Genomic DNA, 42,163 nt, shown 5'->3' with positions numbered 1-42,163 from the left:
CTCGTTTGCTCCGACCAAAGTTCCAGGAAATGGGAGGTCGCCCGTAAGCTCCCTTTCGATGCCGCTCTGCATGATCGAGTTCCTTGCCTTTCTGTACCTGTTTTTCGCCGGCGATGCGCCTCCTGCATCTTCTTCCAGCGACCGTGTCTTCGCTACGATGCCCGTTGCCGCCGCCGGCAATGAACGTCGCCCACCATCCAAGGGAACCGGTGCCGGCCCATGGAAGCCAGTCCGCGTCGGGTATGTCAGGGCAATACGACACCGTCCGGCGAAAGAGCGCCGGCGCGCCGTCTACCTGCCATGTCTAGTTACGCCAGTCCCCTACCGTATCGAAAAAGAGCAAACCATACCCGTCCGCGGACTTGATCCGCGTCGCAAATCCCGCCAATTTAAGCTTGCCGCGTCAGGCTGGGTTAGGGCCAGAGGCCCGTCCCTTTCGATAGATCGACATTACCGAAATCGCTGTGGATAGGGCAAGGCCACGTCTAACGGATTTTTAAGGAATCTGGTTACCTCGGGCGCGTCGGAGCGCCATGCCGCAGTGGCGTATTTTGACAAAGCCATTGTGATTCAAACCCTTTTCCGACGAATATGAAAAAGCCGGGCCGGCGTGAAATTTTCTGAAATAATTCTCTTGACAGCCGGTTGTCCTCCCGTCCCTTCGGCGCGTTGTGGACAAGTTGTGGATGACTGTCGCTAACCATTTGAAAAGCTGCAGCTATTTCTGCAGGGCATGGTTTTTTAAGTCGACGCTTTTCATGCGTATCGATCATCAGTGGGCATGAATGTGCCGGCAAACCATTTCAAACTGTTGAATCTGCATTTGCAGCTGTTTTCGGCTATTCTTTTTAAGTACTTGCCGGCAAACGAAAAAACCCGGCACGATCGGCCGGGTTCGAAGAAGATCGTCCTGAGAAGGCGATGTCAGGCCGACAGCACCTTGAGGCGCTGGGCGAGACGCGACACCTTGCGTGAGGCCGTGTTCTTGTGGATCACGCCCTTGGTCGCGGCGCGCATCAATTCCGGCTCGGCTGCCTTGAAGGCGGCCTGTGCGGCAGCCTTGTCGCCCGAGGCGAGTGCCTCCTCGACCTGGCGGACGTAGGTGCGGACGCGCGAGCGGCGGTTCTTGTTGATCGCTGCGCGGCGAGCGATCTTGCGCGTTGCCTTTTTGGCCGAGGATGTGTTGGCCATGATGCCTCTCTTCTGATCTGGTCGGCGCACGCGGCGTGCCGCAGGGCGCAAAAAACAAACGGGCAGCCACGGGGCCGCCTCGGTTGGTGCGGCTTATAGTTCAGCTTTTCCGGCGCGTCAACGCCGCCTGGCGTTCTTTTTGGTCGATGCAACGGGTTTCGGTCGCTGGACCGCAATGCCCTACCGGTTGGTGAAATTCGGCTTCCGTTTTTCGGCGAACGCCGCCATGCCTTCCTTCTGGTCTTCGAGCGCGAAAAGCGAATGGAAAAGGCGGCGTTCGAAGCGCAATCCCTCGGCAAGCGTCGTCTCATAGGCCCGGTTGACGGCTTCCTTGGCCATCATCACCGACGGCAGGGAGAAATCGGCGATTTTGGCCGCCGCCTTGACCGCCTCCTGGACCAGCTCGCCGGCCGGGACGACCCGCGACACGAGGCCCGAACGTTCGGCCTCGGCGGCATCCATCATGCGTCCGGTCAGGCACATGTCCATCGCCTTCGATTTGCCGACGAACCGGGTCAGGCGTTGCGACCCACCCATGCCGGGAATGACACCGAGCGTGATCTCGGGCTGGCCGAATTTCGCGGTGTCGGCGGCAATGATGAAATCGCACATCATGGCAAGTTCGCAGCCGCCACCGAGCGCATAACCGGCCACCGCCGCGATGATCGGCTTTCGCGCCCGCGTGAACTCTTCCCAGCCGACGAAGAAGTCCTGGCTGTAGGCATCCGCATAGGAGATTGCCTGCATTTCCTTGATGTCGGCACCTGCGGCAAAGGCCTTGTCGGAACCGGTAACGACCATGGCGCCGATGCCAGTATCGGCGCAGAAAACGTTCACGGCTGCGACGAGTTCGGCAAGAATCTGGGAATTCAACGCGTTGAGCGCCTTTGGCCGGTTCAGCGTGATCAACCCGACCTTGCCGCGCCTCTCGATGATGATCGTCTCATAGGCCATTGGCTGTTCCTCCTTGCTCGACATCGGTCTAGCTCACGTCTGACACGTCCGGCAATAGAAGGTCGAGCGCCCGCTCTGCACGATCCGTTCGACATGGCCGCCGCAGCCGGGCTTCGGGCAAGGCTCGCCTTCGCGGTCGTAGACGGCGAAGGAATGCTGGAAATAACCCAGCGATCCATCGGTGTGCACGTAGTCGCGCAGCGAAGACCCGCCTGCCGCGATGGCATCTGATATGACCGAGCGGATCGCCGCGGCGAGGCGTTCGCTTTGTTCCCTGGCCTTCTTGCCCGTCCTGGCGATGGTGCCCGCCTCGCGCAGCGGTGACAGGCCGGCGCGCCAGAGTGCCTCCGAGACATATATATTGCCTAGACCGGCGATCAGCCTCTGGTCGAGAAGCGCTGCCTTGAGCGGCGACCTGCGGCCTTTCAGCAACGAGGCAAGCAGAACGCCGTCCAGCGCATTGCCGGTGGGTTCGACGCCCAGTCCGGCGAGCATCGGATGCGTCTCCGGCGGCTCTTCACCAAACAGCATGAAACCGAAGCGGCGCGGGTCGTTGAAGATCACAAGTGACCGCCCGCCGGACGCGGAAACGACATGGAACACGACATGATCGTGCGCCGCGCTCTTCGAGCGTTCATGGTGGAACACGCCCGGTGTCTCGCCGTCGTCGCCGGTCTCGATGCGAAAGGAGCCGGACATGCCGAGATGGCAGATCAGCACCGGACCGCCCTGAATATGCATGGTCAGGTATTTGGCCCGCCGTCCAAGCGCCGTGATCGTCCTGCCGGTCAGCCGCTCCGAAAACCGATCGGGGAAGGGGAAGCGCAGATCGGGCCGTCTCATCTCGACCTTGGCCAGATGGGCACCTTCCAGGACCGGCTGCAGACCGCGCCGGACCGTTTCGACTTCGGGTAGCTCAGGCATGGCCGCCAATCGAGGCATGGAAGGATATGCCGTTGCGGCCGCGCCTCAGCGCGAGATGTTCGGCAACCGTCTCGCCGATATCGGCGAATGTCGCCCTAAGCCCTATGTCGCCGCCTTTGAGGCCAGGTCCAGTGCCGATGACCGGAATGCGTTCGCGGGTATGATCGGTGCCGCGCCAGGTCGGATCGTTGCCATGATCGGCGGTCAGGATGAGAAGGTCGCCCTGCTTCAGCTTCGCAAATGCCTCCGGAAGCCTCCGGTCGAAGGCCTCGAGCGCGGCGGCATAACCGGCGACGTCGCGGCGATGGCCGAATTCGGTATCGAAATCGACGAAATTGGCGAAGACGAGGTCGCCGTCGCCGGCCTCGTCCATGGCGAGCAGCGCCTGATCGAACATGGCCATGTTGCCCGCAGCCTTGCGGACTTGCGAGATCCCGCGATGAGCGAAGATGTCGCCGATCTTGCCGACGGCGATGACGCGGCTGCCGCGCGCCGTCACCCGGTCGAGCAATGTCGGCTCGGGTGGCGGCACGGCGTAGTCGCGGCGGTTGTACGTCCGCTCGAAGGTGGCTGATGTCTCGCCGACGAACGGACGTGCGATCACCCGTCCGATCCTCAGCGGGTCGACCAGCCGGCGCACCACCTGGCAGAATTCATAGAGCCGCTGCAGACCGAAATGGGTCTCATGTGCGGCGATCTGCAGGACGGAATCGACCGACGTGTAGCAAATCGGCTTGCCGGTGCGGATGTGTTCCTCGCCGAAGCGCTCGATGATCTCGGTCCCTGGAGCATGGCAATTGCCGAGGATGCCGGGCACCTTGCCCTCGCGGATGATCGCCTCGGTCAGGTCGGCCGGAAAGGCGGGAACCGTGTCGGGGAAATAGCCCCAGTCGAAGCGCACCGGCAGGCCTGCGATCTCCCAGTGGCCGGAGGGCGTGTCCTTGCCGGTCGAAATCTCTTGCGCCGCGCCATGGAAGGCATTGGCGAGCAGGTCCGTCCCGAAATGCGTAAAACCCAGTGCTGTCGCCGTCTCGGCTGCCTTGCCAAGTCCCAGCGATGCCATATGGGGGACGAACAGTGGTCCCTGACGGAGCCCTTCGCGATCCGCGCGCCCTTCCGCGCAAGCTTCGGCGATGTGCGCCAGCGTATTGGCGCCGGCGTCGCCATAGCTTTCGGCGTCGGCCGCGCCGCCGATGCCGAAGGAATCCAGGACGAAGAGAAAAGCACGCGCCATCGGGTCGTTTGTTGCCAGTGTGGACGCCCAGACATAGGGTTCCACGGCGGCCTTGGCAATTCGGAAACCAAACGGCAACGGCTTGGCGCGATAGTCAAGTCCATGTCGCCCAAAAGTGCGCAGCGGTTTTGGGACAACGAGATACAAGCACGAAAGATCAGGTGTCGAGACGAGTTGGGCATGTCCATGGACGAACAAAGGGCAAAGGCGGTTTTGTCATGAAGGTTGCGCTCAAGGCATGGATTGCCCTCATGGCTGTGAACGGCGCGTTCTGGTGTGGACCGGCATGGGCGGACTGGCGCGACGATATCGGCACATTTCGCATCGGCATCGTCGCCGAGCCTGGCGCTGGCAACACCGTTCCGGGGCTGGCGGTGTTGACGCAAGCCTTTACCAATGCACTCGGCATGAAGGTCGAATTCGTCGTTGCCCGCGATTATGCGGCACTGATCGAGGGACAGGCCAATGCGCGGATCGAATACGCCATCTATTCGGCGACCGCCTACGCCACGGCGCTGCAACGCTGCGGATGCATCGAGCCGCTCGTGGCTCCGGTCGACTCCGACGGTGCGGCCGGCATCCGCTCGGTGCTGCTGACCAGGAATGGCAAACTGCCCGGGCTGGCTGACTTGGAGACCCATCGGATCGCCATGCCGCCGCCGGACAGCGTCGGCGGTTCGCTTCTGCCCTTGGCCGGGTTGGCCGCCGAACACGTCGAGATCGCCGAAGATGCACCGTTCCTTGTCCATGCCCCCTCGGCGTCGGCGGCCGAAACCATGCTCGTCGACGGTCAAGCCGACGCCATGTTCGGCTGGGTGAAGGCAGCGGCCGACGGACAGCCGCGAGTGGCCGGGGGCACGCAGGCAAGGCTCGAGGCATCAGGCCTTTCGGCCCTTCAGGTGGTGTGGATATCGGGTCTGCTGAGATACGGTCCCCATGCAGTGCGCAGCGATCTCGATCCGGAAGCCAAGCGTCGGCTGACCGTGTTTCTCACCAACCTCAAATCGACGACGCCGGATGTCTACGATCTTCTGGAATCGAAGCATACCGGCGGCTTTATGCCTGTGGCTTCAAAGGATTATGCGACGGCGGAAGCCATCGTGCGCCTGGTGTCGGCCGATGGCGGTCGGCGATAAGGTTTTCAGCAGTCGCTGCAAGGAATCGTGGCGCTCCTGCGGGGGCGCAGATAATAGGTTTCGCCCATCGGGATCGTCGTTGTGAGAGATGGAGTCATTCCAAGCTTCTGCGGGCTGTCCGTCGTCCAGCCGATGATCGGCGTATAGTTCAGATTGCTTTCCACGCGGATCAGGAAGGTCCCGGCTACCGTGAGGGTTGCCGGAACCGTGGTAGCGGTGCCGGCGGTGGCTCCGACGCCGTTCACACCGTTGACCACCTTGCGCGACCACACCACCAGCACCCTCGGCGTGGCATCGGTGGTGACCTGTATGGCCGTGATGGTGATGTTCGGCGTCGAGCGGTTGTAGGGTTGAAGGGTTACGCTGCCGATCTTCATGATGGCATCGAGGTCCGCCTTGACGATCGTCGGCTGTTGCGTCACGAGATCGGCGACCATGCTGCCGACGCGGCTTACCTTCTTGCTCGTCTCTATGGCCTGCGAAGCCTCCATGGTCATGAAATACATGACCAGCAGGATAGGCGCGATAAGCGCGAACTCGACCGCCGCGACGCCGCGGCGATTGGACCAGAACCGGACCGATTTGCCCCAGAGCCCTGCAATTCCCAGATGTGCCCCCGCACGCATCATACTCATTGCCTTTTTTCTTGTTGTTGCTTCCGTGGTGGTCTCAATTGTCGAACGGCTCGTTCTGCCAGGTCACCGACGCGAAATGCAGGGTCTTGTTGCCTCCCATCGACTGCGCCATCAAATCGGTCATGATGGGCCATTTGTAAAAGACCCGCAGCATGTTCCTTGATTCCGCCGCACCCCGCGTGACGGTAAAGGGCACATCGGCACCGTTCTTCGTCAGCTTGATGTCACCGGCCTGAATCCTGAAGCCGGCCAGGGCCGCGTCGGCGAATGTCGTGTATTGGCGAAGATCGACGCTCAACTGATTGGGACAATCCTGGGAAACGATGATTTCCAGCTTGTCGCAGATCATGTTCTTCAAATTGTCTCCGGCGACGTCGGCGGCCGTCAACTGACCGGTGCGCAGCCGGCGCGCGACATCGTCGGTGATGTTGGCCATCACCTCCTGGCTGGCAAACGAGATGCAGCTTTCGAGGATGGCGAAAACGAGGAGCGCAAATGGCATGGCAAGCAGCGCGAACTCCAGCGCCGTACTGCCGCGCCGGTCGCGCACAAAGCGTTGAAAAGACCTGGCGCGCTCCACCTTGTGCTGACCTGTAGAGCTGAACTGCTTGCTCATGCGATGTTCCTGCCATCCCTGGACGGTGCTGACAGGTCTGTTAGCGCAAACCAATTGAGGTCCGGTTTGAATGATCGTTAAAGTCGGCGCGGGCGTTTTAACCAGGCGGTAACCTGGGCCATGGGCGCGCTCCGTGCAGCCTATTTGCTGGCGCTCATCTCGGCTTCGGACGATTTCTCCGCCTCGCTCTTGTAGGAGCTTTCGCAATAGGGCGTGCACGACATGGTCTGGACTTCCGCGCGCCGGTAAATGCGAACCGACGAGGCTGCCTGGCGGACCACGGTTACCTGTGCGTCGACGATCGGGCTGCCGTCCTGGTCGAGAACCACGAGATTGGTGACACCGAAACCCTTGCCGGTGAGCACGACCGTCGAGGCATCCTGGACGGAAGCGTCGGCGATTGCCGGGTTGCCCACGACGATCGTGTCGGCGGGGCGTGACAGTTTCACGATCTTGGCCTGATTCATGGTGACCTCGATGTCGGCGCCAGCCCTGGCGGGTGTGATCGAGCTGGCGGCGGCAAGAAGCGCGGCAATCAGGATTGAGGATCTCGGCACGGCCATCAAGGCGCTCCACGCAAGCGGACTGTTCAACGGAACATGAACGAGATTGGTGAACCAACGGTTAAGTCGGCTCGCCGCCGCCGTATATAGTGGTCGGCATGGCTGCCCCCATGGCCGGATCCGCGCAGGGGCCGCAAGCTTCCCCAAGCCCTTGCCTTTTGCGGCGTTGACCCGCGAAGCGGGATATTAGCCAGCGCTTAGTATGGAGTTAACCACGCACTTGGTTCGGGGCGGGAAAGGAATCGGTAAGGCTGTTTATTAAGCCGATCGAAAGAGCTTCTCCCTAGATTGGCAGCATCCGATCAACCATCACAGAAGTTGACGGAAGTGCTGTAACACGTGGAGTAGGAGCTCTCGAATGTCTAACCTTTTTGCACGTTTCGTGAAGGACGAATCCGGCGCGACCGCTATCGAATATGGTCTGATCGCCGCTCTCATCGCGCTCGCCATCATCACCGGCGCCGGCGCACTCGGCAATGCCATCAACGCCAAGTTCACCTCGATCGGAAGCACGCTGAACAGCAGCGGCAGCTAATCTGCTTATTGCTGATCGCTCGGATTGCATTCTGGACAGGGGCCGCCCCATGGCGGCCCCTGTCTTGTTTTACCTGTCTCGGGGGCGCAGCGGAAACGGTCGTCTTTTCACTACGGACCTCATCAATCGTTAATCGAACCAGCCTAGATTGAGTTTCTGTGGAATCCGCACAATAGGCACAATCGCCGATGCTTGAAGCCCTGATCTTCGTCGTCTTTCCGTTCTGCATGCTGTTTGCCGCGATTTCCGACATGCTGTCGATGACGATCGCCAATCGCGTGCCGGTGCTGCTTGTCGTCGTCTTCGCGCTGGTGGCGCCGCTGACGGGCATGGAATGGGCGGCCTACGGCTGGCATTTCGCCGCCGGCGCAATCGTCCTGGCCGTCACGTTCGGTCTGTTCGCCTTGGGTGGCATGGGCGGTGGCGATGCCAAGCTGCTGGCAGCCACGGCCGTTTGGATGGGGTTCAACGTAAATCTCGTCGAATATCTTGTCGCCTCGACAATCATCGGCGGCCTTCTGACAATCGCGATCCTGCTTTACCGGAAATCGCCGCTGGCGGTTTTCACCGGACGCAATCCATTCCTGCGTCATTTCGCGGAAGAGTCAGCCGGTGTTCCCTACGGGATCGCGCTGGGCCTGGGTGGCCTGCTGACCTACCCGGATTCGCCTTTGATGGTGTGGGCGCTGGCAAGGCTGGCGAGCTGAATTCATTAAATTTCTTCGGCTGACATGCCTTGCACGCCGGCTTTGCGGAGCGGCAGCCCAGCTTTTCCGCGCCTCGCGGCGCGATCCATTCTAATTTATATAAACCTTAAATTAATCACGATCGTAAGCATTGCATTAACCTTGTTTTGACGATTGCCGCTGCAAAGTCCGGCTTGGCTAGGTGGTTTGCCAAGGGCGAGGGTTCGGACAGATGCCAGCATCCCGATTGATTATTCTGAGCGTGGCGGTGGCCGCGGCGGGCGGTGCCGGCTATGTCGCGAAAAACATGGTCGCTCCGCCGCCCCAGGTCGTCGTCGATGCTGGCCCACAGGCGCCCGCGGTGTCCCTGCAGGACGTGCTTGTGCTCTCGGGCGATGTCGCAATGGGCAACGCGCTCGAGAACAACATAACCTGGCAATCCTGGCCCGCTGACGGCATCAACGCGAATTTCATCACCAAGGCCACCGCTCCCGACGCTTTGGAGAAATTGAAGGGGTCGATTGCCCGCGTGGCGATGTATGCGGGCGAGCCCGTGCGGCGCTCCAAGCTGATCGGCGAGGGACAAAGCTTCATGTCGTCCATCCTGCCTTCCGGCATGCGGGCGGTCGCAACGACGATATCGGCGGACACTTCGGCCGGCGGCTTCATTCTTCCAAACGATTTCGTCGACGTCATCATGACCCGCAGGGCCGATGCCAACAGCGGCGGCGCCGGCTTCAACACCGAGACCATCCTCAAGAATATCCGCGTCCTGGCAATCGACCAGACCATCCAGGAGGACGAGGAGGGCAAGAAGACCAAGGTGGGCCAGACAGCCACGCTGGAGCTGACGCCCAAACAGGCGGAGATCATCACCGTCGCCCAGCAGATGGCGGATCGCCTGACACTGGCGCTGCGGGCGATTACGGACACCCAGGAAAAGAATGTGGGCGAGGCCGACTATCTCGTTTCCGGCAATGGCCGCAAGGGGACAGTGAGATTGATCAAGTCGGGCGAAGTCTCCGAAGTAGGGGCAAGGAAATGAGGCTAATCGCTAAACTGCCGGCAATCGTCGCCACGGCATTCGGCCTGCTGCTCGTTGGAGCGAATGTGCAGGGCGTCGAGGCGAAGAGCACGCAGGTATCGGCTACGACAGCCACCCAGCGCGTCAAGCTCGGCCTCAACAAGTCGGTGGTCATAGACCTGCCGAGCGATGCCTATGACATTCTTGTCGCCAACCCCTCCGTTGCCGACGCGGTGACCCGCACCGCAAGGCGTATCTACCTCTTCGGCAAGGCCGTCGGCGAAACCAACATCTTCGTCTTTGGGCCGAACGGCGAACAGATCGCCAGCCTGGACCTGGCCATCGAGCGCGACGTCGCCGGCCTGGAGGATTATATCAAGCGCTTCCTTCCGACCTCGGCCGTCAAGGTGGAACTGCTGAATGACAACGTTATCCTGACCGGCACCGTCGACACGCCGCTTGACGCGAAACGCGCCGTCGACCTGGCGACGATCTTCGTCTCCGGCGGTGAAGCGACGACAGGACAATATTCGCAGACCGCTGCCGGCGGCTCGGCCCAGAGCGGCGTCGACATCAACAACCCGGACCAGCAGCGCCGTACCTCGAAAATTGTCAATCTCTTGCAGATCATCGGCGACGATCAGGTAACGCTCAAGGTGACAGTGGCCGAAGTCAGCCGTTCCGTGATGAAGCAGCTCGGCGTCAACTTGATCGGCAACGGCGGCAGCAATGGCATCAGCTATGGTGCGATCAGCGACAATTTCTCGGGATTGGGTAAGCAGCTGTCGCATTCAGGTCTCAGCATCGGCAACTCGGCACTGATGGCCTATATCAACGCCATGGAGGAGTCCGGGGTCATGAAGACGCTGGCAGAGCCGACCTTGACCGCCGTATCCGGCGAGAAGGCGACCTTCAAGGTCGGTGGCGAATACAACATGGTGACCGGGGTCTCCCAGAACGTATCCACCGACAACCAGACTGGCCTGACAACCTATTCCATCGACAAGATCGAGTATGGCATCGGCCTGGAATTCCAGCCGGTCGTGCTGTCTCCCGGCCGCATCAGCCTGAAGGTCAGAACCTCGGTTTCGGAGCCAACGACTGAAGGATCCGTGCCGCTTTCCAATGGTGTGACGAGCCCAGGTACGAATCTCCTATCGCTGCGCAAGCGCCTTGCCGATACGACGGTCGAACTGCCCTCAGGCGGTTCCATGATGATCGCCGGCTTGGTTCGCGACGATGTCAGGCAGGCCGTCAACGGCTTGCCCGGGTTGACAAAGATTCCCGTCCTTGGTGCGCTCTTCCGCAGCAGGGACTTCGTCCGCAACGAAAGCGAGCTCGTCATCATCATCACGCCCTATCTGGCTCGGCCGGTAGCACGCAATGATCTCGCCAAGCCGGACGACAATTTCAACCCGCCGAGCGACGGCGCCGGCATGTTCTTGGGCAAGGTCAATCGCGTCTACGGCACCATGCAGACCGACAGGCCCAACGGCCGCTATCACGGCGTTGTCGGCTTCATCTACAAGTGAACGGGAAAGCACACATGTCTCAGTCAGCATTGAAGGCAAGGACCATGGCGATGTGCTCCGGCCGTTCTCGGAGCCTGCGGGCGCTTCCGATCATGGCGGTGGCGCTGTCGGCTCTGCTGGCCGGTTGTGCCCAGCGCGACAGCGTTACCGTCGGCGCCATCCCCGATGACTATCGCACCAATCATCCGATCGTCATCGCGGAGAAGAACCAGAAGATCGATCTTCCTGTCGGCGCCGGCGACCGTGGCATGACCGGCTCGCAGCGCGACACGCTTCTTGGCTTCCTCGATGGCTACGACAAGAGCGCGGCTCCGGCATTGACGATCCAGGTTCCAAGCGGGTCGGCCAATGAGGTCGCCGCGACAGCGGCCGGCCGTGATTTCGCCCGGCTCGCGGTCGCCGCCGGCGTCAAGCGCAACCGGATCGTCGTGGTCCCCTATCAGGCTGGATCGAGCGAGGCATCGGCCCCCGTTCGCGTCTCTTATATCGCGGTGAGGGCACAGACCGACAAATGCGGACGCTGGCCCGCTGACCTGGTGGAAACGTCTGAGAACAAGCACTACGCCGACTTCGGCTGCTCCTACCAGAACAATCTTGCCGCCCAGATGGCCAATCCAAATGATCTTCTCGGGCCCCGCAAGCAGACCACCATCGACGCGGAAAATCGTGGTGCGGTTATAGACGTGTACCGAAGCAGGGGCATTTCGACTGAATTCCTCGGCAACTCGGAAGTGACTTACTAAGCCGCCCTCGGAAAGAAGCGACGCCACGAACAGGCCACGGAAAGAGCATGACCATGAGCAACCTTGCCTATGACGCCACCGTGGAGGGCGGTGATACCTCGCTGCAGGACGTCGCCGCGATGCAGGCATTGCGGCCGGTTCCACGTATTTCGATCCAGGCATTCTGCGAAACGGAGGGCGTTGCCAATCCGGTCCAGCGCGCCGGCGAGGACCGCCGCATGACCAAGGCGCATCTCAAGGTTCATATGGGCGGTGTTCCCACCGCCATCGAGTTCTACCAGTCGGCGCCGACACCGAACCTGATTCTGCTGGAATCACGCAGCGAACCCAAGCAACTGCTGGAGCAACTCGCCCAGCTCTCGGAATATTGCGATCCATCCTCGAAAGTGGTGGTGATCGGCCACTACAACGACGTTGGTCTCTATCGCGAACTCATCCGCTCCGGCATCTCGGAATATGTCATCGCGCCGGTGTCGATGGCCGACGTCGTCAGTGTCGTGTCGTCGATCTTCGTCGATCCGGAAGCTGAACCGCTCGGCCGCTCGGTCGCCTTCGTCGGCGCCAAGGGCGGCGTCGGTTCTTCCACGATCGCCCACAATGTCGCCTGGGCAATGTCCTCCCTGTTCAAATCCGAGGTCGTTGTGGCCGACCTCGATCTCGCCTTCGGCACCGCCAACATCAATTTCGATCAGGATCCGGCGCAGGGCATCGCCGAGGCTGTGTTCTCGCCCGAGCGCATCGACGAAGTCTATCTCGACCGGCTGCTGACCCAATGCGCCGAGCATCTGTCGCTGCTCGCGGCGCCCTCGACGCTGGATCGCGTCTACGATTTCGATCCCGATGCCTTCGTGCAACTTGTCGATACCGCGCAGCGCAGCGTGCCGCTCCTTGTGCTCGACGTGCCCCATATCTGGACCGGGTGGGCCAAGAACACGCTGGTCAAGGCCGACGAGATCGTCATCACGGCAACGCCGGAACTGGCCAATCTGCGCAACACCAAGAACCTGGTCGACATGTTGAAGCGGCTTCGCCCGAACGACCCGCCGCCGAAATTGATCATCAACCAGGCCGGCGTGCCCAAGCGGCCGGAGATATCGCCATCCGATTTCGCCGAGCCGCTCGGCCTGACACCGATGTCGGTCATCGGCTTTGATCCCGTGCTGTTCGGCAATGCCGCGAACAACGGACGCATGCTGGGCGAGATGGATGCCAAGAACCCGGTTGTGGCCACCATCAACGAAATTGCTCATGTGCTGACCGGCCGCAGCGAAATCCGGGCGAAAAAGAAGGCTGGCCTGGGCAGTCTGCTCGGCAAGCTCTCGCGCAACAAGAAGTGACGCAATGGGGTCGGTAGTCGGTCATGTTCGGTAAAAGAGGCAACGACGACGGCAACCGGTTCACGCCGGAATTTCGCCAGCCGGCACCGGTCGCGCCGGCCGCCGCGGTTTCGGCGGACACCGCGATTCTTGCCCGGCCCGCGCCCACGCCTCAGCCGAGCGCGCCTGTCGCGCCATCGGCCAGGCGCGCGGTCGAGGCGCCACCGATGGCGCCGGAACCGAGGAAAGGCCGCGAAAAGAGCGAAACCTACTACGATACCAAGAGCCAGGTTTTCTCGGCCCTCATCGATACGATCGACCTGTCGCAACTCGCCAAGCTCGATCCCGAAACCGCCCGCGAGGAAATCCGCGACATCGTCAACGACATCATCGCGATCAAGAACTTCGCGATGTCGATCGCCGAGCAGGAAGAACTGCTCGAGGACATCTGCAATGACGTGCTTGGCTATGGGCCGCTCGAGCCGTTGCTCGCGCGCGACGACATCGCCGACATCATGGTCAACGGGTCCAAGAACGTCTACATCGAAGTCAACGGCAAGGTCGAACAGACCAGCATCCGCTTCCGCGACAACCAGCAGCTGCTCAACATCTGCCAGCGCATCGTCAGCCAGGTCGGCCGCCGCGTCGACGAATCCAGCCCGATCTGCGACGCCCGTCTTCCCGACGGGTCGCGCGTCAACGTCATTGCGCCGCCGCTGGCCATCGACGGCACCGCGCTCACCATCCGCAAATTCAAGAAGGACAAGCTGACGCTCGATCAGCTGGTCAAGTTCGGCGCCATCTCTCCGCAAGGGGCCGAAGTTCTCAAGATCATCGGCCGTGTTCGCTGCAACATCGTCATCTCGGGCGGCACCGGCTCCGGCAAGACGACGTTGCTCAACTGCCTGACCAACTACATCGACCGTGACGAGCGCGTCATCACCTGCGAGGATTCGGCCGAACTGCAGCTGCAGCAGCCGCATGTCGTGCGCCTGGAAACGCGTCCGCCCAACCTCGAGGGCGAGGGCGAGGTGACGATGCGCGACCTGGTCAAGAACTGCCTGCGCATGCGGCCCGAACGCATCATCGTCGGCGAAGTGCGCGGACCCGAGGTCTTCGACCTTCTGCAGGCGATGAATACCGGCCATGACGGCTCGATGGGGACGATCCACTCCAACAGCCCGCGCGAATGCCTGAACCGTATCGAATCCATGATCGCCATGGGCGGCTATTCGCTGCCGCAGAAAACGGTGCGCGAAATCGTCGTCGGCTCCATCGACGTGATCATCCAGGCGGCGCGCCTGCGCGATGGATCGCGCCGCATCACCCATATCACCGAAGTGATCGGGATGGAGGGCGACGTCATCATCACGCAGGATATCGTCCTCTACAATATCAAGGGCGAAGACGCCAACGGCAGGCTGCTGGGTGAGCACGTCTCGACCGGCATCGGCCGCCCCCACTTCTGGGAGCGGGCTCGATACTATGGCGAGGAGCAGCGTCTCGCCACAGCGCTCGAGGCTATGGAGAAACGTGCTGACTGACGCATCCGCAGGCGTGAAGGTTCTGGTCGATGTTTGGAATTGACGGCACCGTATTGGCGTTTGTCGTGCTCGCCGGCTTCAGCGCCGGCGCGGTCGCCTATGCATTCCTGTTCACCCAGATCAGCAATGAGAAACAGGCCGGAAAGCGGCTTGAAACGATCAAGGCCGCCGAGACGGACCGTTCTGTCGTCAAGGCGACGCGCGACCGCGCGGCGGACGCGGCCAAGCGCCGTAAATCGGTGCAGGATTCGCTGAAGGAACTCGACGAGAAGCAGAAGACCAAGGACAACGCCGTCAAGAAGCCGCCGCTGAAAGCCCAGCTTCGCCAGGCTGGGATGAAGGTGCCGATCGAGCGGTTCTATATCTATTCGGCCATATGCGGCCTCGCGCTGGCAATCGTCGCGTTCGTGGCTGGTGCGCCGATGATTGTCTTGCCCGGAGTGCTGCTCGCCGGAGCGCTCGGCCTGCCGCGTTGGTTCGTTTCTTTTCGTCGCATTCGCCGCGTCAAGGCATTCCTCAACGAATTTCCAAATGCGCTCGACATCATCGTGCGGGCGGTCAAGTCCGGCCTGCCGCTGAACGACGCCATACGCCTGATCGCCAATGAATCGCCTGAGCCCGTGAAGACCGAGTTTCGCCGGATAGTCGATTCGCAGCAGATGGGAATGTCGATCCCCGACGCGACCTTGCGCATGCCCGAAACCATGCCATGCACAGAGGCGAGTTTCTTCGGCATCGTCATCCAGATCCAGTCGCAGGCCGGCGGCAATCTCTCCGAGGCGCTGGGCAACCTTTCGCGCGTGTTGCGCGACCGCAAGAAGATGAAGGCCAAGGTCGCGGCACTGTCGATGGAAGCGAAAGCATCCGCCGCCATCATCGGCGCCTTGCCTTTCATCGTCGCCTTTCTCGTCTATCTCTCCAGTCCCAACTATCTGATGCCGCTGTTCACGACCAGCGTCGGCCATTTGATACTCGGTTTCGCCGCCGTCTGGATGTCGATCGGCATCTTCGTGATGCGCAAGATGATGAACTTTGAAGTCTAGGGCCGTGGCATGACCGAACAAGCCATCAAATCACTGACGGATCCCAGCTTCCTGATTGCGCTGCTGGTTGCCATCGCCGTATTCGCAACCGTCTTTACGTTGCTGCCGGCGTTTGGCGGAAACCCGCTCAAGGCGCGCATGAAGTCGGTCGCGCTGGAGCGTGATGAGCTTCGCGCCAAGCAGCGCGCGCGGCTAGCGACCGAGGCCGATCGCCGCCGCAAGGGTCTGCGCGAGCAACAGTCGGTCGGCATGCGCAACATTGTCGACCGGCTCGATCTACGGCGTGCGTTGGCCGACGAGGCCACCTTGCAGAAGCTCAAGGTTGCCGGCTTTCGCGGACAGAACCCGCTGACGCGTTTTCTGTTCTTCCGGCTGGTGCTTCCTTTTGTCGGCTTCGCGCTCGGTCTGATCTATATTTTCGTGCTCGGAGGATTGCCCGACAAGCCGTTGGTGGTCCGGCTGTTCGTATGCATCCTGGTTGCCTATGGCGGCTTCTACACGCCGGTCCTCTACGTCAACAACCGTGCGACCAAGCGCAAGCAGTCGATCCAGATGGCGTGGCCGGATGCGCTCGACCTGATGCTGATCTGCGTGGAATCCGGTATGTCGGTGGAAGCCGCACTGCGCAAGGTCGCCGACGAGATCGGCGCGCAGTCGGTGGCCCTGGCGGAAGAATTCATCCTGACCAATGCCGAGCTCTCCTATCTGCAGGAGCGCAAGCAGGCTTATGAAAACCTGGCCAGTCGCACGGGGCTGGAATCGGTCAAGTCGGTATCGCAGGCGCTTGTCCAGGCCGAGCGCTACGGCACGCCGGTGGCGCACGCGCTGCGCGTGCTTGCCGCGGAAAGCCGCGACATGCGCATGAACGCCGCCGAGAAAAAGGCGGCCGCCCTGCCGCCCAAACTCACCGTGCCGATGATCTTGTTCTTCCTGCCGGTGCTGTTCGCCATCATCCTGGGGCCGGCGGGCATCCAGGTCAGCCAGCGCGGCATCTTCGGCGATCATTCCGGGGCGGCCGCGTCGACCAGCCAGTAAACCAACGCAGAATCCGTCCGCGGAAACAAAAGCCGCGCTGCAATCGAGCGCGGCTTTTTACGATTTACGGCAAGCGCGGCGATCAGTTGGTGGCGGTTTTCGCCGGTTTCGCCTTGTCCTGATCCTTCAGCTGGCTCCAGGCGTTCTGCTGGGCCAGCATCTGCCTGAGATAGGCGACGTTGGCCTGTGCCTGATCGGGCGAAAGTTCCTGCGAGGCGATCTTTTCGGCTTCGTCGAAACGGCCCTGCAGGCCGACGACGAGCGCCAGGTTCTGGCGCACCCGGCTATCGGCGTTCGGCTGCTGGGCCGCCGACCGCATATAGGTTTCGGCGGTGCGCAGATCCCCTTCCAGCACATAGGACATGCCGAGATTGGAAAGGATCGAAGGCTCGTTGGGCTTGAGTTCGAGGGCCTTGCGGTAAAGCTGGCGCGCTTCATCCTTCTGGTTGAGCTGATCAAGTATGGCTCCTTCGGCGGAGACCAGCCTCCAGTCGGGATATTCCGGCGTCTGTGCGCGGCGCACCGCATCGAGCGCCGCCTCGAACTGGCCGTTGGCGGCCAGTGCCTTGCCGTAGGCGGCGAGTACGTCGCGGTCCTTGGGATAGGCGATCGCCAGCTTGCGCATCACGGCGAGTGACTGGTCGGCATCGCCATCCATCTGCAGCGCGGCCGCGAAGTTGGTCGCGATACGCTTGTCGTTGGGACTCCTGGCGTAGGATTGGCCGAGTGCTGCCGTGGCATTGTGTAGTTCTCCCGCCGACATCGTCTCCAGCGGCTTGCCGCTGGTGCGTCCGATCGAGCCGGTGGTGAGCTTGTCGGTTGCGCATCCCGCGACACCTGCCGCGAGCGCCAGCATGAACGCCGTGGTGATGAGCCGCTTTCCCCGGATGTTTATCGTGCGGTTGGTCGGCATCGGCACCCTGGGCCTCCATTCATACGTGTGGCCATTGCGTGGCCATCTTCCCTCCAGCAGAAATATTCTGTTAACCCTAACGGAGGGTTAAGAAGCGCCGACTCGGGCGAGCTCGGCAGGAGAAACATCTGATGTCCGTAGAACTGGTCGAGAACAAGCTGAAGAACCCGCTGCCGATCCATCTGGTCGCCAGGGACGGCCTGGAGGTGGCCGGTCTGTCGCCGTCCATTGTCGCCTGGGCCAAGGCAAACGGCTTTTCCGGCGAGGCCGGCAGGACGCTGGTCGTGCCCGGTGAGAACGGAGTGCTCGCGGGCGCCCTGTTCGGTCTTGGTGACGGCGAGGGCGCGCTTGCCATCGGCGCCCTGGCGAAAACCTTGCCGGAGGGCGACTGGCATTTCGCGTCCAAGCCGGCCCAGCCGGAATTGGCGGCTCTTGCAATCGTGCTCGGCGGTTATGTCTTTACCCGCTACGGCAAGAAGCCGGGCAAGGCGCTGCGCTTCGACCTGCCTGCCGGCGCCGACGCAAAACGTGTTCGTAGTATAGCCGACGGCGTCTTCCTGGCTCGCGACCTTGTCAACACGCCGACCAGCGACATGGGGCCGGACGATCTGGAGAGGGCGGTGCGGACCCTGGCTGGGACCCACAAGGCCGAAGTCTCCGTCATCAAGGGCGACGACCTGCTCACACAGAATTTCCCGATGATTCACGCCGTCGGTCGCGCCTCGTCCGATGCGCCGCGCCTGATCGACATGACATGGGGGCAGCAAGGCGCGCCGAAGGTGACGCTGGTCGGCAAGGGTGTCTGCTTCGACACGGGCGGCCTCGACATCAAGCCTTCTTCGGGCATGCTGCTGATGAAGAAGGACATGGGCGGCGCGGCCAATGTGCTTGGCCTGGCCTCGATGATCATGGCGGCTGGGCTCAAGGTGCGGCTGCGGGTGCTGATCCCCGCGGTCGAGAATTCGATTGCCGGCAACGCCTTTCGCCCGGGCGACGTGCTGGCGAGCCGAAAGGGCATCTCGGTCGAGATCGGCAATACGGACGCGGAAGGGAGGCTGGTGCTGGGCGATGCGCTGGCGCTGGCCGACGAGGAGGAACCGCGGCTTCTGATCGACATGGCGACCCTGACCGGAGCAGCCCGCGTCGCGCTTGGCCCCGACCTGCCGCCCTTCTACACCGATGACGAGGCGCTTGCCTCGGAGCTGGCAGCGGCATCGCTGGCAGTCGAGGATCCGCTGTGGCGCATGCCGCTATGGCGGCCCTACGATGCGAAATTGTCGTCGAAGATCGCCGACATCAACAACGTTACCACGGATGGTTTCGCCGGCTCGATCACCGCAGCGCTGTTCCTCAAGCGCTTCGTCGAAAAGTCGGCAAGCTGGGCGCATTTCGACATCTTCGCCTGGAACCCCGCCGATCGCCCCTACGGCCCCGCCGGTGGCGAGGCGCAAGGGATCCGGGCGCTGGAGCGGATCATCTCGACGCGCCATGGCTGATGCGCAAGCAGAGCCGGCAAATTGCAGAAACTGAAACGGAACCGAAACAATTTGCCGTCATCATGGCGCGATGTCGATTGCGATGCGCCCGAGCCAAGCCTTGCGACTGTGGCAGCAGGTGATGCTGTCGCAGGTTCGCGAGGACGCGCCTGATCTCACCATGCGCCAGACGGCGATCCTGTTCACCATCTATCTCGATCCGCCGCCGCACACCGTACGCGGGCTTGCCGCCCGCCTCAACGTCACCAAGCCGGTCATCACGCGCGCGCTCGACACGATGGGCGCGCTGAAACTGGTGTCGCGCCATCGCGACGAGCTCGACAAGCGCAATGTCCTGATCAAGCGCACCGTCGAAGGCGCGCTATTTGTCGAGCGCTTCGGCGATGGTATCATTGCCAAGGCCCACGACCTGCCGATCTGACTGTAGTGCCCATTCAACAAGGTTGCCGATTTGACCGCCCACGACGCACGCCTTCATGCCTTCCGCTCCGATCTGGCCGATGCCAGGTTGAAAGGAGAGGTCGTTGCCGACCGTTTCGTAGCGGGTCGGCCAGCGCGGATTTCGGTCCCGGTGGCCGATATCCGCAAGGCGCCGACGCTGGATTCGGGCATCAACACGCAAGCTCTGTTCGGCGACGATGTCCTGGTTTTCGAGGATAGAGAAGGCTGGGCCTGGATCCAGACCGAGCGAGACGGCTATGTCGGCTATGTCGCCGACGTTATGCTGGGCAGGCGGGACCGTGCGCCCACCCATATCGTCTCGGTGCCGCGTACGTTCCTTTATCCCGGCCCGGATCTGCGCTTTCCGATCGCCGGGCAACTGTCGATGGGATCGACGACAACCGTGACGGGTGCCGCCGAAACACGCGGTACGCACTATGCGCTGCTGCCCTCCGGTGAAGCCATGATCGCTGGCCATCTGCGGCCGATCGGCGAAGTGGCTGGCGACTATGTGTCCGTGGCCGAGACGTTTCTCGGCACGCCCTATCTGTGGGGCGGTGTTTCCGGCTTCGGCATCGATTGCTCCGGCCTGGTGCAACTGGCCATGCGCATGGCCGGCAGGGAGGTGTTGCGCGATACCGACATGCAGGCCGCTTCGATCGGCGAGCCGCTTCAGCCGGGTCCTGATTTTTCGGGGCTGCGACGCGGTGACCTGGTGTTCTGGAAAGGTCACGTCGCCATCATGACCGACGCCGAAACCATGATCCACGCCAACGGCCACACCATGCTTGTGTCGCGCGAAGGGCTGAAGGAAGCCATCGCCCGCATCGGCTATCTCTATGGCGCGCCGACGGGGTTCCGGCGCCCGTAAGGCTTTTCGGTCCCCTTTTGTTCCGATTCCGCTTGGCGATTGCCTGCCGCCGCGCTACCTCTGACGCGTGACCGAGCTGCCTCGCCTCGCCGACCAGAATGCCGCCGTCGTCCTGCCCGAGCCATTCGTAAAATGGTTCGGCGAGAAAGGCTGGTCGCCGCGCGCCCATCAGATCGAACTCCTGGCGAAGGCCCAAGCCGGGCAATCGGTGCTGTTGATCGCGCCGACCGGCGCCGGCAAGACGCTGGCCGGCTTCCTGCCGTCGCTGACCGAACTGGCCGTCAGGCCAAGGCGAAAACCAGGCCAGGCGCGGCGCGGCATCCACACGCTGTACATTTCGCCGTTGAAGGCACTGGCCGTCGACATCGAGCGCAATCTCGGCAAGCCAGTCGAGGAGATCGGCCTGCCCGTGTCCATCGAAACACGCACCGGCGACACCCCCGCCCACAAGCGCCAGCGCCAGAAACTTGCGCCGCCCGATATCCTGCTCACCACGCCCGAGCAACTGGCGCTGCTGATCGCGGCAGGCGATGCCAGACGCTTCTTCGAGGATCTGCGCTATGTCGTGCTCGACGAATTGCATTCGCTGGTGACATCGAAGCGCGGCCATCTGCTGGCGCTTGGGCTGGCGCGACTGCGCAGCTTTGTCCCTGGCCTTCAGACGATCGGGCTGTCGGCGACTGTGGCCGAGCCGGACGAATTGCGGCGCTGGCTGGTCAGCCAGAACCCGCCGGGTGGCATGGCGGAATTGATCATTGTGACGGGCGGCGCGAAGCCCGAAATCTCGATCCTCGATTCCGAGGAGCGGGTACCTTGGGCGGGGCACTCGGCGCGCTACGCCACGCCGGAAATCTACCGCGAGATCAAGCGCCACAAGACGACCTTGCTGTTCGTCAACACACGCAGCCAGGCGGAGCTGCTGTTCCAGGAGTTGTGGCGGGTCAACGAGGACACCTTGCCGATCGCCCTGCATCACGGCTCGCTCGATGTCGCCCAGCGCCGGCGCGTCGAGAAGGCGATGGGCGAGAACGCGCTGCGCGCCATCGTCGCCACCTCGACGCTCGATCTCGGCATCGACTGGGGCGATGTCGATCTGGTCGTGCATGTCGGTGCGCCGAAGGGCGCCAGCCGGCTGGCGCAGCGCATCGGCCGTGCCAACCACCGCATGGATGAGCCGTCGAAGGCGATCCTGATCCCCGCCAACCGTTTCGAGGTGCTGGAATGCCGGGCCGCGCTCGACGCCAATTATCTCGGCGCGCAGGATACGCCGCCGCTGGTCGATGGCGGGCTCGACGTGCTGGCCCAGCATGTCCTGGGTTGTGCCTGCGGGGCGCCATTCCGCGCCGATGGCCTGTATGAAGAGGTGCGAACGGCGGCACCCTATGCCGGCCTCGATCGTCCGACATTCGACCGCGTGGTCGATTTCGTCGCCACCGGCGGTTACGCGCTGAAGAATTACGAGCGCTATGCACGCATCCGCCTGAACAAGGATGGACTGTGGCGCGTATCCAATCCGCGTGTCGCCCAGCAATACAGGCTGAATGTCGGCACCATCATCGAGGTGCCGGCGCTCAACGTCCGTTACGTCAAGGCCGGCAGCAAAGGCTCGGCGTCGCACGGCGGCCGCGTGCTCGGCAAGATCGAGGAGGCGTTCCTCGAAACCTTGACACATGGCGATACCTTCATGTTCGCCGGCAAGGTGCTGCGCTTCGAAGGCATCCGCGAAAATGAATGCTTCGTCTCGAACGCGCCGGGCAGTGACGCCAAGGTGCCCTATTATGGCGGCGGCAAGTTTCCGCTCTCGACCTACCTGGCCGAGCAGGTCCGCATCATGCTGGACGATCCGCAGCGCTGGAAGAAGCTGCCGGAGCAGGTGGCCGACTGGCTGCGGTTCCAGTCGGACAAATCGATGCTGCCCAAGCGCGACGATTTGCTGATCGAGACCTTTCCGCGGGGCAACCGCCACTATCTGGTCGCCTATCCCTTCGAGGGCAGGCTCGCGCACCAGACGCTTGGCATGCTGCTCACCCGTCGCCTCGACAGGGCCGGCGCCAGGCCGCTCGGCTTCGTCGCCACCGACTATGCGCTCGCCATATGGTCACTGGGCGACATGGGCGCGATGTTCAAAGCGAGGAAACCGTCGCTCGGCGCGCTGTTCGACCAGGATATGCTGGGCGACGATCTCGAAGCCTGGCTGGCCGACAGCTGGCTTCTCAAGCGCACTTTCCGCAATTGCGCGCTGATCTCCGGCCTGATCGAAAAACGCCACCCCGGCCAGGAGAAGAGCGGCCGGCAGGTCACTGTGTCGACCGACCTGATCTACGATGTGCTGCGCAGCCATGAGCCGGACCACATCCTGCTTCAGGCGACGCGTGCCGACGCGGCGACCGGCCTGCTCGATGTCAGCAGACTTGCCGACATGCTCTCGCGCATCCAGGGTCGAATCATGCATAAGGCGCTCGAACAGATTTCGCCGCTTGCCGTGCCGATCATGCTCGAGATCGGCAAGATGCCGGTCAATGGCGAGGCCGATGAAACGCTGCTGATGGACGCGGCGACGCTGGTCGAAGAGGCCATGGGCCCGGGGATGGTTGACGAATGAACTTTTCGCTGGCGCGCGCATCGCTGATCGGCGAGGCCGACCTTGTCGGCATCGCGGGCGAGCGCGCAGTCTGCGATCCGCGCGGCGTGCTCTATTTTCCCGGTCTCAGGCTGCTGACGGTATCGGACCTGCATCTGGAGAAGGGGTCGTCGCTGGCAAGGCGCGGCACGCTGATCCCGCCCTACGATACCGGCACGACCCTGCTGCGGCTGCAGGCGGTGATATCAGACTACCAGCCCTCGATCGTCATCAGCCTGGGCGACTCCTTTCACGACGGCGGCGGCGCCAAACGCATGCATCAAAGTTTTCGCGAACGGCTGGAAGCGCTGATGGCAGGCCGTGACTGGTTCTGGGTCGCCGGCAATCATGACCCCGAAGCGCCCGCGGACCTGCCCGGCGACACCGTGCGGGAACTGGCCATAGGTTCGCTGCTGTTCCGGCACGAGCCATCGAAGGTGCGGGTAGAAGGCGAAATATCGGGCCATCTGCATCCCTGCGCCCGCATCGTGCAGCAAGGCCGTTCGGTGCGGCGGCGCTGCTTTGCCAGCGACGGCGGCCGCATGATCATGCCGGCCTTCGGCGCCTATACCGGTTCGCTCAACGTCCTCGACCAAGCCTATGCCGGCCTGTTCCGGCTGGAATCGTTGATGGCCTACATGCTGGGCACCGACCGCATCTTCGCCATCTCCCGCTCGATGCTGCGGCCAGGCTGAGATCTATCGTCCATAATAGAGCATGACCGTGTGCTTCGCTTCGGCGAAGAACAGCCAGCGCTCGACCAGCATGCCGGCGAACTGGACGATCGCGGCGAGCGCCGACAACAACGCCGCAAACGGCCACGGCAAGGCGAAGGCGGCGATCAGCAACAGGATCGGCAAACCGAAGGCCAGTGCCTGCGCGATCCGGCGCAGCTTCGCGCTATGCTTGCGCGCGATGCGGAAGCCCATTTCCTTGAGCAGGTAGTTCTCCTCGGTATGCGGCCATTCCAGGGATTGCACCATCCCGCCGGCGAGCCCGGTCGCGGTGTTGGCGTTGGTTTGGATTTCAAGCAGGTCATTGTGGCGCCAGGTCGCCAGCTTCCAGCCCAAGCCAAGCAAGGTGAGCAGTACGGAAGCGGCGAGGAGAATAGTCGAGCCGAGCGCAAAGCCTTGCAGCAGGGCATTCACTAGCACGCAGCCGCTCATCGCCGAGAAGATAAGATAGCCGGGCAAGGTATAGGGACTGTGCCACTGCGCAATCGGCTTCAGCGAGGCATAGATCATGCCGGTCATGCAGACCGTAGCGATGGCGCCGAAGGTGGACAGAAGCCCCGCGGCCGCCACCCAGCCGTCGAGCCGGCCAAGGAAGATCCAGCCCACACCGAAAAGGCCTGCGGGAATGAAGGTAGCGACCGAGGCGATACCTTCGCGCGCCAGCCACGAACTGCGCCATTGCGAGAACGCCCGCCAGGCACGTTCGGGTCGGCCGAGATGGCCGGTCGACGACAACAGGCCGGCCGCGATCATGCCGAGCGCCAGTCCCATTCCGACGAAGCCCAACCAGAAATCAGGGGCGATGAAGCCGAGCGGGCCGAGCACGCCGAGCAGTGCGAGCAGCCCATAGCCGGCACCCGTGGCGGTGGTGAAGAAGACGACCGAAAAAGCTGGATGCATGGATGGTCAGCTCGAAAGCATGCGGTCGACCCAGCCCAGGAGACCGCCTTCGGCCCGCACCGGCTCCAATGCCTTCGCGGGCACCGATGCGGCGCGTTGCGTGTGAGCGCGCGGTGGCAGGTATTTGTTGGTCGGGTGATAGCCGAGTTCGGGCATCAGGTCGACACCGCCCCGCTCCGCCACCAGTTGCGAAACGGGGGATTGGGGATCGCCGAGGTCGCCGAAATGCCGGGCGCTGGTCGGGCAGGCGGCGACGCAGGCCGGCACGCGGTCCTCTTCGGCCAGATTGTCGTTGTAGATGCGGTCGACGCAGAGCGTGCATTTCTTCATCACGCCGACATCCGTATCGAACTCGCGCGCGCCGTAAGGGCAGGCCCAGCTGCACAGTTTGCAACCGATGCACTTGTCCTCGTCGATCAGCACGATGCCGTCGGAGGCGCGTTTGTAGGAGGCGCCCGTCGGGCAGACGGTGACGCAGGCCGGCGTCTCGCAATGCAGGCAGGAGCGCGGGAAGTTCACCGTGCGCCCTCCCATCTCGGTGATGTGCTCGTAGCTGTGCACGCGGTTGAACCAGACCCCGTCGACATGGCTGCCATAAGGGTGGATGTCGGTCAGCGGCGCCATGTGGCCGCCGGTGTTCCACTCCTTGCAGGCGGTGACGCAGGCCTGGCAGCCGACACAGGTGTCGAGGTCGATGACGAGGCCAAGCTTCTTGCCGCCTGGACTGGGAAGACAGGTCATTCGGCCGCCTCTCTTGCCTGCCGGAACCCGGCGCCGAAAGTGAGCTTGTCGGGCGAGGGTTCGAAATGCGGCGGCTGGTGAAAACGCTCGAATTGCGGTTCGGTGAAGCCGGCCTCTTCAGCCGCGCATTTGACGATGCGGACGCGCAGATCGAACCACGCGGCTTGTCCCGTGACCGGATCGGAATTCGAATAGCGTTTGCCGCTGGCGTCAGCAGAAGTCTGGTCACCGATGATGTGGTTGAGCAGGAAGCCGCGATTGCTCTCGGCGGCATCGTCCTTCAGCCCCCAGCTGCCGCGCCTTTTGCCGATCGCGTTCCAGGTCCAGACCGTGCTCTCGTTCACCCCGTCGACCAGCTTGATCTGCCCCTTCACCTTGCCGTTGACGCTCTCGATCCACACCCAGTCGTCGTCGGCTAGGCCGAGGCCGGCCGCCGTCCGGTGATGTACGAACAGGCGGTTCTGGCTGGTGATCTGCCGCAACCACGCGTTCTGCGAACCCCAGGCATGGTACATGTGCATCGGCCGCTGCGTCAGCGCATGCAGCGGATATTTCTGCAGATCGACGGCCGCTTCCTCGAAGGGCACGTACCAGAACGGCAGCGGGTCCATGTAGGTCTCGATGCGGTTGCGCTCTGTCTCGGGTGGTTGCACCGGACCATGGCCGCGCGCGGCGAGGCGGAAGCGTTGCAATGGTTCGCAATAGAGCTGGAAGACGATCGGCTCGGCCTGGGGGATGAAGCCCAGTTGCACCGCGAAATCGAGATAGGAGCGGTTGGCCATCTTGTAGTAGCGCTGGTCGTCGGCGAAGTCGTGGTGCCAGAAACCGCCATTGTCGATGTAGCGTTGCAACTGGTTGGGGTTGACGTCGCCCTTGCCGATCGAGGTTTCGTCCTTGCCGCGCCAGCCGGCGAGCGGGCCGATGCCGGGCGTGCGTTCATGATTGACGATGTAGTCGGCATAGTCGCGGTACTTCGCCGAGCCGTCGTCATCGACGAAGCCGGGCAAGGCGAGCCGCGCGCCGAGTTCGATCAGCACCGACTGGAACGGCCTCACGTCGCGGTCGGGCTCGACGACAGGATGGCGAATGGCGTCGCCCGGCCCGTCGGCATGGCTGATCGGCCGGTCGAGCAGGCTGATGCAGTCGTGACGCTCGAGATACGTGGTGTCGGGCAGGACGAGGTCCGCGAACGGCACGGTCTCGGAATAATAGGCGTCGGAATAGATGATGAAGGGGATCCTGTAGTTGCCCGCTTCGTCATGGTCCGTGAGCATGGCCATGGTCTCGACGGTGTTCATCGAGGAATTCCAGGCCATGTTCGACATGTACATCATCAGCGTGTCGATTGGGTATGGGTCGCCGGCCCAGGCATTGCGGATGACCGTGTGCATCAAACCGTGCGCCGCAAGCGGCGAATCCCAGGAATAGGCCTTGTCGATGCGCAGCGGCGTGCCGGCTTCGTCGACCAGCAGATCGTCGGGTCCACAAACGAAACCGAGCGGCATGCCGTCGAGCGGCGTCATCGGCCTTACGTCCTTGCCGCAGGGCTTCGGGCCCGGCGGCGCCGACCTGGGGTACGGCGGCTTGAAGCGGAAGCCGCCGGGAACATCCACCGTGCCCAGAAGAACCTGCAGCAGATGGATGGCACGGCAGGTGTGAAAGCCGTTGGAATGGGCCGAGATGCCGCGCATCGCGTGCATCGAAACGGGCCGTCCCTTGATCGTCTCATGCCGGCGCCCGGCCCAGTCGGTCCACGCGATCGGCAGTTCGATCGCCTGTTCGAGGGCGACATGGGCAAGTTCGGCGGCGATCCGGCGGATCGTTCCGGCGGAGATGCCGCAACGCTCCGCGACCGCATCTGGTGCGTACCTCTCCTCGAGATAGCGGTCCGCAATGAGCTGGAACACCGGCACGCAGCGGCGGCCATCGACATCGTAGCTGCCGGTCAGTGCCGGTTTGGCGTCGGCATCGGCGGCGCTCACCGGACGCTTCGCCACTCTGTCCCATGCCAGCGGATTGCCGTCGCTGTCGCGCGCGAACAGCCCGTCATCGGCCGCGCCCGGTTCCTGAATGACCAGGACATGCGCGTTGGTGTAGCGGAGCAGATAATCGAGGTCGACGCGACCCGCCTTCAAGAGTTCGTGGATAAGCGCGAACACGAACAGGCCGTCCGTGCCGGGCCGGATGCCGATCCAGTCGTCAGCGATCGCATTGTAGCCCGTCCGGCACGGATTGATCGACACCACCTTGGCGCCGCGTGCCTTGAGCTTGCCCAGCCCGATCTTGATCGGATTGGAATCATGGTCCTCGGCGACGCCGAACAGCATGAAGTATTTCGTGTTGTCCCAATCGGGCTCGCCGAACTCCCAGAACGAGCCGCCGATCGTGTAAAGGCCCCCGGCCGCCATATTCACCGAACAAAAGCCGCCATGGGCGGCAAAGTTCGACGTGCCGAACTGGCTCGCCCACCAGCCCGTCAAGGATTGCGACTGGTCACGACCGGTGAAGAAGGCAAGTTTTTTAGGATCGGTCCGGCGGATCTTCGACAGCCGCTCGGTGGCGATCGAGAAGGCTTCCTCCCACTCGATCTCGCGGAAATCGCCCGAGCCGCGCGGGCCGGTGCGTAGCAATGGTTTCTTCAGCCTGGCCGGGCTGTAGTGCTGCATGATACCGGAACTGCCCTTGCCGCAGATCACGCCGCGATTGACCGGATGATCCTTGTTGCCGTTGATGTAGCGGATCTTGCCGTCCTTGATATGCACGTCGATGCCGCAGCGACAGGCGCACATGTAGCAGGTGGTCTTGGCGATGCTGTCGGAAACGTCAGGCGAGGTGTCGACACCATCGCCTTCATCGGGCGCGCGTGTGTCGGCAAGCTGGCGTTGCGAGGGGGCTGAATTGGCGCCGCGCGGCGGTCCTTGCATCATCATCCCGTGCTGCTCGCGCGGCCGGCGGATTTGGCTCGCGTCTTCGGCCCGGGGCCGCGCATGTAATGCTCTTCCGGGTGATATCGATCACCGGCCAACCGGCGCCGGATGCCGCGGGTCCAATGCGCAAGCAGGGATCTGAACCGCCCGATCATTTTGTTCTCTGCGACCTGCAGGCTAATTTTTTCTAACTTCGCCTGAAAAAGTAGAATAAAGCTATCGACCCGTCTAATCAGTTGTTCTTGTAAATTCGATCGATATTGCTTCTTAATGCACGCATGACCCTGGATCAGTTGCGCATTTTCGTCGCCGTCGCCGAGCGCGGCCACATGACCAAGGCAGCCGAGCTCCTGGGCATTTCCCAGTCGGCCGCGTCGGCGGCCATTCGCGCGCTGGAAGAGCAGCACGGTGTCCATCTGTTCAACCGCGTCGGCCGCAATATTGAGCTGGCCCAGACCGGCCACCGGTTCCTGCCCGAGGCCAAGGCCGTTCTGGAGCGTGCCGCCGCCGCCCGCAACGTGCTGGAACATGTTTCGCAGACGGTCGCCGGCAGCCTCTCCATCGCCGCCAGCCTGACCATTGCCAGCTATTGGCTGCCGCGCCGGCTGGCCTCCTTCCACGAGGCCTATCCCGCCGTCAGGCTGAGCGTCACCATCGGCAACACAAGGCAGGTCGAGGCCAGCGTGCTCGATGGAACCGCCGATCTCGGCCTGGTCGAAGGGCGCACCGAGTCCGACTTGTTGCGCCGCGCCAAGGTCGACACCGACCGGCTGATGCTGGTCGTTGCCAGTTCCCATCCCAAGATCGCCGAAACCGCACCGGGCCGCCCAGACATCACCGGTCTGCGCTGGATTATCCGCGAAGGCGGCTCCGGCACGCGCGAAGTGCTGGAGGACTTGGCGCGCCGCGAGGGGATTTCACTTGCCGACTTGCAGATATTTCTGGTGCTGCCCAGCAACGAGGCGGTTCGCCAGGCGGTCGAGGCGGGTGCTGGCGCGACCATTATTTCGGAGCTCGTCGTCGGGCGGGCCGTCGCCGAGGGGAGCCTGAGAGCCGTGCCGATCGAATTGCCGAAGCGCGACTTCGCCATGATCACCCATCGGGACCGTCAGGCAAGCCTGGCCCAGATGGCGCTGAGGGCGCATCTGGCTGCGGAGATGAACGGGTCAGGGTAGGATCAGCCGAACTTCCGCTGCGCATCGAGCGCCAGGCCAAGCCCGACCGATCCAAACATATCGCCTTCTATGACGGAAGCCTGCGGCACCAGCGACAGGATTTCCCGCCTTGCCAGCGGGATCGCCGTCGATCCGCCGGTCAGGAACACCGCGGTGATGTCGGATGGCTTGACTCCGGCGTCGCGGATGGTCTGCGCCACCGTCTCGGTGACCCGCTCGATTTCCCGGGCGATCGTTGCCTCCAGCCCGTCGCGTGTGATCCCGGCGGCGAACGCCGCGTCGGGCAGCGTCACCGCCACGTCCGCGGATGACCTGTCGGTCAGCTCTATCTTGGCTTTCTCGACCAACGCTGCCAGAGCGTGCCCGTAGCGGTGCTCGACGATATGGATGAAGCGGTCGACCAGGTCGGCGCGCGCGGCCTCGTAGCGGATTTGGCGCAGATGCGTCATCGCCTTGGCGGTGTAGACCAGATTGATGCGCTGCCATGTGGCGAGATCGATGAAGTAGCTGGCCGGCAGATTGCGCTTGCCGTCCTTGGTCGCGGAGAGATAGCCGAGCTGCGGCATGACATGGGCGATGCTCAGCAGCCGGTCGAAATCGGTGCCGCCGATATGGATGCCGCGGCTGGCCAGGATGTCGTCCTTGCGGTCGGTCGATCGCGACCGCTCCGGCGAGACCCGCACGATCGAGAAGTCGGACGTGCCGCCGCCCATGTCGATGATCAGCGCCAGTTCTTCGCGCGTCACCTTCTGCTCGTAGTCGAGCGCCGCTGCGATCGGCTCAAACTGGAAAGCGATGTGCTTGAAGCCCTGGGCACGGGCAGCCTTCTCGAGCTCGCCTTGCGCCTCCGCGTCGGCTTGCGCGTCATCATCGACGAACTGCACCGGGCGGCCGAGCACCACGCTCTCCACCACGCCGCCGGCGTCCTCCTCCAGCCGCGTCCTCAGATGACCGATGAACAGGCCGATAATGTCGATGAAGCCGATCTGGCGCGCCTTGATACGCGTCTTCTCGTGGGCGAGCGAACTGCCGAGCACGCTCTTCAACGAGCGCATCAGGCGGCCTTCGATGCTGTCGGTATAATCGCCGATCGCGCGACGGCCGAAATAGGTGTGGCCGTCCTCGAAGTTGAAGAACACGGCACTGGGCAGAGTGGGCTGTTCGCCCTCCAGTGGGACCAGCCGCGCCTTGCCGTTCCGGATCACGCCCACCGTGGAATTGGACGTGCCGAAGTCGATGCCGCCGAATGCCTGATGCATTGCAGCCTCCTGTCATTGTTTCGTGGCGGCAAAACAGCGGCGACGCATCGCGCTGTCATCCGGATGGCCGGACCGCTTCGGCGAATTGTATGTGCGTGTTTGCCCCTGGGCTGGGAGGCGGCGGTTTATCGCATGGCCGGGAAAAGGGGAACCCCTCTTTTCCCGGAGCATCAATCTTTGCGGAACACCAGCCGGCCGAGCCAGCCCGTCACCATGGCCAGCGATATGGCGAACACGCCGTAGAGGAACGAATAGTCGTGGGCAACGCGGAAGATCGATTGTTCGAAGCCCGATTTGCGGATTTCGAGCTGCGCCGAACTCTCCTTGACGAACAGGCCGCTCTTGAACAGGAACGCGCGCGCCTTGTGCGTGCCGACCGGCACATTCGGCGCCAGCCTGACCGTGGCGCGAAACAGGTTCTGCGACAGGAATTGCACGCCGCCGACATTCTCGCTGTAGAGGCCGGTCGCCGTCTTGCGCTCGCGCAACGCCGCGGTGAATTCCTCGATCGTCGCGGGGCTGTCGCCGGCATCGGCGGGCTGCATGTAGAGGTTGGAGGCGCCGAGCGATAATTGCCTGTAGCTGTTGGGTTCGGTGATGTCCTGCAGAGGCCGCGTCGTCGCCACCGAGTAGGATACCGGCACGTTCTCGAAGGTCTCGGAGTCCAGATTGACCCAGACGCCGAGCACCCGGTCCTTGCGGCGCACCACCACCGGCTTGGGGGGCCCTTCGAGCACGACGATGACGTCGTAACGGCCCTGTCGTGCCACCAGGGGGTCGGGATTTTCCAGCGAACCGAAAATGGTCAGGTCGGCGCCGGAAAAGCCGGCGGTGATCGACACGGCGTCGGTGGAGAGACCGATCTGGATGCTTTCCGTCAGCGGCGTCTGCGCCTTCGCCGGCGCGGCGGCGGTCAGTGACAGGAGAGCGACGGCTGCGAACGCTTTCAGGCCTTTCATCAGTTGAGGCCCACGCCGGACAGCGAATAAAGGTTGGGCGGAGTGACGAACAGATCGGTGGCGAGCCGGATCGCCACCGCCAGCACCAGCAGCGCCAGCAGGGCTCTCAATTGCTCGCCGCGCAGCCGCTGCCCGGCCTTGGCGCCATATTGCGCCCCGGCTACGCCGCCTGCCATCAGAAGGAAGGCCAACATCACATCGACCGTCTGGTTGGTGGTGGCATGGACGAGCGTGGTAAAGGCCGAGGTGAAGATGATCTGGAACAGCGAGGTGCCGATGACGACATTTGTCGGCACCTTCAGCAGATAGATCAGTGCAGGGACCATGATGAAGCCGCCACCGACACCGGTGACTGACGACAAAAAGCCGATGCTCGCGCCAAGGCCAAGCACTGGAATGACACTGACGAACAGCTTCGAGGCCCTGAACCGCATCTTCAGCGGCAGGCGATGGATCCAATTGTGCTGGCCAGACTTCTTCAGCACCGGTGCGGCGCCGCTTCGCGTGGCGCGCAGCACGCTGACGCTCTCGATCAGCATGATCGTTCCAACGGTGCCGAGCAGGGCGACGTATGAGAGCGAGATGAACAGGTCGAGTTGGCCTAGCTTGCGCAGGAAGCCGAACACGAAGATGCCGGCAGTCGAGCCGACGATGCCGCCGGCCAGGAGTACGCCGCCGAGCTTGAAGTCGAGCGTGCCTCGCTTCATGTGCGAAAGGACGCCGGAGACGGAAGAAGCGATGACCTGGTTGGCGCCGGTGGCGACCGCGATCGCCGGGGGGATGTTGTAGAAGATCAGCAACGGCGTGATCAGGAAGCCGCCGCCCACCCCGAACATGCCCGACAGGAAACCCACCGCGGCGCCCATGGCCAGCAGCACGAAGACGTTTACGGAAATTTCCGCGATCGGGAGATAGATGCCCACCCGTCAGTCTCGATCAGTTTGCCTGTCGGCGAATAAAGCCGTTGCGGACAGTATCGCATCGAAAAGCCAATTTTCTCTTGCGCCGACGCGGCGGCGTGGTCAAACCCCGCCGCCGCGCCGAAACAAAAAGACAACTCAAGCAGTTAACAGGCAAATATATGGCAAGGGCGTCGTGGAAACGACGCTTCTGCCGTTATTTGCGCGCCAGCAATGCCTTGACCAGTTGCTCGTCGACCGCGCCGGTCGCCGGCAGCTTGTTGGCGGTCTGGAAAGCGATGATCGCGTTCTTGGTCTTGTCGCCCATCACGCCGTCGGCGCCGCCGGCGTCATAGCCGTTCTTGTTGAGGATGAGCTGGATGTTCTTGACCGCCTTCTTCATGTCGATGCCGGCGGTCGTCTGCGGCGTGCCTTCCTGCCAGGATTCGGGAATGTCCACCGAGTTGGCCGCCGCGTTGAGCGGCTTGGCCTTCCACAATTCAGTCGCGGCGCGCGCCCGCTCGAGCTGCTCGGGCCGCAGCGCATTGGCGATCTCGTCGCGCTTGGCCGCGGCGTCCTTGTCGCCGGTCTTGGCGACGAGTGCGAACCATTTGTAGGATTCTTCCAGGTTCTGCTTCATGCCGACGCCCTTGGCGGCGAGGATGCCGAGATTGAACTGGCTGTCCTTGACGCCGAGGTCGGCGGCCTCCTGGAACCAGTGCGCGGCCGATTCATTGTCGGTCACGCCGTCAGCGGCCATCGCGAACAGCACCGCCAGATTGTGCATGGCGCTGGCGTTGCCCTGCGCGGCGGCGAGTTGGTACCAGGTCTTCGACTTCTTGATGTCACGCGCGACGCCGATGCCCTTCTCGTAGAAATTGCCGATGCGGTATTCCGCCGGCGCGAAGCCGAGTTCCGCCGATTTCTCGTACCATTTGGCGGCCGCCGGCATGTCTTCCTTGACGCCGCGCGACTCGGCGTAGCGCGAGCCGACCTCGAACAATGCCTTGGCGTCGCCACCGGCGGCGGCGTCACGCAAGGCGGCAGGGCCGGCATCGGCCGGGATGTCGAACTTGGTCGCGGCTGTCGCCGCCGCCTTGTTCATGGGCGCAACGGCGCCAGTCGTGTCGTTGGCCGTTGCCGCCATTGGCGCGGCAGGGGCCGGATCCGTCACGGTGGGAGCAGCGGTCATCGTAGCAACAGGCTTGGCCGACGCCATGGTGTCGGGAGCGGCTGTGCTCGGGCCGGAAGCCAAGGCCGACGCGACCGGCGCCGGTGCGGGCCTGGCCGTGGACGCCGTATCCGGCATCGCATCCGTATCAGACGGCATGGCCATGACGGTCTGCGCCGCCATGTCGTCCTTGCTTGCCGGCGCGGATTGTTCGGCCTGCCTGACGGCACGGGCCGGCGCGCTGTCCGTCGCCGCCGGCTGGATTTCGGTTTTCGGCTGGCTTGCGGTATCGACAGAGGCCGTCTTTACCGGCTGCGAGGCGACGATCGGCGTCGCGTCGTTATTTGCCACCTGGGCGGGATCCGAAAGAAACGCCTTGCCGAGTTGCAGGCCGGCAAGCGCCAGCATGATCGCTGCCGCCGCCATCAGGATCGGCTTGCGCCGCGCCTTGAGGAGGTCGCCTATCCTGAGGGCCTTGACCGGGCCTTTCATGGTCGACTGGCGCTTCAGGGCGTCGGCCTCGGCCGCGGCCGCCTGCGCCGCGCGCCGGGCAGCGGCGATGAAATCCGATTTCGCCGCGTCGCTGTCGCCGGGCTTTGCCGGTTGTCCCCGCTCGTCGCGCACGCGCTTCATGATGGCGTTGAGGTCGGGCGCGCCGGAGCCGGGCTCCAGCGGTCGGTTGGCGACTTTCGGGTCGAGCGGCTCATCGAGATCGACACTCGGGGAATCGACGCTCGGTGCCGAGCCGGCCAGCGGCGGAACATCCGCCGCCTTCTTGCCCTTGAAGGCCCGCGCCAGCCCGCCGAACATCGACTTGCGGCCTGCCGGCTGGTCCTCTCCGGCGACGATGTCGGAACCGAGTGCGGCCATCGCGGCGGCGGCGGCGGCTTCCGCGGGCGAGCGCGCGCCCGGCCGGGCAGACAACCCCGTGTCAACGTGCAGCGCCGGCTCGCCTGATGAAACCGGCTCGGCGCGCAATATGGCCGTGGCACGCGCGTCGAGATCGGCCATGCCGGTCAGCGGCTGCGGCTCGTCCATGGTCATCGACGGTGCGTTCACGGCCATCTTGGGTCGCCGCGCGCCACGCCAGCCGCTCGGTTCGGTCGGAGCCACGTCGAGGAGTTCGCTCACCGCTTCGGACGGGTCGCTGGTTTCCAGCGAACCCAGCCTGTCGACGATCTTGAGCAGTGTATCGTGAATGGCTTCGAAGGTGCGCGAATTGCGCTCGTCGGAACGCCGCGTCAATGTCTCCAGCGTCTTCAGGTCCTGGGCGAGGCCAGATACCGCGGCCGTATTGGTGCTCGTTCCGGCCAGCGAGCGCACCGCGTTCTCAGCCGCTTCGCGTGCGGCGCCGAGGATGGAATCGCGGGTCCCGGCCAGTGCTTTCTCGATTTCGTCGAGGCGCGGGCTGATGTCCTCGAAGTCCGGCAATGGCGTGCTGGGCTTGGAAAGATGCGCCGACAGGCCGGCGACCTGCGCCTCCAGGCTGCGGATCAGCGCCGGATCGATGCCGGCGACTTGGGCCGCCGAAGCGTCCAGCCGGCTTGAAATATCCTCGAGCCGGCTTTCCAGCCCGCGGATCGCCGCCTCGCCGGCGGGATCGGGAGCGCGCGTTTCCATGCGCTTGGCCAGTGCGGTGAAGCGGGCATCGATGGCGTCCATGATGCCGGCGCTGTCGACCTGCGCCATGCTGCGCTGGTCCAGCCGGTCGGCAACCTCGTCCAGCCGGCGCTCGAGATCGCGAAACAGCATGTTGCCCTGTTCGATGGCGTCGCCCTGCCGACGCTCCATCATGCCCGACAGCACGTCGAAGCGCTGTTCAAGCCCGTGGAAGATGTAGTCGGCGTCAGGCATGGCCGGCGCCTGGTCGATCTTGTCGGCGATCAGCGCGATCTGTTTGGCGAGCCGTTCCATTGCCTGCTCGGGCAGGTTGGCGCGGCCGGCGAGGTCATCGACCCGGCTCGACAGCGTGTTCAGCCGGTCGATCACGACATTGCCGGGACGGTCCTGCGCCACTTCCTCGATCTGCTGGGCAAGCGAGTCGATCCGCTTCTCGATGCGCTCGAAGGCTTCATGGTCGATTGAATTCGCCTGTGCGGCGACTGTCGAGGCTACGATGGCGCGGGAAATCTCGTCCAGCCGCTCGTCGATCATGGCCAGCGTGGCGCCGCCGCGATTGTCCTGCTGGCTGGCGAAATGGTCGACCGCCCCGGCCAGTGTGCGGACCTTTTCCTCCAGCGAACGCAGCGACAGCGATTCCGGCAGGTTGTTGACGGCGTTGCTGATCTGCTCCAGCCGGTCGGTCAGGGCCGCAAGGGCTGGATCGTCGGAGCGCTTGCGCTGGTCGGCGTCGACGCGGTCTTCGAAAGCCGTCCAGCGGCGGTCGAAATCGTCCCAGCGGCGGTCGACCTTCTGCACGCTCTCCTCACGCGCCAGCGTGTCGAGCGCGGCCTTGACCTGCTCGAGTTCCAGTCGCAGCAGATTGACGCTCCTGTCGTCACTCTTCTCCGAGAGCGATTTGATGGCGCCGGAAAGCCGCTCGAATTCCAAGCCGAGTTCGGCGCTGCCCTTGCCTGTCGCGCCGGGCTTGGCATTCGCCTGGAAGGCGCGATCGATGTCCTTGCGCAGCGCGTCGAATTCGCGCTGCAGGCCCGAGGTCACCTGGTGGCGCAGTTCCTCGCGCATGCCGCGCAGCTCGCCCGCGATCTTGCCGACCATGGCGACGCTGTCTTCCTGGCCGCGCACACGGTCGATGTCGCGCGCGATCGCCTGATAATTCTGGTCGAAAGCAGGGGAGGGCGCCGGGTTGTGCGCACGCGGTGCCGGCTGCGGATCCTCATACCAGTGCTGCTGGGGCGTCGGCTGCGCGGCGGGATAACGCGGTTCGGCGGCGGGGTAACGCGGGTCGGCGCCATATTGGCGAGGAGCGGGGCGTGCCGTCGCGTCCTCGCGCGTCTGCCCCAGGCGCTGTTCCAGGGTCTCCAGCGAGCGGTTCAACTGCTCGAGCGTGGTCTGCGGCTTGCGCTGCCTGCCGGCATTGAGTGTATCGAGGTAGGACCGCTTGCTGTTCATCGGTGCGTCCGTCTTTCAGATTGGCCGGCTTGCGACCAGCTCCCCAAGTCCCTGCCGGAACGAGGCGACCGCGCTTCCATGCCACGGTGGAAGACTAGCTTCCCGGGTTTCACCCGCGCTCCGAAAAACCGTGAAAAATTCGATACAGGATAACCACGGGTAGCCGACATGCGCACATTTCGCCCAACGTGGTAAACAACGCGTTAACCAAGCTTAAGAAATTGCGAGGAAGTTGGCTGTCGCGACGTCCGGTGCGGCATAAAGCACCGTTTTCAGAACGCCCTTGCGTCATGAGGCGGCTATCGGTATAGAATTGACGTAAACGTAAATGGCGCGTCAACCGTGCTGTTTTGCGATTTGTTTGTCGAAACCACGGCCGGAAGCACGCCCCCGCTTCCAGTCAGGCGACGCCTGGTCCAGGACCGCGACGCCACCAAACGGGGAAGCCAGTGACCATGAAACTTATCTCGGCCGGCGAGACCGCGGCCAATACCAATAATGCATCTGTCGAAGCCGGCGAGGATCTCTCGCGAATCGGCGAAATGGCCAAAAAGTACGGCGTGACGCTGCGCACGCTGCGCTTCTATGAAGACAAGGGCCTGCTCAACCCGCAGCGCGACGGTTCGACCCGTCTCTATACGCGCCGCGACAAGGCTAGGCTGAAGCTGATCCTGCTCGGCCGCAAGGTTGGGTTCTCGCTGCGCGACGTCAAGCAGATGATGGACCTCTACGATCCGACCGGTTCCAACACCAAGCAGTTGCGGCTGGCGCTGGACAAGTCGGAGAAGCAGCTCGCTCGCCTGCAGAAGCAGCGGACACTGATCGACGACGCCATCAATGAGCTCAGCGGCTCGATGTCGGCGGTGCGCAAGATGTTGGCCGAGCGTACGGCGCCGCAGGCTAGCGTCGCGAGCTAAGCCACTCTCCGACACTGTCGGACCCTTCACTATCAAAGCCGCGTGGCCATGCCGCGCGGCTTTTTGCTATCTTTGGCCTGCTGTTTCCAGCTGCCTCGCGCAATGCCGCAACGCCAGGCGCCGCGCGCGTGGCGGCGGAAATCTTGTCGCATCAAAAATATTGACGTTTACGCAAACGTCAATATTTGCTATTGCCACTTCGACATTGGCCCGCCTGCCGCGCACGGCTTGATTTCGGGGCTAATCCGCATGGTGGAGGAAAAGCATGCCGATCTACAGGGCCCCGGTCCAGGACACGCTGTTCGTGCTCAACGAAGTTCTGGGCTATCAGCGCTATTCGAACCTTCCTGGATTCGCCGACGCGACGCCCGACGTGCTGGAGGCAATTCTCGCCGAAGGGGCCAAGCTCGCCGAGAACATCATGCATCCGCTCAACCGTGTCGGCGACATGGAAGGCTGCGTGCGCCACGACGACGGCTCGGTGACCACGCCCAAGGGCTTCAAGGAAGCGTTCGATCAGTATCGCGAAGGCGGCTGGATGGGCCTTGCGGCTCCCGTCGAGTTCGGCGGCCAAGGCCTGCCTTACACCGTCCACCAGGCAGTGTCGGAATACATGGTGTCGGCCAACATGGCGCTGATGATGTATCCGGGCCTGACGCAAGGGGCGATTGCCGCCATCATCACCCACGGCACCGACGAGCAGAAGGTGACCTGGCTGCCCAGGATGGTCGAGGGCACTTGGACCGGCACCATGAACCTGACCGAGCCGCATTGCGGCACCGATCTCGGCCTGCTGCGCACCAAGGCGGTGCCGAACGGCGATGGCACCTACAAGATTTCAGGCCAGAAGATTTTCATCTCGGCCGGTGAGCATGACATGTCGGACAACATCGTCCATCTGGTGCTGGCCCGTATCGAAGGCGCACCGGAAGGCGTCAAGGGCATCTCGCTGTTCATCGTGCCGAAGCTCAAGCTCGACGCGTCGGGCAATCCAGAGACGAGCAACACCGTTTCCTGCGGTTCCATCGAGGAGAAGATGGGCATCCACGGCAACTCGACCTGCGTCATGAATTATGACGAGGCCGAAGGCACGCTGCTGGGTGAGGCCAATGGCGGCCTGAAGGCCATGTTCACGATGATGAACGAGGCGCGGCTTGGCGTCGGCCTGCAGGGCCTGTCGCTGTCGGAGATCGCCTACCAGAACGCCGTCGCCTACGCCAAGGACCGCTTGCAGGGCCGTTCGCTGTCGGGTCCGAAGGCACCGGATAAGAAGGCCGATCCGATCATCGTCCATCCCGACATCCGCCGCTCGCTGATGACCATGAAGGCTTTCAACGAGGCCGGCCGCGCGCTGGCGCTGTGGACGGCGATCAAGTCCGACATCGCGCACCGCTCCGCCGACGATAAGGACCGCCAGGCGGCCGACGATTACACCGGCCTGATGACGCCGGTGGTCAAGGGTGTGCTCACCGACAAGGGCTTCGACCACGCCGTGATGGCGCAGCAGGTCTTCGGCGGCCACGGCTACATCGAAGAGCACGGCATGAGCCAGTTCGTGCGCGATGCCCGCATCGCCATGATCTATGAAGGCGCCAACGGCATCCAGGCGCTCGACCTCGTCGGCCGCAAGCTCGGCTTGAACGGCGGCCGCGCCATACAGGCCTTCTTCAAGGAGGTCGGCGAATTCTGCGAGGAGAACCGGGCCGACGAGAAGATGGTGCCCTTCACCAAGGGTCTGAAGAAGGGCCTCAACGATTTGCAGGCGGCGACCATGTGGCTGCTGCAGAACGGCATGGCGAAGCCCGACAATGCAGGTGCGGCCTCGACCGACTATATGCATCTCTTCGGCCTCGTGGCGCTGGGTTACATGTGGGCCCAGATGGCCAAGGCGGCACAGGGCAAGGCGGGTGCCAACGGCTCCCAGCCTTTCTATGACAACAAGGTCGTGACGGCGCGCTTCTTCATGGAACGGATCATGCCGGAAACCTCGGCGCACCTCGCCCGTATTTCGAGTGGCGCCGATACGCTGATGGCCCTGCCGGCGGAAGCGTTCTAAACTCGGTCTCGCTGGCCTTTCTGTCTGTCGATACGCGGAGGAAATCGTGGCGACAAATCCCGCCGAAGTGCTCTCCTTGCCGAAACCAGCCTGGGCGGCCGACGAGGTCGGCATGCTCTACGACATGGCTACCCGTTTCATGTCGGAGGAGATCGCGCCGCGTTACGACGAGTTCGAGAAGAACGAGATGGTCGACCGCGAAAGCTGGCTGAAGGCAGGTTCCGCCGGCCTGCTCTGCGCGTCCATGCCGGAGGAATATGGCGGCTCGGGCGGCACGTTCGCGCATGAGAGCGCCATCATCGAGGCGATCGGCCATGTCGGCGTCGACGGTTTCGGCATCGGCCTGCACAATTCGATCGTAGCACCCTACATCCTCCATTACGGCTCGGAAGAGCAGAAGAAGAAATGGCTGCCCAGGCTAGCCACCGGCGAACTGATTGGCGCCATCGCCATGACGGAGCCCGGCGCCGGTTCCGACCTGCAGGGTGTCAAGACCCGTGCAGAGAAGGACGGCAACCAGTACAAGATCAACGGCTCCAAGACCTTCATCACCAACGGCCAGCTCGCCAACTTCATCATCATCGTCACCAAGACCGATCCGGAGAAGGGCGCCAAGGGGACATCGCTGATGATCGTCGAGACCGATGAGGTCGAAGGCTTCCAGCGCGGCCGCAACCTCGACAAGATCGGGCTGAAGGCCAACGACACGTCGGAGCTGTTCTTCAACGACGTGCGTGTGCCGACCTCCAACCTGCTCGGCCATGAAGAGGGACAGGGCTTCGTCCAGCTCATGCAGCAATTGCCGCAGGAGCGGCTGCAGATCGGCACCGGGGCGATCGCCATGATCGAGCGGGCGCTGGCACTGACCATCGACTACGTCAAGGAGCGCAAGGCCTTCGGCAAGGCGATCATCGACTTCCAGAACACCCAGTTCAAACTGGCCGAATTGAAGACCGAGGCCACCATCGGCCGCGTCTTCTACAATGACTGCGTCACCCGTCACATCGATGGCGGGCTGGACCCGGTAACGGCCTCGATGGCCAAGTACTGGCTCTCCGACCTGCAGGGCAAAGTCGTCGACGAATGCCTTCAATTGCACGGCGGCTATGGCTACATGAATGAATATCCGATCGCCCGCATGTTCCGTGACGCTCGCGTCCAGCGCATCTACGGCGGCACCAACGAGATCATGAAATTGCTGATCGGACGCTCGCTCTGAGCAGCTTTTCAGCGAACCCAAGGAGCATGAAAATGGCCGAAGCTTATGTCTATGACGCCGTGCGCACGCCGCGCGGCAAGGGCAAGAAGGACGGATCGCTGCACGAGGTGCCGGCGGTGCGGCTCGCCGCCAGGACGCTGGAAGCCCTGCGCGACCGCAATGGGCTGGACACCGGCACGGTCGACGACATCATCTTCGGCTGCGTCGACCCGGTCGGCGAGGCGGGTTCCGTCATTCCGCGTGCCGCCGCCTTCGAGGCCGGCTACGATACCAAGGCACCCGGCATGCAGATCTCGCGCTTCTGCGCCTCCGGCTTGGACGCCATCAATTTCGGCGCCGCCAAGATCGCCCAGGGCGCCGATGAAATCGTCATCGCCGGCGGCGTCGAATCGATGTCGCGCGTCGGCATGGGCATGTCCGGCGGCGCCTGGTTCATGGATCCTTCGGTCGGCCTGCCCGGCTGGTTCGTGCCGCAAGGCATTTCGGCCGACCTGATCGCCACCAAATACGGCTTTTCGCGCGACGACGTCGACGCCTACGCGGTCGAGAGCCAGAAGCGCGCCGCAAAATCCTGGGCCGATGGCCGCTTCAAGAACTCGGTCATCCCGATCAAGGACCAGAATGGTCTGACCATTCTCGACCATGACGAGCATATGCGGCCGTCGACCGACATGCAGTCGCTCGCCTCGCTCAATCCGTCCTTTGTCATGCCCGGCGAAATGGGCGGCTTCGATGCGGTGGCGGTGCAGAAGCATCCCGAGGTCGAGGAGGTCAACCACGTCCACCACGCCGGCAACTCGTCCGGCATCGTCGATGGCGCGGCGGCCGTGCTGCTCGGCTCGAAGAAGGCTGGCAAGGCGATGGGTCTCAAGCCGCGCGCGCGCATCCGCACCTTCGCCAACATCGGCTCCGAGCCGGTGCTGATGTTGACTGGCCCGGTCGACGTCACCGAAAAGCTGTTGAAGCGAGCCAAGATGAAGCTGTCGGACATCGACCTGTTCGAGCTCAACGAGGCCTTCGCCTCGGTCGTGCTGCGCTACATGCAGGCTTTCGAGATCCCGCACGACAAGATCAACGTCAAT

General features: G+C 63.2%; 36 protein-coding genes (1 of these 36 cut by a window edge). 20 read left to right on the top strand and 16 right to left on the bottom strand.

Translation table 11 applies throughout. The features are described 5' to 3' along the window. Positions 1 to 924 precede the first annotated feature (924 nt). The 4 genes from rpsT to FJ970_RS31120 all read right to left on the bottom strand — a co-directional run bounded on the left by rpsT (position 925) and on the right by FJ970_RS31120 (position 4,303). On the bottom strand, positions 925 to 1,191 hold the full coding sequence (gene rpsT, locus FJ970_RS31135; RefSeq protein WP_027026587.1) for a 30S ribosomal protein S20: 267 nt from the start codon (positions 1,189 to 1,191) through the stop codon (positions 925 to 927). 180 nt (positions 1,192 to 1,371) lie between these two features. After that, complete coding sequence (locus FJ970_RS31130) at positions 1,372 to 2,145, bottom strand: enoyl-CoA hydratase (RefSeq protein ID WP_140757864.1); 774 nt, start codon at positions 2,143 to 2,145, stop codon at positions 1,372 to 1,374. A gap of 33 nt (positions 2,146 to 2,178) precedes the next feature. Continuing rightward, entirely contained in the window at positions 2,179 to 3,069 is an 891-nt protein-coding gene (gene mutM, locus FJ970_RS31125; RefSeq protein WP_140757863.1) for a bifunctional DNA-formamidopyrimidine glycosylase/DNA-(apurinic or apyrimidinic site) lyase, read from the bottom strand. After that, entirely contained in the window at positions 3,062 to 4,303 is a 1,242-nt protein-coding gene (locus tag FJ970_RS31120) for a phosphopentomutase (protein WP_140757862.1), read from the bottom strand. Before FJ970_RS31120 ends, mutM begins: the two co-directional genes overlap by 8 nt. Positions 4,304 to 4,521: 218 nt before the next feature. On the opposite strand from FJ970_RS31120, the gene FJ970_RS31115 reads away from it, so the two are divergent. Beyond that, positions 4,522 to 5,439 (top strand): phosphate/phosphite/phosphonate ABC transporter substrate-binding protein, encoded by a 918-nt coding sequence (locus tag FJ970_RS31115; protein ID WP_140757861.1) that lies wholly within the window; start codon positions 4,522 to 4,524, stop codon positions 5,437 to 5,439. A gap of 5 nt (positions 5,440 to 5,444) precedes the next feature. Here the strand turns inward: FJ970_RS31115 and FJ970_RS31110 are convergent, their stop codons facing one another. The 3 genes from FJ970_RS31110 to FJ970_RS31100 all read right to left on the bottom strand — a co-directional run bounded on the left by FJ970_RS31110 (position 5,445) and on the right by FJ970_RS31100 (position 7,253). Continuing rightward, on the bottom strand, positions 5,445 to 6,068 hold the full coding sequence (locus FJ970_RS31110) for a TadE/TadG family type IV pilus assembly protein (RefSeq protein WP_140757996.1): 624 nt from the start codon (positions 6,066 to 6,068) through the stop codon (positions 5,445 to 5,447). Positions 6,069 to 6,108: 40 nt separating this feature from the next. Then, the gene (locus FJ970_RS31105) at positions 6,109 to 6,690 is read right to left on the bottom strand and encodes a TadE/TadG family type IV pilus assembly protein (RefSeq protein ID WP_140757860.1); all 582 of its coding nucleotides are present in this window, start codon (positions 6,688 to 6,690) and stop codon (positions 6,109 to 6,111) included. Positions 6,691 to 6,830: 140 nt separating this feature from the next. Next, a complete protein-coding gene (locus FJ970_RS31100; RefSeq protein ID WP_140757859.1) occupies positions 6,831 to 7,253 on the bottom strand; it encodes a pilus assembly protein N-terminal domain-containing protein in 423 nt (140 codons plus the stop codon). 358 nt (positions 7,254 to 7,611) lie between these two features. Between FJ970_RS31100 and FJ970_RS31095 the strand changes: the two genes are divergently transcribed. The 9 genes from FJ970_RS31095 to FJ970_RS31055 all read left to right on the top strand — a co-directional run bounded on the left by FJ970_RS31095 (position 7,612) and on the right by FJ970_RS31055 (position 16,711). Beyond that, a complete protein-coding gene (locus FJ970_RS31095) occupies positions 7,612 to 7,788 on the top strand; it encodes a Flp family type IVb pilin (RefSeq protein ID WP_056569967.1) in 177 nt (58 codons plus the stop codon). A 188-nt stretch (positions 7,789 to 7,976) separates the two neighbouring features. Further along, a complete protein-coding gene (locus tag FJ970_RS31090; protein WP_140757858.1) occupies positions 7,977 to 8,495 on the top strand; it encodes a prepilin peptidase in 519 nt (172 codons plus the stop codon). A 211-nt stretch (positions 8,496 to 8,706) separates the two neighbouring features. Beyond that, positions 8,707 to 9,519 (top strand): Flp pilus assembly protein CpaB, encoded by an 813-nt coding sequence (gene cpaB / locus FJ970_RS31085; RefSeq protein WP_140757857.1) that lies wholly within the window; start codon positions 8,707 to 8,709, stop codon positions 9,517 to 9,519. Continuing rightward, on the top strand, positions 9,516 to 11,030 hold the full coding sequence (locus FJ970_RS31080) for a type II and III secretion system protein family protein (protein ID WP_140757856.1): 1,515 nt from the start codon (positions 9,516 to 9,518) through the stop codon (positions 11,028 to 11,030). Before cpaB ends, FJ970_RS31080 begins: the two co-directional genes overlap by 4 nt. Before the next feature lie 14 nt (positions 11,031 to 11,044). Continuing rightward, positions 11,045 to 11,773 (top strand): CpaD family pilus assembly protein, encoded by a 729-nt coding sequence (locus tag FJ970_RS31075; RefSeq protein WP_140757855.1) that lies wholly within the window; start codon positions 11,045 to 11,047, stop codon positions 11,771 to 11,773. A 47-nt stretch (positions 11,774 to 11,820) separates the two neighbouring features. Then, positions 11,821 to 13,110 (top strand): AAA family ATPase, encoded by a 1,290-nt coding sequence (locus FJ970_RS31070; protein ID WP_140757854.1) that lies wholly within the window; start codon positions 11,821 to 11,823, stop codon positions 13,108 to 13,110. A gap of 23 nt (positions 13,111 to 13,133) precedes the next feature. Beyond that, the gene (locus FJ970_RS31065) at positions 13,134 to 14,633 is read left to right on the top strand and encodes a CpaF family protein (protein WP_140757853.1); all 1,500 of its coding nucleotides are present in this window, start codon (positions 13,134 to 13,136) and stop codon (positions 14,631 to 14,633) included. Positions 14,634 to 14,662: 29 nt separating this feature from the next. Further along, positions 14,663 to 15,676 carry a type II secretion system F family protein gene (locus FJ970_RS31060; protein WP_140757852.1) on the top strand — a complete coding sequence of 338 codons (1,014 nt, stop codon included), beginning with the start codon at positions 14,663 to 14,665 and terminating at the stop codon, positions 15,674 to 15,676. A gap of 9 nt (positions 15,677 to 15,685) precedes the next feature. Beyond that, positions 15,686 to 16,711 carry a type II secretion system F family protein gene (locus FJ970_RS31055; RefSeq protein ID WP_140757851.1) on the top strand — a complete coding sequence of 342 codons (1,026 nt, stop codon included), beginning with the start codon at positions 15,686 to 15,688 and terminating at the stop codon, positions 16,709 to 16,711. Between the two features lie 82 nt (positions 16,712 to 16,793). Here FJ970_RS31055 and FJ970_RS31050 read toward each other — a convergent pair whose 3' ends face one another. Continuing rightward, positions 16,794 to 17,624, bottom strand: coding sequence for a tetratricopeptide repeat protein (locus FJ970_RS31050; RefSeq protein ID WP_140757995.1), 831 nt, complete (start codon positions 17,622 to 17,624; stop codon positions 16,794 to 16,796). Positions 17,625 to 17,755: 131 nt separating this feature from the next. Here FJ970_RS31050 and FJ970_RS31045 point away from each other — a divergent pair, with 131 nt between their 5' ends. The 5 genes from FJ970_RS31045 (at position 17,756) to pdeM (ending at position 23,747) form a co-directional block, all read left to right on the top strand. Continuing rightward, positions 17,756 to 19,120, top strand: coding sequence for a leucyl aminopeptidase family protein (locus FJ970_RS31045; RefSeq protein WP_140757850.1), 1,365 nt, complete (start codon positions 17,756 to 17,758; stop codon positions 19,118 to 19,120). Positions 19,121 to 19,190: 70 nt separating this feature from the next. After that, positions 19,191 to 19,541, top strand: a complete 351-nt coding sequence (locus FJ970_RS31040) for a MarR family winged helix-turn-helix transcriptional regulator (RefSeq protein WP_140507608.1) — start codon at positions 19,191 to 19,193, stop codon at positions 19,539 to 19,541. A 30-nt stretch (positions 19,542 to 19,571) separates the two neighbouring features. Then, positions 19,572 to 20,432 (top strand): NlpC/P60 family protein, encoded by an 861-nt coding sequence (locus FJ970_RS31035; protein WP_140757849.1) that lies wholly within the window; start codon positions 19,572 to 19,574, stop codon positions 20,430 to 20,432. 67 nt (positions 20,433 to 20,499) lie between these two features. Further along, entirely contained in the window at positions 20,500 to 23,034 is a 2,535-nt protein-coding gene (locus FJ970_RS31030) for a ligase-associated DNA damage response DEXH box helicase (protein WP_140757848.1), read from the top strand. Next, positions 23,031 to 23,747 carry a ligase-associated DNA damage response endonuclease PdeM gene (gene pdeM / locus FJ970_RS31025; protein WP_140757847.1) on the top strand — a complete coding sequence of 239 codons (717 nt, stop codon included), beginning with the start codon at positions 23,031 to 23,033 and terminating at the stop codon, positions 23,745 to 23,747. Before FJ970_RS31030 ends, pdeM begins: the two co-directional genes overlap by 4 nt. A 3-nt stretch (positions 23,748 to 23,750) precedes the next feature. Here the strand turns inward: pdeM and FJ970_RS31020 are convergent, their stop codons facing one another. From FJ970_RS31020 to FJ970_RS31005, 4 genes are read right to left on the bottom strand one after another with little or no spacing between them, the layout of a single operon-like run. Continuing rightward, complete coding sequence (locus tag FJ970_RS31020; RefSeq protein ID WP_140757846.1) at positions 23,751 to 24,686, bottom strand: dimethyl sulfoxide reductase anchor subunit family protein; 936 nt, start codon at positions 24,684 to 24,686, stop codon at positions 23,751 to 23,753. A 6-nt stretch (positions 24,687 to 24,692) separates the two neighbouring features. Beyond that, a complete protein-coding gene (locus FJ970_RS31015; RefSeq protein ID WP_140757845.1) occupies positions 24,693 to 25,427 on the bottom strand; it encodes a 4Fe-4S dicluster domain-containing protein in 735 nt (244 codons plus the stop codon). Further along, positions 25,424 to 28,354: a molybdopterin oxidoreductase family protein gene (locus FJ970_RS31010; RefSeq protein WP_181178449.1), complete on the bottom strand. Its 2,931-nt coding sequence runs from the start codon at positions 28,352 to 28,354 to the stop codon at positions 25,424 to 25,426. The genes FJ970_RS31015 and FJ970_RS31010 overlap by 4 nt, the downstream gene beginning before the upstream one ends. Continuing rightward, positions 28,354 to 28,683, bottom strand: coding sequence for a hypothetical protein (locus FJ970_RS31005; RefSeq protein ID WP_140757844.1), 330 nt, complete (start codon positions 28,681 to 28,683; stop codon positions 28,354 to 28,356). Before FJ970_RS31005 ends, FJ970_RS31010 begins: the two co-directional genes overlap by 1 nt. Between FJ970_RS31005 and FJ970_RS31000 the strand changes: the two genes are divergently transcribed. Then, entirely contained in the window at positions 28,633 to 29,529 is an 897-nt protein-coding gene (locus FJ970_RS31000) for a LysR family transcriptional regulator (protein ID WP_140757843.1), read from the top strand. The two genes, FJ970_RS31005 and FJ970_RS31000, sit on opposite strands and share 51 nt — an antisense overlap. A gap of 2 nt (positions 29,530 to 29,531) precedes the next feature. Here the strand turns inward: FJ970_RS31000 and FJ970_RS30995 are convergent, their stop codons facing one another. The 4 genes from FJ970_RS30995 to FJ970_RS30980 all read right to left on the bottom strand — a co-directional run bounded on the left by FJ970_RS30995 (position 29,532) and on the right by FJ970_RS30980 (position 36,889). After that, a complete protein-coding gene (locus FJ970_RS30995) occupies positions 29,532 to 30,788 on the bottom strand; it encodes an Hsp70 family protein (protein WP_140757842.1) in 1,257 nt (418 codons plus the stop codon). 170 nt (positions 30,789 to 30,958) lie between these two features. Next, the gene (locus tag FJ970_RS30990) at positions 30,959 to 31,747 is read right to left on the bottom strand and encodes a TIGR02186 family protein (RefSeq protein WP_140757841.1); all 789 of its coding nucleotides are present in this window, start codon (positions 31,745 to 31,747) and stop codon (positions 30,959 to 30,961) included. Continuing rightward, positions 31,747 to 32,670 carry a sulfite exporter TauE/SafE family protein gene (locus FJ970_RS30985; RefSeq protein ID WP_140757840.1) on the bottom strand — a complete coding sequence of 308 codons (924 nt, stop codon included), beginning with the start codon at positions 32,668 to 32,670 and terminating at the stop codon, positions 31,747 to 31,749. The genes FJ970_RS30990 and FJ970_RS30985 overlap by 1 nt, the downstream gene beginning before the upstream one ends. A 193-nt stretch (positions 32,671 to 32,863) precedes the next feature. Continuing rightward, positions 32,864 to 36,889 carry a peptidoglycan-binding protein gene (locus tag FJ970_RS30980; protein WP_140757839.1) on the bottom strand — a complete coding sequence of 1,342 codons (4,026 nt, stop codon included), beginning with the start codon at positions 36,887 to 36,889 and terminating at the stop codon, positions 32,864 to 32,866. A gap of 455 nt (positions 36,890 to 37,344) precedes the next feature. On the opposite strand from FJ970_RS30980, the gene FJ970_RS30975 reads away from it, so the two are divergent. From FJ970_RS30975 to FJ970_RS30960, 4 genes are all read left to right on the top strand, one after another. Beyond that, complete coding sequence (locus FJ970_RS30975; protein WP_140757838.1) at positions 37,345 to 37,806, top strand: MerR family transcriptional regulator; 462 nt, start codon at positions 37,345 to 37,347, stop codon at positions 37,804 to 37,806. A gap of 265 nt (positions 37,807 to 38,071) precedes the next feature. Next, positions 38,072 to 39,862, top strand: coding sequence for an acyl-CoA dehydrogenase (locus FJ970_RS30970; RefSeq protein ID WP_140757837.1), 1,791 nt, complete (start codon positions 38,072 to 38,074; stop codon positions 39,860 to 39,862). Positions 39,863 to 39,908: 46 nt separating this feature from the next. Beyond that, entirely contained in the window at positions 39,909 to 41,081 is a 1,173-nt protein-coding gene (locus FJ970_RS30965; protein ID WP_140757836.1) for an acyl-CoA dehydrogenase family protein, read from the top strand. Between the two features lie 32 nt (positions 41,082 to 41,113). After that, a protein-coding gene (locus FJ970_RS30960) for an acetyl-CoA C-acetyltransferase (RefSeq protein WP_127870767.1) crosses the window boundary here: on the top strand, positions 41,114 to 42,163 show its 5' portion. It continues 159 nt past the right edge of the window; 1,050 of the gene's 1,209 nt are visible here — the first part of the coding sequence; the start codon lies at positions 41,114 to 41,116; the stop codon falls past the right edge of the window.

Origin of the sequence: Mesorhizobium sp. B2-1-8 (assembly GCF_006442545.2) — a bacterium.
Lineage (GTDB): Bacteria > Pseudomonadota > Alphaproteobacteria > Rhizobiales > Rhizobiaceae > Mesorhizobium.
Note: the sequence above shows the minus strand (reverse complement) of the source record. Positions and strands in the feature narration are given on the sequence as shown.

Coding starts and splice junctions, on each gene's coding strand:
- FJ970_RS31070 (WP_140757854.1), top strand. CDS start 11,821: ATGACCATGAGCAACCTTGCCTATGACGCCACCGTGGAGGGCGGTGAT.
- cpaB (WP_140757857.1), top strand. CDS start 8,707: ATGCCAGCATCCCGATTGATTATTCTGAGCGTGGCGGTGGCCGCGGCG.
- FJ970_RS31020 (WP_140757846.1), bottom strand. CDS start 24,686: ATGCATCCAGCTTTTTCGGTCGTCTTCTTCACCACCGCCACGGGTGCC.
- FJ970_RS31065 (WP_140757853.1), top strand. CDS start 13,134: ATGTTCGGTAAAAGAGGCAACGACGACGGCAACCGGTTCACGCCGGAA.
- FJ970_RS31040 (WP_140507608.1), top strand. CDS start 19,191: ATGTCGATTGCGATGCGCCCGAGCCAAGCCTTGCGACTGTGGCAGCAG.
- rpsT (WP_027026587.1), bottom strand. CDS start 1,191: ATGGCCAACACATCCTCGGCCAAAAAGGCAACGCGCAAGATCGCTCGC.
- FJ970_RS31075 (WP_140757855.1), top strand. CDS start 11,045: ATGTCTCAGTCAGCATTGAAGGCAAGGACCATGGCGATGTGCTCCGGC.
- FJ970_RS30980 (WP_140757839.1), bottom strand. CDS start 36,889: ATGAACAGCAAGCGGTCCTACCTCGATACACTCAATGCCGGCAGGCAG.
- FJ970_RS31115 (WP_140757861.1), top strand. CDS start 4,522: ATGAAGGTTGCGCTCAAGGCATGGATTGCCCTCATGGCTGTGAACGGC.
- FJ970_RS31000 (WP_140757843.1), top strand. CDS start 28,633: ATGACCCTGGATCAGTTGCGCATTTTCGTCGCCGTCGCCGAGCGCGGC.
- pdeM (WP_140757847.1), top strand. CDS start 23,031: ATGAACTTTTCGCTGGCGCGCGCATCGCTGATCGGCGAGGCCGACCTT.
- FJ970_RS30970 (WP_140757837.1), top strand. CDS start 38,072: ATGCCGATCTACAGGGCCCCGGTCCAGGACACGCTGTTCGTGCTCAAC.
- FJ970_RS31050 (WP_140757995.1), bottom strand. CDS start 17,624: ATGCCGACCAACCGCACGATAAACATCCGGGGAAAGCGGCTCATCACC.
- FJ970_RS30995 (WP_140757842.1), bottom strand. CDS start 30,788: ATGCATCAGGCATTCGGCGGCATCGACTTCGGCACGTCCAATTCCACG.
- FJ970_RS31110 (WP_140757996.1), bottom strand. CDS start 6,068: ATGATGCGTGCGGGGGCACATCTGGGAATTGCAGGGCTCTGGGGCAAA.
- FJ970_RS31080 (WP_140757856.1), top strand. CDS start 9,516: ATGAGGCTAATCGCTAAACTGCCGGCAATCGTCGCCACGGCATTCGGC.
- FJ970_RS31015 (WP_140757845.1), bottom strand. CDS start 25,427: ATGACCTGTCTTCCCAGTCCAGGCGGCAAGAAGCTTGGCCTCGTCATC.
- FJ970_RS31130 (WP_140757864.1), bottom strand. CDS start 2,145: ATGGCCTATGAGACGATCATCATCGAGAGGCGCGGCAAGGTCGGGTTG.
- FJ970_RS31055 (WP_140757851.1), top strand. CDS start 15,686: ATGACCGAACAAGCCATCAAATCACTGACGGATCCCAGCTTCCTGATT.
- FJ970_RS31095 (WP_056569967.1), top strand. CDS start 7,612: ATGTCTAACCTTTTTGCACGTTTCGTGAAGGACGAATCCGGCGCGACC.
- FJ970_RS31010 (WP_181178449.1), bottom strand. CDS start 28,354: ATGATGCAAGGACCGCCGCGCGGCGCCAATTCAGCCCCCTCGCAACGC.
- FJ970_RS31120 (WP_140757862.1), bottom strand. CDS start 4,303: ATGGCGCGTGCTTTTCTCTTCGTCCTGGATTCCTTCGGCATCGGCGGC.
- FJ970_RS31045 (WP_140757850.1), top strand. CDS start 17,756: ATGTCCGTAGAACTGGTCGAGAACAAGCTGAAGAACCCGCTGCCGATC.
- FJ970_RS31105 (WP_140757860.1), bottom strand. CDS start 6,690: ATGAGCAAGCAGTTCAGCTCTACAGGTCAGCACAAGGTGGAGCGCGCC.
- FJ970_RS30975 (WP_140757838.1), top strand. CDS start 37,345: ATGAAACTTATCTCGGCCGGCGAGACCGCGGCCAATACCAATAATGCA.
- FJ970_RS31060 (WP_140757852.1), top strand. CDS start 14,663: ATGTTTGGAATTGACGGCACCGTATTGGCGTTTGTCGTGCTCGCCGGC.
- mutM (WP_140757863.1), bottom strand. CDS start 3,069: ATGCCTGAGCTACCCGAAGTCGAAACGGTCCGGCGCGGTCTGCAGCCG.
- FJ970_RS30990 (WP_140757841.1), bottom strand. CDS start 31,747: ATGAAAGGCCTGAAAGCGTTCGCAGCCGTCGCTCTCCTGTCACTGACC.
- FJ970_RS31090 (WP_140757858.1), top strand. CDS start 7,977: ATGCTTGAAGCCCTGATCTTCGTCGTCTTTCCGTTCTGCATGCTGTTT.
- FJ970_RS31100 (WP_140757859.1), bottom strand. CDS start 7,253: ATGGCCGTGCCGAGATCCTCAATCCTGATTGCCGCGCTTCTTGCCGCC.